This window comes from Desulfofarcimen acetoxidans DSM 771, from assembly GCF_000024205.1.
GTDB classification, from domain to species: Bacteria; Bacillota; Desulfotomaculia; order Desulfotomaculales; family Desulfofarciminaceae; genus Desulfofarcimen; species Desulfofarcimen acetoxidans.
Genome location: NC_013216.1, coordinates 3,517,412 through 3,575,082, shown reverse-complemented (window position 1 = coordinate 3,575,082; position 57,671 = coordinate 3,517,412). Strand labels below are relative to the sequence as shown.

The following is a 57,671-nucleotide window of genomic DNA, read 5'->3' as shown; positions in this document are numbered from 1 at the left end:
AAACAGCTTTTTGCTCAAGTTAAGAGTGCTATAAATGATTTTGAACAATATCCTATGGCAATAATTTCAATGTATAAAGAACAGGGACAAAAAGCTGCTGCCTCATACATGACTGGCATTACCGCTCCGGCTAATGAAAGAGCTATTAATGAGATAAATAATTTTATAGTTATACAAAAACAAAAGATTCAACAAGAAGGAGATAATGTACAAAACAGAGCAATAAAAACGAGAACCTTTTCATTAGTAATACTTGTCTTTGGAGTAATATTAGGATTAACACTTGCTTTTTATATTACCAGGCCAATTACAATAGCTCTCAAGAAAATCAGTGATATTTCCTCTAAATATGCCGGGGGAGATTTTAGAGAAGCAATTGAGATTAAATCGACTGATGAATTGGGTCAACTGGCAGTTTCGCTAACTAAAATGCAGAAGAGCATTCAAGATATAATTCAAAAGTTGATAAATTCCTCCAAACAGATAAATGAGTCGGTTGCACAGATGGTTGCTCAAGCTCAGCAAACCTCTGCAGGGTCATCAGAAACAGCCGCTACAATGAGTGAAATTGCCGGCACGGTAGACAACATGTCACAAAATGCGCAGGATGTTTCTCATCGGGCCGGTATAGCTTCACAATATGCAGATAGAGGACATCAAGGCATTGAAATGGTGAATAATCAAATGAAGGAAATATCTACATCTACTATGCAGGTAGGCACTTCAATTAAAGATTTAAATACGGCAATAAGCAAAATAGGGCAATTTGTTGAAGTTATTACTAATATTGCAGATCAAACAAATTTACTGGCATTGAACGCTGCTATTGAAGCAGCAAGAGCAGGTGATGCGGGAAGAGGTTTTGCTGTTGTAGCCGAAGAGGTAAGAAAACTGGCTGAGCAATCAGCACAATCCACAAAAGAGATAGTACAGCTAATGAATGAAATTGAAGGGTATTCTATTCAGGCTGTGCAAGCCATAAAATTAGGGGATGAAAAAGTTGAACAGGGTAATGAGGTGGCAAACGAAGTGGGACAGAGTTTTAATGAAATAATAAAGGCAGTTCAGGAACTCAGTGAACAGGTGCAAACTATAGCGGCATCTACTGAACAGGTTTCCGCAGGTGTACAAAATGTTGCCGGGACAACAGAGGAACAAACAGCTGCTATGGAGGAAGTTTCTAACGCCGCCGGAAATTTAGACAAGTTAGCCGGTGATCTTAATTCGATAGTTGTTAATTTTAAAATATAAAATATGGCATGTTGGCTGCAATAACGATAAAATTACGTATGTAAAGATAGAACAGCCTTGCCGGGGCGTCTTATATTCATGATATCTTTCTTTTGATCTGTCTACGTTGACAGATCTTTTTCTTGCTTGACTTTGGAGAGGTTTTTCATATTTTGCTGCTGATAGCGGAACTTAAAATTGCGCAAGGCACATACAAAAACATAATTGTACTAATAATAATCTTATATAAATATACCGTTTAAGGAAGTATTATGAGTAATAAACAACATATTTCTGAAATTGCTTTTACATTTTTAATTATTGGCTTTCTTATCGGAACAGCAATAATGCTTGTACCGTCCGCTGTGATTTCGGATGCCAAGCAGGATGCATGGCTGTCTGTGTTAATAGCAGTATTTCCTTCTATTATTATTGTCAACGTATTAATATCATTACAAAGAATGTTTCCGGGTCAATCTATCATCCAGTACAGCGTTCAAATTTTAGGCTACCCATTTGGTAAAATAATTAATGGCCTATTGCTCTGGTTTGTTTTACACCTTTCTGTCCTGGTTCTTCGAGATGCGGAAGACTTTGTTCAGTTACTGTTATTGCCCAGAACGCCCCCGGTTTTAATAGCCATAGTCATTGTTATTGTAACTTTCGGTGCTTTAATAGGGGGATTTGAGGTGCTGGCCAGAATAACGGTTCTTATTATGCCAATATTGTTAATATTTTTTCTGGTGCTCTCTTTCCTGTCCTTGTTAAATGCTGACTTTAGTCGCATTACCCCTATTAATGAAAATGGATATATACCTATAATTAGGGGTGCAATAGAACCTGTATCTTTTCCTTTCGGAGAAATGATAATTTTTGCGTTTTTATTTTTTAATCATCAAAATATAAATAAATCACGAAACTTATTATTGCATGCTGTATTTGGCATATTAGTTGCCTTCATTGTTTTAGAAGTAGGGGTCTTGCGTTCGATTTTTGTTTTAGGCGTCGAAAGCTCAGGTCGTTATTTATTTCCTGTTCTTGGATCTACTTTCATGTCTTTGGTGGGCAATATTTTTGCTCCTATAGTTACAATTAACTGGTTTTGTTTTATGTTTATTAAGTTTGCTATTTGTTATTATGCGTTTAACTGGGGATTGGCAAATTGCTTGGGCATTCAAAACTACAGAAGTATCATGATACCAATAGGAATACTGATAATAGCACTTTCATTTTTTGTTTATTCCAATTATGTGGAAGAAATAAGCTTTGCCTCTGAAATCTGGCCTTATTACGCCATTCCTTTTGAGTACGGAATACCCCTGCTTCTTTGGGCAGCAGCAAAAGCACGCAATTGATAAATCTTATCTCCTTTTCGTGGCCGGGGTAAACTCATTGACATTATTATTGGGAAGTGATAGATTTGTGACAAAAAGGAGGCGGCTTATGCAAATCGTTGATGATATTACCTCATTAGTAGGGCAGACACCTTTACTCAGTTTAAATAAATTAGAAAAGTATTTGCCCGCCCGATTATTAGGCAAATTGGAGATGTTCAATCCCGGCGGCAGTGTTAAGGATCGCACCGCCTCTTCCATGATCCGGGCCGCTCGGGAGCAAGGCTTGCTTAATAAAGACAGTGTAATAATTGAACCGACCAGCGGCAATACAGGTATAGCTCTGGCTCTTATTTGCGCTGCCAGTGGCTGGCGGTTGATTTTAACTATGCCTGATACAATGAGTGAAGAGAGGCGCAAGCTTCTGCAGGCTTATGGCGCGGAGACAGTGCTGACGCCAGGCGCTGACGGAATGAGAGGAGCTATTGCCAGAGCTGAGGAACTGGCCGGTCAAATTCCGGATTCATTTATGCCTATGCAGTTTACTAACCCGGCTAACCCGGCAGCTCATTTAGCTACCGGTGAAGAAATCTGGCAGCAAACCGGCGGTCAGGTGGATATTTTTGTGGCCTGTGTGGGTACGGGCGGTACAATTACCGGAGTGGCGCAGGCTTTGAAAAAAAATAAGCCGGAAGTCAGGATAGTGGCTGTAGAGCCTGCCGCTTCTCCTGTATTAAGCGGTGGCAAAGCCGGTTTACATAAAATTCAGGGTATAGGAGCAGGTTTTATACCGGAGGTTTTGCAAACAGAACTTCTGGATGAAATAGTTGCCGTTACAGATGAAGCTGCTTTTAACATGACTCGCAGGTTAGCCGGGGAATTAGGCGTTTTAGCCGGTATTTCCTCCGGAGCCGCCGTGCACGCTGCCCTGAAACTGGCTGAAAAAGCGACTAATCAGGGTAAACTGGTAGTGGTATTGCTGCCCGACGGAGGGGAGCGGTACCTGTCTGCCGGTGTTTTTTAGGATTGGGGTGATTAAATGTTTTACCTGTCAATGGAAACAGCCTGGGGGTGGGTGTGTGCTGCCTGGTCAGCAGAGGGATTGGCCGCAGTCACCCTGCCGGAAAAAAATCCTTCAGAGTCCCATGAGTTTTTAACCAATAAAATGGCTGTCAGAAAGTTTTTGAAAGGTGAGGAATTATCCAGGCCGGCGATTCTTTTCGAAAATATGCCGGTTGAAGCCTTAGCCTCAGTTCAGACTGACTTAACCGGTGTTTTCCAGTTAAAAAACTGGCTGACAGGTTATTTTTCCGGGCAGCGGTTTCAGCCGGATATTAAGATAGACTGGACCGGCTATACTTTGTTTCAGAAACAGGTTTTGGAGGCTTTAAGGCAGATTCCTTGCGGCCAGGTTTTATCTTACTGCCAGTTGGCTGAAAAAATCGGCAGGCCTCGTGCTGCCAGAGCTGTCGGCAACGCTTTGTCAGCCAACCGGCATCTTCTGGTACTGCCCTGTCACCGCGTTATCCGGCAGGACGGCAGTCTGGGCGGGTTTGCCGGCAGGCCGGAATATAAAAAAAGATTGCTTGCGTGGGAATCTGAAGAATTGCGTAAATCTCTTTAATGTTGGGCGAGCTTGCTTATCTACTTATTTGGATAAGCAAGCTCGCCCTAAATTTTTATCTTTAATTGGAACAATTATCTATTATATTCGTCAATTTAGAAAAGAGAATTTAAGGAGGTATATCTGTGAAGGGAAAGGTAGCAATAGTCGGAAAATTATGGCCGCTCTTGGTATGCATACTGCTTATTTTGACGGTTAATAGCATGGCATCAGAGCAGCCGGCGGGTTCTTCGTCCGGGCAGCTGAAAAGTTTTCCGGATTATGAACAGTTGTCCGAGTATATCAAAAACAGCAATAAAGTATCAGGTGTTTTTGGACTGAGCACGACGCACCGGGGACTCGTTATGGAAGAATCTTTGTCTTTGCCGTTAAACAGTGTGGATAATGGTTTTGCCATGAAAGCAGATATGGCGGTTAATCAAAAGAAAGCTTCTGCGGCAAAAGAAAAAGCTGATTTCTCAGAGACCAACAACCAGGTGCGGGGGGTGGATGAGGCTGATCTGGTTAAGACAGATGGCAGTTATATTTATCTGGTTAACAACGGAAAATTAGTCATTCTGCAGGCTTATCCTGCTCAGGAAGCAAAAAAACTAACAGAAATAAGTTTTGACGGCCGTCCGCAGGAGATATTTATTGACGGAGACAGTTTGCTGGTCTTTGGCAGTTCAGCCGATCGGCAAAAGATGTTTTTACGCAAATATGATATTGCCGACCGTAAATCACCTTTAATGCTGCAGGAGTTAACTTGTGACGGCAATTATGTTACTTCCAGGAAAATCGGAGAGAATGTCTATGCAGTAATCAACACTCCCGTTTACCGCTATAACGAGGCGACAGGTCAGAATATTGCCCTGCCTGTGTTCACTAACAACGGTATTAAGAAAATTGTTCAGCCGAAAGAAATCTATTATTTTGACCGTACCGATAGCTCTTATAATTATTCAATAATGGCGTCTGTCAGTATGAAAAAAGACAGCAAAAATTTCCGGAGCAGGATTTATCTCACCGGAACATCGCAAAATATCTTTGCTTCTGAGAATAACATTTATTTAACCGGCAATAAATCTCCCGATTATGAGTTTTATGGAGAGAAACTCTATAAAAGCTTGCTCTCACTTATGCCGGAACAAGTGCAAAGTACAATAAATGAGAGCCAGGCTTCCTGCAATACCTATGCGCAGAGACTGCAAATATTAGAGGAAATTGCAGGTGAATACTTAATCAGCCTTGATTACCGGCAAGCTTCGGCAATAGAAGAAAAGATCAACCGGATTGTAGAAGGTTACCGGCGAGATATTGAGAGGGAAAACAATAAAACTGTCATATACAAGCTGGCGGTTGATGCCGGGCAGGTTGTTTACAAGTGCAAAGGAGAAGTTGACGGCTATGTGTTAAACCAGTTCTCTATGGATGAACACAACGGATATTTTCGTATCGCTACCACTTCCCAGGGCAGCTGGAGCATAACCGGGCAGTCGCCGGCACCTAAAAATAACATTTATGTTTTAGATGAAAATATGCAGATAACAGGAAAACTCCTTGGCCTGGCTGTCAATGAGAGGATTTTTAGTGCCAGGTTTATGGGAGAGCGAGCTTATCTGGTCACTTTCCGCAAAACTGACCCGCTTTTTGTTATTGATTTAAAAGATCCGGCCTTTCCCAGAGTAGCCGGCGAACTGAAAATACCTGGTTATTCGGACTACCTGCATCCTTACGATGAGAATCATATAATTGGTATAGGCAAAGAAGTTGTCGAGCGTCTGCCTGGGCAGCTTTCTCAGAAGCAAATGATAATTGAGCCGGTGAGTAGAGAGAAAGGTGTAAAGATTGCTCTGTTTGATGTAAGCAACCCTGCCGCACCTAAGGAAATGTCTAAGTATGTTGTGGAGAGCGATAATTCTGATTCCGCGGCTCTTCATGATCACAGGGCGGTATTGTTTAGCAGGGAGAAAAACCTTCTGGTTTTGCCTGTATCAGACAGGCTCTTTCGTATTGCAGCCCAACAGAAGCATGATGCTTATGAGCAGCCATGGCAGGGAGCTTATGCATTCAAAGTTTCCCTGGAAGAAGGCATTAAATTGATGAATAAAGTTGAACACAGGTCAGAAGTTCGCCGCTCCCTTTATATTGAAAATGTACTTTACACTATGTCAGATGCGGAGATTAAGCTGAATGATTTAACAGGTTTGCGCGAAATTAAAGAGATTGCCTTACAGTAAAACCGTAGCCTGCATATATTTATTTGCAACGCAGAAGTTTTAGCAGACACAGCAATTATTGAGTAAACCGTAGCCTGCATATATTTATTTGCAACCAACGCTCACTGGACAAGTGGGCGTTTTCCATAAAAAATATAATAGGTACTTTTATGTTATTGATTGATTTATCTGTAATAAATATTGTGATAAATTTCTATAAACCCCCTGAAAAAAATTTCTTTTTACGTATAATCATTGATGAGGGCAATTTGTCGGAAAGAGGTGGCTGTTCCAGCGGGGGAGAAGGGAGTGACAGTTTGCTTCCGAAATATGATTTAATAGATAAGCTAAGGATAGCCAGGGAAGGTGACGCTAAGTCCAGGGAAGACATTTTGGAAATGTATAAACCATTAATCGGCAAAATTACGTCAAATCTATGCCAGCGCAGGTTGGAATGGGGCAGAGATGATGAATTAAGTATTGGATTAATTGCTTTTAATGAAGCCATAGACCGGTATAAGGAGGATTGCCGGGTACCTTTTCCGGCTTACGCGCGAATAGTTGTCAGGAGCAGGCTGACCGATTATTTTCGAAAGGAAGCCAGGCATAATGCAGCCAACCTCCAGCCGTTTTTCAACGATGGTGAGCAGGGAGAAAACCCGGCGGAAATTGCTAAATCGTGGGATAATTATTACCAGGAAGTGGCTGCCAGGGAAAGTGAGCTGGAAATCCTTCAGTACGAGAAAATGTTAAGCAATTACGGTATCAGTTTCGATAACCTTGTAAAATCCTCGCCAAAGCACCGTGACAGCAGGCTGGCGCAATTACAAGCGGCCCGCATATTGGCCTCTGATACAAACCTGATGCAAGATCTCTTAACTAAAAAAAAGCTGCCTATTCAAGAACTATCTTTAATAGCGGGTATACACCGAAAAACACTGGAAAGGGGCCGCAAATACATTATTGCTACTGCTTTGATATTTTATTACCACGAAGATTTTCTCTATTTAAGTTCTTATGTTAATATCCCCGGTTCAGGGAAAGGAGAAAGTTGAGGATGGAGAAAAAGAAGGGGCTGGTATTAAAAAAACAGAGCCGGTCCTGCATCGTCCTGACCCCGGAAGGGGAGTTTTGTAAAATACCTATGCCCGGAAGAACGGTGCAACTGGGTGAAGAAGTTATTATTAATCCTGTTAATAAGCTATTTGAATATAGAAAAATTTTTCTGGTGGCAGCTTCTATTTTATTAGTGCTTTGTGCCGTTCCTGCGTATAGGGGATTGTTTCCCCTGACACCTGCGGCGGCTGCCTATGTGTCTTTGGATATAAACCCCAGTGTGGAATTTGCGGTTGACTCCGAGCAAAAGATTATTAAGGCCAGTGGACTGAACACAGAGGGCGAAGAACTGCTGCATAGAATTGAGACAGTAAACCTGGATATATACAAGGGGATAGAATTGGTAATAACTGAAGCCGTAAAAAGTAATTATTTGGAAAGCTCAAAGGAGAATATAGTGCTATCTGCTGTAACACCGGCACAGGACGCAAAATCACCGGTCAGTGAGCAAAATGTCTATAATGCAATCAACAAGACTTTGAAAGCCACCGATATTAAGACTGAGGTGCTGGTTGGAACCGCTGATCAGGACACCGAGTTAAAGGCTAAAAAAGCAGGAGTTTCTACCGGCAAATATCTTTTATATGTGCAGGCCCAAAAAAAAGGCGTACCTATCAGTATAACTGAGTTGAAAAAGTCTGATATAAACCAATTGCAAAATGATAAGAAGATTAAAATACGAGAACTTATTCCAAAGCGCGTGCCTGAGCAGAAACGATCAGAACATCCGAATGTGTATCAAAATTTCGATAATAAAACCAATAAATTCAGTCAAACCGATAAAGCCCGGTCACAGAACAAACCTGGCGCGTCTCAACCCGTAAAAACTTTAAACGGCATATCAAAATCAGCTGACAATAAAGCAACCACCGAAAATAATATTACCCAACAGCGGCGTCTAAAAAAACAGAAAGACAATATGCATCCGATAAGAAAAACCGATAAGCAGCAGATAAAAACAAATAATAGTGTAAAAAGTTCTATTCCAAGAGGCAATGCTGATAAAAATAATCATAAGTACTGGGGCAGGTAATTTCTGAAAAAAATATAATTGATTAATGTAAAAAGACCACTTTACGGAAGGTGGTCTTTTTTGTATTCCGGGAAATCATATAATTATGAACATATTTTTGCTATGTTCTTCTAGGGTAAATAAATTGACGGCAGCACTGGCTCGACAAACTTGAGGTTTATAACATCTACCAGGCCCCGGTTGGTTAACCTTAATTCCGGTATTACCGGCAGTGACAGCAGCGCCATGGTCATAAACGGTGAAACCAGCCGGCAGCCAAGGGCTTTCCATGCCTGATCCAATGCCGCTACTTGTTCTGCCACAGTTTCCACAGCCAGGTCAGACATCAGACCGGCAATAGGCAGCGGCAGCAAAGCCAGTATCTCTCCGTTTTTTACTACTGCCATGCCTCCTCCGCATTTGATCAGAGTATTTCCGGCCAGTGCCATATCCGCATCGTTCATGCCCATGATTAAAAGATTATGGCTGTCATGGGCTACAGTAGAAGCTGCCGCGCCACATTGCAGTTGGAAGCCTCTGACCAGGCCCAAACCGGCCGTACCGGGACCTCCATGACGCTCCAAGCACATTAGTTTAGCCAGATCCTGTTTTGTTGAGGCCATAATCTGCCCTTCTATGACAGGAACCTCAACCTGCCTGTGCCTGTTAGTCACTTGTGCCTCAATTACTTCCATAACCCTGCACAGAGCTTTGGATACACCGGGAGCCTTGATTATAAAATCCTGTGCCTCTAAAGCACTTTTTAGCTTTACCGAGTTTTTAGCTGACTGAGGGTAATTGAAGGACGGCAGTTCAGGTAAAAACTTGCCTTCCCTGGCTGTAACCTTACCGTCTGCAATAACCATGTGAATGCTCATTTCCGTCAAATCTTTTACCAACAGAATATCCGCGCACTTGCCGGGTGCAATACTGCCTAAATCTTCAGACACACCAAAATACTGGGCAGTGTTGACAGTCACCATTTGTATAGCCCGCAGCGGATTCAAGCCTTCCCTGATGGCACGCCTTACCACATAATCCAGGTGACCGTCCGAGAGCAGGGTGTGGGGATGAGTATCATCAGATACCAGAATTCCAAAACGGGAATCGATGTTAGTTTCAGTAATGGCTTTAATAGTTGCTTTCACATCATGCCAGGCCGAGCCTTCCCGCAGCATGGCGTACATGCCCAGCCGCATTTTGGCCAGCGCCTCATCCGCTCTTGTTGATTCGTGGCAGGAACTGATCCCTGCAGCTGTGTATGCCTGCAGGCCCACCTCTGTTTCCGGGATGGAGTAGTGACCTGTTATCACCTTGCCTGTTTTTAGGGTGGCTTCCAGTTCCTTGTGAACATCTTCGTTACCGGCTAAAACGCCGGGGAAATTCATCATTTCACCCAGGCCGATAATACCGGGCAATTTTAGGCCTGTTTCAATCTCCTGCGGGCCGAATTGGGCACCGGCATCCTCGAAGCCGGGGGCTGCGGGAACGCAGGATGGCATTGTAGTGAAAACTTTGAGCGGTAAATTCTCAGCTTCCCGCATCATTAATTTGACCCCTTCCAGCCCTAATACATTGGCAATCTCATGAGGATCCATAAAGATAGCTGTTGTTCCGTGAGGTAGAACTGCTCTGGCATACTGACTGACTGTTACCATGCTGCTTTCTACATGAATATGCCCGTCCATGAGACCGGGTACCAGGTAAAAGCCGTTCGCGTCGATTATACTTGTTTGCGGGCCGACAGTATGGCCAGCTTGACCCACCAGTACAACACGGCCGTGTTTAACAGCCACATCAATATCGGGGATGATTTCCGCGGTGTTTACATTAACCAGTTTACCCCCTTTGATTACCAGATCAGCTTTTAATTTTCCCTGAGCAGCCAATGTTAAATCCCTGGTTATTTCCCATTTTTGTTGCCTCTTGTTATAGTTTTTCATGATACATCTCCTCAATAATTTCTAATTTAAAGGGAAACCTATGATAAATATGAATGCATAGGGAGAGAATGTTAATGGAACTAGTATGTAAATTATGTAATGGCATGACTGAAATAAGCAAAAATTGTCATCATTGCTGTTCAAAAATGGAAGACGGTGGTAAACTGAGCGATTATTATGATTCTTACAGCCCTTATGAATCAAGGGATACTATCCTTGGTTCAGGCATGTCTGAACTGGAAAACGGCCAATGCCTGCATCTCTTTGTTTGTCCTAACTGCGGGAGTGATACTAAGGTATACTACAATTTAGTTCTGATATAAAACCCTTGGGTTTAGACGGCAGCCTGTCCAGGATTTAAGGAATGGTCAGAGCAAAGGAAAGTTAGTATAATTATAACTGGAAAACAAAAGCCATATTAGCCAACCAAATATGGTATACATGAGGAGGTAGACGAGATGGACTTTTTTTTCCGGATACGAGTAATATTATTAGCTTTGTGTATTACCGTAATACTGCCGTCAGCAGCATTTGCCGCTACCCACACAGTGAGCAGAGGAGAAAGCCTTTACCAAATAAGCAGTTGGTACGGAACAACTGTTGATACTGTAAAAGCGGCTAACGGTCTCAAGGATAACGCAATTTATCCAGGCCAAAAGCTTTATATTCCGGACAACTCGCGGAAAAGCAGTTCAACTGTGAGCAGGGGTATGGGCAACATCAGCAGGTCTGATATTGACCTTTTAGCCCGCATAATCCACTCAGAAGCTGAAGGTGAGCAGTACAAAGCTAAAGTTGCGGTCGGTGCAGTAATACTGAACAGGGTAAGCAGCCCGATTTTCCCTAACAGTATTGCAGGTGTTATCTATCAGGTCACAGACGGCCATTACCAGTTTGAGCCGGTACTAAACGGGAGAATCAACTACCCGGCCAATGCTGATTCTGTCAAAGCAGCACAAGATGCCCTGAACGGCTGGGATCCGACCAACGGTGCGCTATACTTCTTCAACAATGATGTGACCAACAGTTACTTGTGGGCTAAGAAGATAAGTATAGTGTTGGGTAAATTAGTATTTTCTTTTTAATTGATTATACAATTATAAAAGACTAAATTAAAGGCCGGTTGTTATATAACCGGCCTTTTACAATTATGCCTGTTAGGCAGCAGTGAACGTCAACTGCCGGGTCCTATCTTTGAGAGCAGACAAAGCATGTTTTCACTGCAAACAAACGGCTTTTCAACAACTATATCGCCCTTTTAATGCGCAAAAATGTCTTTTCGGCCCTAAACTATATCTTAAATGGACTGCTAGAAGTAAAATCTTATCAATGAAAGTCAATCAACTGATTTAAATATTTCCCTCATCCCATTTTCCTCGCCCCATCAGGGGCTTTTTATTTTGCTTCGGCAAATTTGCTTATGATGGATCTGTACCACGAGCACGGTGCCTGTGGCTGCTCGAAAGTCGCTTTAAGCGACTTTCTTGTGTTTGCGGAGTTGTTTTAGACATAATGTAAAAAAATTCCGTAATTTAATATATAAAGAGTTGATAATTTATTAATAAGGGTTTATAATATACTTTATGATTTTAAGCAAAACTGGTAAGAACTAATCTTAAATATCGCTTATGACAAAGGGAAACAGGGTTGCTTACTAGAATATTTATAATATGATGACTTAATAAAAATCGGAAAATAATAATTCATTTTTAATATAATAAGGGGGAGCAAAAAATAATGAAAGCTACTGTAGACAGGATAGAAAAAAATACTGTTCTGCTGGAAGTTGAAGTGGATCAGGAGCAATTTTCCCAGGCATTAAATGATGCTTATCGTAAAGTTGTAAAGAATGTAAATATTCCGGGCTTTCGTAAAGGGAAAGCACCTAAGAGGGTTATTGAGCGCTACTTTGGCAAAGAAGCTCTCTATAATGAAGCGGTGGAAGCTATTATACCCGATGCCTACATGAAAGCTGTTGAGGAACAAAATATATTTCCCATTGACCAGCCCCAGATGGAATTGGTTCAAGTTGAAGAGGGCAAGCCCGTAATCTTTAAGGCTACGGTCACAGTTAAGCCTGAAGTGGAATTAGGCCAGTACACTGATTTGGAACTGGTCAGGCCTGTAATAGAAGTTGCGGAAGAAGATTTGGCCAAAGAACTTGAAGCTCTGCAAAACCGCTATGCTAAATTGATCAACCTGGATGAAGGACAGGTGCAGGACGGGGATACTGTAATTATGGATTTTGTCGGTAAAGCAGACGGCGAAGAATTTGCCGGTGGCAAAGCCCAGGATTATTCCCTGCAAATAGGATCAAGCAGCTTTATTGCCGGTTTTGAAGAGCAAATGGTAGGGATGTCCTCCGGAGAGACTAAAGAAATTAATGTTACCTTCCCGCAGGATTATCATGCAGAGAATTTAGCCGCTAAAGACGCGGTATTTACGGTAACTGTTAAAACCATCAAGCGTAAAGATATAGCTCCCCTTGACGATGAGTTTGCCAAAGATGTCAGCGAGTTTGACACGCTGGAGGAATTAAAGGAAGACTTGCTGAATAAATTAAAGCTAAATGCTGAGACACAAGTACAGCAAAGTTTAGAAGATCAAGCAGTTGATAAGGTTGTAGCCAACGCCGAAGCGGAAATACCTGAAGTAATGATTAATGCTCAGATAGATGACATGATGTCTAATATGGAACACAGGCTGATGGCGCAAAAAGTTTCTCTTGACGATTATTTGAAATTTACCAATTCCAGCAGAGAGCAGATGAGAGCGGAACTGCGTGTTGATGCGGAAAAAGCTGTTAAGACCAGTCTTGTATTAGAAGCTATCGGCAAAGCTCTGAGTGTTGAGGCGACTGAAGAAGAAGTAAACGAAGCATTTGAAAATTTAAGTAAGCAGTATAACCAGGATGCCGAGATTCTGCGCAAGATTATGAAAAGCCAGGGAAGATATGAAGTTTTTGTTGAGGGTATTCAACGTGAAAAAACGGTTAAGTTAATAATAGAGAAATCCAATATAGTTGAGCAGGCTGCAGCCGAATAAAAACAGTAACATTAACCGCTTTTTCGGAATATTATTAGAGTGTGTTTTAAGGTTAAAAATTTTATTTACGGAATTCTATATCTGGAATTCCGTAAATATTTATAGTCTATATATTGCCTGACTATAATAAATGCTGTAATATTGAAATAAGCTAAAATGGCCACAGCCATAGAGATGTAAGAGGTATTTGCGGTCAGCAAGCAAAGGTAAAAGAGGTGGATATATGTTTAACGAGAAAGGTCAGCTCAAGTGTTCCTTTTGCGGTAAACTGCAGGATCAGGTAAAAAAATTGGTTGCCGGGCCAGGTGTTTATATCTGCGATGAGTGCATTGAACTTTGTAACGAGATCATTGAAGAGGAATTAAGTGATGACTTAAATTTGGATATGAGTGATGTTCCAAAACCAAAAGAAATCAAAGAAATACTGGACCAGTACGTTATAGGACAGGAAAGTGCCAAAAAAGCGCTTGCCGTAGCCGTTTACAACCACTATAAGCGGATAAATCTGGGCGGTAAAATTGATGATGTTGAATTGCAGAAAAGTAATATTGTTATGCTTGGTCCTACCGGCAGCGGTAAGACGCTGTTGGCTCAGACCTTGGCCCGCCTGTTGAATGTTCCTTTTGCTATTGCCGATGCCACCTCTTTGACAGAGGCAGGTTATGTAGGTGAGGACGTTGAGAACATTCTGTTGAAGCTTATCCAGGCTGCTGACTATGATGTGGAAAAAGCAGAAAAAGGTATAGTTTATATTGATGAGATTGATAAAATTGCCCGCAAGTCGGAAAATCCTTCTATTACCAGGGATGTATCCGGTGAAGGGGTACAGCAGGCTTTATTAAAGATACTGGAAGGGACTGTGGCCAGTGTACCTCCCCAGGGAGGCCGCAAGCACCCGCATCAGGAATTTATCCAGTTGGATACCACCAATGTACTGTTTATTTGCGGTGGGGCCTTTGACGGTATAGATAAAATCATTCAAAACCGTACCGGCAAAAAGTCTATGGGCTTTGGTGCCGAAATTAAAGCAATGCGCGAACAGCGTATCGGTGAGATTTTAAGCAACATTTTACCGGAGGATTTGCTCAAATACGGCTTGATTCCTGAGTTTGTAGGCCGTCTGCCGGTTATTGTTACACTGGATATGCTGGATGAAGATGCTCTGGTACGCATTTTGACCGAGCCTCGCAATGCTTTGATTAAACAGTATGAAAAGCTGTTTGAGCTGGACGGAGTAGCTATTGAATTTCAAGCTGACGCTCTTAAGTGCATAGCTAAGGAAGCCCTGCGCCGTAATACCGGAGCCAGGGGCCTGAGGGCTATACTGGAGGATGTCATGCTGAATATTATGTATGAGATTCCGACCAGAGATGATATAGCCAAGTGCATTATCAATAAGGACACTATTGAGAAGAAAGAAGATCCGGTAATCATCTCGGTTGACAGGAAGAAGAAAAAAGAAGAATCAGCTTAATAATAAAGAACACGCCTAGTCGGGCGTGTTTTTTTATTGAGAAAGGAGGATAAATTTAACTATAAATAGCAATACTAGAAATATACTGCTTTATGAGGAGGAAAAAGATGTGGCTGACCTGAGTATAGGTATAGGTGGTATTCTGACCGTTGTACAGGTTTTTTTCGCCGCTGTCATCGGCATGTATTTCTGGAATTTGCTAAAAACCCAGCAGGGGAATAAAACTGCGGTAGAGAAAGAATCAAGAAAGGAATTGGAGAAACTGCAGCGATTGCGCGCGGTTTCTTTGACCGAGCCTCTGGCGGCCAAAACCAGGCCGTCTGCTTTTGAAGATATTGTGGGGCAGGAAGAAGGACTGAAATCTTTGCGTGCGGCTCTCTGCGGGCCGAACCCGCAGCATGTGATTATTTACGGTTCGCCCGGAGTCGGAAAAACAGCCGCTGCCAGGCTGGTGCTGGAGCAGGCCAAAAAAAATCCTCACTCGCCTTTCAAGGAAAAAGCCAGGTTCGTAGAAGTGGACGCCACCACCTCTCGTTTTGATGAGAGAGGTATAGCGGATCCGCTGATTGGTTCAGTGCATGATCCAATTTACCAGGGAGCCGGGCCGCTGGGTATGGCCGGTATCCCCCAGCCCAAACAGGGTGCCGTGACCAAAGCGCATGGGGGCATATTGTTTATCGATGAGATAGGGGAATTGCACCCGGTGCAGATGAACAAACTTTTAAAAGTCATGGAAGACCGCAAAGTTATCCTGGAGAGTGCCTATTACAGTTCTGAGGACGGGAATATACCCGGACATATCCATGATATCTTTCAAAACGGTCTGCCGGCGGATTTTCGCCTGGTCGGAGCTACTACACGCAGCCCTGAGGATATTCCTCCGGCTATCAGATCCAGGTGCCTGGAGGTTTTCTTTAGACCGCTGTTAGCTTCTGAAATTGAGACTATAGCTGAAAAAGCTGTACGGAAGGTTGCTTTTAAGCCTGAGGACGGTGTGTTGGAGGTAATTAAGAAATATGCTGCCAACGGCAGAGAGGCTGTCAATATTGTGCAGCTGGCTGCCGGTATTGCCACGACAGAAGGCTATAAGCAAATACGCAAGAGTGATGTTGAGTGGGTGGTGCACAGCGCTCAGTATTCACCCCGTACTGAAATAAAGGTTCCGTTGCAGCCTCAAGTGGGCCTGGTCAATGGATTGGCGGTTTACGGCTCGAATATTGGCATGCTGCTGGAATTAGAAGTAGGAGCTCTGCCGGTAGCTAAAGGCCAGGGCAAAGTTACTGTTACCGGGGTTGTGGAAGAGGAGGAACTGGGCAGCAAGTCCAGGACCATACGGCGCAAGAGTATGGCCAGGAATTCGGTGGAGAATGTCCTGACTGTATTGCAGCGGGTAACCGAAGTAGACCCGCGCGATTATGACATACATGTTAACTTTCCCGGAGGCGGGCCAATTGACGGTCCTTCTGCCGGTGTAGCCATAGCAGTTGCTGTTTACTCAGCCATTACCTGTTTGCCGGTGGATAATAAGCTTGCTATTACAGGGGAGGTCTCAATAAGAGGAATGGTCAAGCCTGTAGGCGGTGTCATGGCCAAGGTGGAGGCAGCTTGTCTGGCCGGAGCTGAAAAAGTATTTATCCCCAAAGAAAACCTGCACGATATATACCGTAGTATTGATGGGATTGAGATAATTGCCGTTGAAAGGCTGGAAGAAGTACTGGAAGCGGCTTTGCTTCGCACTGCAGTGCCGGAAAAGAAAGCCGGTTTGTTTAACAAGGTTGAGCTGGCTGCCGCTCAAGGAGTCTTGTCCGGGCAACAAGCTGCGGAAGCAACTTCGTAAAAATTTTTAGCACAATTCTATATACTTTACAACTATATTATATATAATAAGAATATTATTAAATTTTCAAATAATCTTTATTTGAAAAGGGCATTATTATTAAACAGGTCTATTATTTCACAATAACCCAGCATAGCGCCGGGTTTCTTGTGTTGTTGACAATTATTGAGTCTAGCAGAACTTTTGTATTATATGATAGAATATAGCTGTGATCTGCGTATATGAACCTGCAAGATACAATACATTAAGGAGGTGCAGGCTTGTGGATCCTGTAAGAAGTGAATTGCCTTTACTCCCATTGAGGGGTGTGCTGGTTTTTCCATATATGGTCATTCACCTGGATGTAGGTAGGGAAAAGTCAGTTCAAGCCATAGAGGAAGCCATGCTTTTAGATCGCAAGATTTTTTTGGCCACACAAAAAGAGGCGCAAAGAGATGATCCAACAGAGGAAGACATATATGTGGTTGGAACCCTTGCTGAAATTAAGCAGTTGCTGAAATTGCCGGGTGGTACCATAAGAGTGCTGGTGGAGGGTATTTCCAGGGGCAGAGTACTTAATTATACCGCGAATGAACCGTTCTTCCGTGTTGAGATTGAGGAGTTAAAAGATCTTACGGTTAAAACAGCGGAAATTGAAGCACTTATGCGCAGTTTGGTATACCAGTTTGAGCAGTATGTCAAACTGTCCAAACGCATTCCGCCTGAAACAGTAGTTTCAGTGGTTAATTTAGAGGAACCTGGCAGACTGGCTGATATTATCGCTTCTCATATGAATCTTAAGGTTGATGACCGCCAGGTAATTCTGGAGTCAGTGGGCATGGTCGAGCGTTTGGAAAAGCTCTGTGCTATGGTGGTAAGAGAACTGGAAATTGTTGAATTGGAACGCAAAATCAATGTCCGGGTTCGCAAGCAAATGGAGAAAACGCAGAAAGAATATTACCTGCGTGAGCAAATTAAGGCTATACAAAAAGAGCTGGGCGAAAAAGATGAAAGAGTAGCAGAGTGTGAGGAATTAAGAGAAAAGATTGCCAAAGCCAAGCTGCCTAAAGCCGTGGAAGAAAAGGTAATGAAAGAGTTAGAGCGCCTTGAGAAGATGCCTCAAATGGCTGCAGAGGCTGTGGTAGTGCGCAATTACCTGGATACCCTGCTGGCTTTGCCGTGGAGTAAAACCACTAAAGACCGGTTGGACTTAAAAATAGCCGAGCAAATTCTGGATGAAGATCACTATGGTCTGAAAAAGGTAAAAGATCGTATATTAGAATATCTGGCCATTCGGAAGTTGGCTAAGAAGATGAAAGGCCCTATAATTTGCTTTGTCGGGCCTCCCGGTGTAGGTAAAACCTCTCTGGGCAAATCCATTGCGCGTGCTTTAGAGCGTAAGTTTTATCGCATGTCGTTGGGTGGTGTTCGGGATGAAGCTGAGATCAGGGGACACAGGAGAACCTATGTGGGAGCTATGCCAGGCCGAATTATACAGGGTATGAAGCAGGTAGGGACCAAAAATCCGGTATTCCTTTTGGATGAGATTGACAAGATGAGCATGGATTTCAGGGGAGATCCGTCCTCGGCTCTGTTGGAAGTACTTGATCCGGAACAGAACAATGCTTTTAGCGATCATTATGTAGAGACTCCTTTTGATCTCTCCAACGTCATGTTTATTACCACCGCTAACGGCGCGCATAATATTCCCAGGCCTCTTTTAGACAGAATGGAAGTTATTCATATTTCCGGCTATACGGAAGAAGAAAAACTGCAGATTGCTTTGCAGCACCTTTTGCCCAAGCAGATCAAAGAGCATGGTTTAAAGGAGGAGCAAATCAATATTACAGAAAATACGCTTCGCAAGATTATCCGTGAGTATACCAGAGAATCAGGGGTAAGAAATCTGGAGCGGGAAATAGCTTCGCTGTGCCGTAAATCAGCCAGAAAAATAGTGACGGACGAGGAGATTAAAGAGATCGGAATCGGGGTCCAGGATCTGGAATCTTATCTGGGTATTCCGCGTTACCGTTTCGGGGTAGCCGAGCAGGATGATCAGGTGGGAGTTGCCACCGGCCTGGCCTGGACGGAAATGGGCGGTGACACTTTAGCTATTGAAATCACTACTTTCCCCGGCAAAGGCCTTTTGACCCTGACCGGTAAACTGGGTGATGTGATGAAAGAATCAGCCCAGGCCGCCTACAGCTATATTCGCAGTAAAGCTGATGAATTGGGTATCGATCCTGATTTCCATAAGAAACTGGATATACATGTGCACGTACCGGAAGGAGCTATTCCCAAGGACGGGCCGTCTGCCGGTATTACCATGGCCAGCGCTCTGGCTTCGGCTTTAAGCGGCCGCAAAATCAAGCATGAAGTGGCCATGACCGGTGAAGTAACACTGCGCGGCAGAGTATTGCCGGTAGGGGGCATTAAAGAGAAGGTGCTGGCTGCCCATAGGGCAGGTATTACCACAATAATAATGCCTTCGGAAAACAAGAAAGATATGGAGGAAATTCCTGCTAACATTAAGAGCAGTTTAGAGTTTATACTGGTAGAGCACATGGACCGGGTGCTGGAAATCGCTCTGGCTGAAAGTTCCGGCTTGCCGGATGACCTTATTCCGGTAGAATCGATGATTACCGCGGAAGAAGCGGGCTACCAGTCGGTTATTAATGAGAAGGGTACCCACAACTATTCATGAAAGTAACCAGTGCCGAATTTGTTATCAGCTCGCCCGGTATCAAACTCTGCCCGGAAGGGCAGGAGTACCCGGAAATAGGTTTTGCCGGGCGTTCCAATGTAGGCAAGTCCTCGCTTATAAATAAGCTGGTTAACCGCAAAAACCTGGCCCGAACCAGTAAAACACCCGGCCGTACCCAACTGTTAAACTACTTTTTGATTAACAGGGCTTTTTATATAGTTGATTTTCCCGGCTACGGTTACGCTAAAGTGCCCCAGAGCGTCAGGGCCGGCTGGGGCAAGATGATAGAGGGGTACCTGAAAAACCGCAAAGAACTCAGCGGGGTGGTGCTTCTGCTGGATATCAGGCATAAGCCAACCGCTCAGGATGTGCAGATGTTCGACTGGCTGCAGCATTACGAAATACCTACTCTGTTGGTAGCCACCAAGGCTGATAAATTGTCGCGCAGCCAGCAGATTAAACAGGAGAAAGTAATCAGAACCGCCTTGGGACGTGAACAGGAGAAAATACTGTTGTTTTCTTCTCTTACAGGGCAGGGCAAGGATGAACTTCTGAGCCTGCTGGAGGAGATTGTTCAGCCGGGAACTGAGCAAGCAGAATAATTTTATATACTCCAGGAAATTATGCTTGTAATGGATCTGTGGATAAGTTAAGGTTAGTACTGCATAATTTCCTGGAGCACGAGTGCCTGCGGCTGTTCGAAAGTCGCTTAAGGCGACTTTCTTGAAAGCACAAAACACCTGGCAGAGATGGCAGGTGTTTTGTGCTTTTCACTTGCTAATAAATAATATAGCTTAAAGAAAATTAATATGGTAAAATAAATAAAACCCAATAAATGGGACCAGGGGTGGTTTGATTTATTGCCGAAAATTAAAAATGTTACATATGAGGAATTTTTGAAAATGGATAACAGTGACGATAGATTAGAGTATATTAATGGAGAGGTGTATTTGCAATCAGCACCCTCCGTTGAACATCAGAGCGCAGTAACTAATTTGTCCACAGAGTTTGGTATTTATTTAAAAGGGAAAAAATGCAGACACTTTGTTGAACCTTTTGATGTTGTTCTTCAAGATAAAAAAGAAAAACACAGAGTGCAACCGGATATAACTATTATTTGCGATAAGAGTGGCTTAAATGAAAACAACTACACAGGAGTACCAACAATTGCTATTGAGGTATTATCTCCGTCTACATCATCTAAAGACTATATAATAAAAATGGATTTATATATGAGATTTGGAATACAAGAATACTGGATAGTGTCGCCTAAAAATAAATCATTAGAAATATTTACCTTAGAAAATGGAATATATTCAGAACCGGTAGTATATTCAAAGAATGATACAGTGAAATCAAGTATATTCACCGATTTGTCTATACTATTGAAAGATATTTTCTCATAATTTTGCGGGGCATGTAGTACCTCTGGATATAAGAAAGTCGCTTTAAGCGACTTTCTTATATTTGCATGATTCAGCGCTGCCAAAAGTTAAAATGTTTAAATATGGTGTTGAAAAATCCCTTCTTTTGCTCTTCTTCCGGTGTATAGGTAATACTTTGAACTGCTTCGGTGGCAAATCGATTATCTATAACATCATTATATTTCTTAGGGCGGGTCAGCTCACCTGAATTCTCCATAATATTTAAAAGATTTTCGTAGCTCTTTTGTGTTATGACCGGTGTCTCAGTCCATATGGACAGATCTTTATACCTGTTGACAGCGGATATCAGGAGCTTTTGATCAGTATTCGGATAAAATTCTTTGATTAAAGCAACAATATCCCCGGTATTGTGACAGTTTATCCAGAGGATGGCCTTATAGACAGCGTTAGTATATTTTTGTACGGTTTGCGGTTTACTTAATAATAATTGTTTATCGCAGGCCAGAACCACGGCAGGCAGTTCTCCCCCCGCTGCGGCAAAAGCAAGCAGAGTTTTAGCCTCCCGGGCAGTTTCCAGAAGTGTGGCTTCCGGTTCTGTTAAAACTATAAAAGTGGCTGTGCCGGATTTAAAAGCGCCTCTTTTTAAATTGTCCGGCAGATTTTGCATCAGGTTAACCTCGTAATTGGGCCAAATCTTTTTCTCTCTCAGGATATTCTCTAAAACCATGCTCTGCAGTGAATCAGGGCTGCTTACTATAATTGAATTACCACGGACTTTTTCCTTTGTGAATTCGGAAACATCGGGCCTTCCCAGTAAAAATGAATCTTCCCTGTCTGTTAAGCCGGCAAATACCATCATATTGCAGGAGTCTTGGGAGAGGTAATTTACTATTGTTTCTGAGCCGCATAATACTATTGAGCGCTTTTTAGTTTTGACAGCTTCATGCAATTCCTGCGAAGTTGAGGCTGTTTTGAGTTCAATTTTCAGATTTTGCTCTTCAAAATATCCTTTTTTCATGGCAATATATTGCGGCAGCCCGGATAGAGACCGGCAATCCTCTATTACAGGAAGAGTATCAGCTGCTGCGGTTTTATGCAGCTTGTTGAAATAGAAATATAAGGCCGGCGTTATTATGAAGATTGCAAATGCTGCTATTATGACAAGAGTTCTTTTATGTAAGCGCAAAAAACCACCCCCATATATGATATTAGTGAATAAAAAAAATAAGAACAGTCTTCCCTGTCATATCTGCCGCAGCAACCGAATAATTTACACTATAAAATTGCGCATTTAAACCAAGGATGAGGTGTCGGCATGATAAAAATTGCTTTTCTCAGAAGACGCAGACCGGTTAGACAAAGCTTAAGTCCAAAAGCCGTTTTGTCGGGAACAGTTTGGGCTTTGTCTGTGATTGTGGCTGCTTTTACATTAACAGTCTTCTGGGTAATGTTCAGCAACCGGGAAGTTTTTTATCTTAGCGGTTTAACCAGTCTGATTACCTTGGGCGGTGTTACTGTTGGGGGGATTGTCAGCGGGCGGGTGGCCGGTGAACAGGGATGGCTGCACGGTATGCTGGTAGGGCTCGTTTATGTTCTGTTATTGACGGGCCTGACTGGTTTTGTAAATAGCCGGGCCTTGGATTTATTAGCGGTTTTTTTTAAAATGCTGCCTTTACTTATAGCCGGGTCAGTGGGGGGGATTTGGGGAGTTAAACTGCCTGCACATCGCCGTGTTTACCGCAGGGCCAGATTTCCTTATTGATGCTGACAGATAATATAACTTGCCTGTAATAAATGGCGTGTATCATTGAAAATCCTCTCAAGCTTGCCAGGGAGGGTAATAAGTTGACAGCCAGGGTAAAAATGAGTAATATATTGATGATAAAGGTTTGGAGGTAGGGTGGTTTTAGCTGCCTTAAATTTCATATATGGTTTGCGGGCACCTCCGGCCAATGACTGTCCCAACCCCGAAAAGTAGCTCTTGCAGGTGCTTTTGCGGGGTTGATTAGTTTAATAAATGTGAAAAAGGGTTAAGCTTTTGACTGACCCTCAGGGAGGTAAATATAGTTGAATAAACCCGATATTTCTACCGTCTATAACCCTAAAGAAGTAGAGGAGAAGTGGTATCAACACTGGGAAGAAAACCACTTTTTTCACACAGAAGTCGATCTTTCGGCCAAGCCTTTTTGTATTGTCATGCCGCCACCCAATGTAACCGGGCAGCTGCATGGAGGGCATGCGCTGGATAACACTCTGCAGGATATCTTAACTCGTTTTCGCCGTATGCAGGGCTGCAATACTTTATGGCTGCCGGGAACAGACCATGCAGGCATAGCCACCCAGGCCAAGGTGGAAGAACAGCTCGCTCAGGAAGGCACCACGAAACACGAACTGGGCAGAGAGAAATTCCTGGAGCGTGTTTGGGCCTGGAAAGAGCGGTACGGCGGGCGCATTACGCACCAGCTTAGGAGACTGGGTGCTTCCTGTGACTGGGAGAGAGAGAGATTTACCATGGATGAAGGCTGTTCCTCCGCTGTGAGAGAAGTATTTATCCGGCTTTATGAAAAAGGTTTAATCTACCGGGGCAATTATATTACCAACTGGTGTCCCAAATGCCACACCACCATTTCCGATATTGAAGTGGAGCACCTGGACAAGCCGGGTCACCTTTACCACCTTAAATACCCGGCCAAAGACAGTGCAGATTATCTGGTGGTGGCTACTACCCGCCCGGAAACCATGCTGGGTGATGTTGCCGTGGCAGTGCATCCGGAAGACGCTCGCTATAAACACCTGGTGGGCAAGACCGTTATTTTGCCTTTGGTTGGCCGGGAGATACCTGTTATTGCCGATGAATATGTTGACCCGGCATTTGGTACAGGCGCCTTGAAGATTACCCCGGCTCATGACCCCAACGACTTTGAAGTTGCCCAGAGACACGATTTGCCTTCAGTTCAGGTAATTGACAAGCACGGGGTGATGAATGAAACAGCGGGCCGCTACCGGGGGTTAGACCGCTGGGAATGCAGAAAGAAAATCGTTAAAGATCTGGATGCTCAGGGTTACTTGATTAAAATTGACGATCATGACCATGCTGTAGGTCACTGTTACCGCTGTAATACAGTTATTGAACCAATGCTTTCCAAGCAGTGGTTTGTTCGCATGCGTCCCTTAGCCGAACCTGCCATAAAAGCTGCCGTGGACGGCAGTGTAAAGTTTATACCCGAACGTTTTACTAAAATATATTTAAACTGGATGGAAAACATTCGTGACTGGTGTATTTCCCGCCAGCTCTGGTGGGGACACCGCATACCTGTTTGGTATTGCCGGGCTTGTGACGAGCTGGTAGCCTCCAAAACACCGGTGACAGTTTGTCCCAAGTGCGGCGGCACGCAATTGGAGCAGGATCCTGATGTTCTGGATACCTGGTTTTCTTCGGCGCTCTGGCCTTTCTCCACACTGGGCTGGCCCTCGGAGACAGCGGAATTGAAGCATTTCTATCCTACTTCTGTGCTGGTTACCGGGCGGGACATTATATTCTTCTGGGTGGCCCGCATGATTTTTTCCGGACTGGAATTCATGGAAGAAGTGCCCTTCAGAGAAGTATTTATCCACGGCCTGGTTTTAGACGCTCTGGGCCGCAAGATGAGCAAATCCTTGGGCAACGGTATTGATCCTATAGATTTAATCGAGAGCCACGGTGCCGACAGCCTGCGTTTCATGCTGGTTACGGGCAATACCCCCGGCAATGACCTGCGCTTTCATTTCGAAAGGCTGGACGGAGCACGCAATTTTGCCAATAAGCTGTGGAATGCTTCGCGTTTCTCACTTATGAACTTGTCTGACTATGATCCGGAGAAGCCGGTGGACAGTCAGGATTACAGTCTGGCTGACCGCTGGATGATCAGCCGCTACCAGGCAACTGTAAAAAGTGTGACCAAAAACCTGGAGGCCTATGAACTGGGTGAGGCTGCCCGTTCACTATATGAATTTATCTGGGGTGAGTTTTGCGACTGGTATCTTGAACTGATCAAGCCCAGGGTTTACGGCAAGGAAGGTGAAAAGGCCCGCCATACAGCCCAGCGGGTTTTGGCTTCAGTGTTGAAGGGTACCCTGGAATTATTGCACCCCTTCATGCCTTTTATTACAGAGGAAATCTGGCAGCACCTGCCGCATGACGGGCAGACTGTCATGCACGCCGCCTGGCCGGTCTATAAAGAGGACTTAATCGACCCGGAAGCAGAAAAACGTATGGAAATTTTGATGGAAGTAACCAAAGAAATCCGGCGCATCCGCAGTGAAATGAACGTGCCGCCATCCAAGCAGGCTGAGGCGATATTGCTGGTGGAAGACGAGGAAGTGCGGGAAATACTGACAGGCGGCATTTCCTATATAGAAAATTTGGCTCGCTGCAGCTCGCAAACAGTCAGCCAGTTGAAAGATGACTTGGGACAGGCTGTTCACGCGGTGACCCACGGCGTAGAGGTTTACGTGCCGCTGAAGGGTCTTATTGATATAGACAAAGAAATTGCCCGGCTGGAAAAAGAACTTAAATCAGTTAAGCAGGATTTGGCCAAAGTGCGGGGCAAGCTGAACAACTCCGGTTACCTGGCCAAGGCACCGGCAGAAGTGATTGAAAAAGACCGGGGCAAAGAGGCAGAGCTTGCGGCCAAGGAAAAAGCTTTGGCGGAGAGAATTTCTGTGTTGAAGTAAATGTGAAAAGAAATAAAGCCACCCGGATCCGGGTGGCTTTTAAATGAGGATGACAATTTAAGAAATAAGAGAAATGATGGCCGACCACAACTTGCTGATACTGCTTCTTTTTTTCACTTCACATCTTCCGCAGCCGATGTTATAAACAACCTCCAATATTTCACTGCGACTGCAGGGCCAACTAACCACACATTTGTTCATAATCCGCACCTCCTGTAATTTTGTTAATATGTAAAGTTTAATTTTTTTATGATTAAGTATTGAAAGTCAGAAAAGTTCAAATATTGTGTTTGATGAGATAACTTATTATCTGCACACGCAAAATATATGCCAGTGGTTAACGATTTGAAAAAGCAGGTATCTGCCAGGTTTTTATTATCAAACCGGCTCCTTAATGACTAAAATCTGAGCACAGGCTGATTGGATTTTAATCAATTTAAAACAATAAAAATTATTGAAAACTGTTTTGCAGAAGTTGAGCAAGCAGCATTTAATTTCGCAAATATAGTTCCGGGAATAGGTTTTTCCCCGGATAAAATGCTTCGGGGCGGATTGTTCTCTTATGGCGATACGCGAAGATATAGACCTGGTGTCAACCATCATCAGATACCGGTTAACGCACCAAAATGTCCTGCAAATAGTTATCATAGAGATAGACAGATGAGAGTAAATAACAATGCGGGTAGTGCTATAGGATATGAACCTAATAGCTATGGAGAGTGGCAGGAGCAACAAAGATATAAGGAACCTCATCTCAGCATAAGTGGTGTTGCGGATTGCTGGAATTTCAGAGAAGACGACAATGATTACTACTCAGCCAGGAAAACTTTTCAGGCTGATGTCTCCTGAGCAGAGCAAATCACTGTTCAGGAACACAGCGAATCTCTATGGGAGATGCTCCTATAGAGATTAAAATTCGACATATTAATGACTGGACAATGAAAAGTTTTTATAGAAAAAAAATACGGTACCTGGCAACAATAATATTGAGGTTCTTAAAGGCAGTTATAGCAAGAATAATAGAACAAAATATAACATCAGTGAATTATTGCTTGATAGGAAGACTGCCTTTACAATAACCCCAAGCTTAATATTTTAATACAAAATAGTAAATATGGATATGGCTAAATCTAATTATTTTCTAATTGACTCGAAAAACGAGTAATATAGATGGATGAACTAATCATAATTATTAAGCACTAATGCATAACATGCTCGCGGGCTTCAGCCACCATATAAAAAGACCCGGTGATACAGACTAAATCTTCTTCCCCGGCCATACTCATAGCCGCGTCAACCGCTTCAGTGATATTTTCAATCAAGGTAACTTTATCCGTAAACCTCCTGGCCTCATCTGCCAGCAGTTCCCAATCACCGGCTCTGGGACTGTTTGGCTTGGTGATTACCACTGCTTCAGCCAGCGGTGTTAATTCAGCTACTACCTTTGAACGCTCCTTATCGCCCAGCATGCCTAAAACCAAAGTTACTTTTTTAGAGGGGAAATAATCCAAAAGAGCCTGCTTTAAGCTTTGCACCCCGTCCAGGTTATGGGCGGCATCGATCAGGACGGTCGGTTTCTGACGCATAATTTCCAGTCTGGCGGGCCAATCGGTTTTAGCCAGACCGCTGTGCACTGCTTCTTTCGGTATAGTATAACCCAACTGCTGCAGTACCTCAATTACCGCCACAACACCTGCGGCATTGGTTATTTGATGTCGCCCCAAAAGCGGCAAGGTCAAATCCTCATAGTGGTTACTGTCAGTGAATATAGAAAATTTCTGTCCGGCAGTGGAAAACTCTTTCTGTTCCACAGTCACTTGGTTTCCGACAACAGTTAACTGAGCTGCTTTTTCCCGGCAGGCAGCCTCAATAATTTTTAGCGCTTCCGGGTTTTTGGCCGAGGTTACCACCGGAATTCCAGATTTGATGATGCCTGTTTTGACAGCAGTAATTTCCTGAATAGTATTACCCAAGTAGTCCATGTGATCCATGGCAATGTTGGTCAGCACGGAAACTACAGGCGTAATTACATTGGTGGAATCTATGGCTCCGCCCAGCCCGACTTCCAGCAGCAGCAGGTCAACCTTTTCCTCGGCGAAATAGAGAAAAGCCATGGCTGTACCAGCTTCGAATTCCGTGGGATGTTCAAAGCCTTCCCGAACCATGTCCTCCAAATGAGGGCGCAGCCTGGTGATCATTTTCGCTATCCGTTCCTGTCCGACCGGCTCGCCGTTAATCCTGTATCTTTCAGTATAAGAATGCAGGTGAGGTGAAGTAAACATACCCACGCGTAAACCGGCTTCTTTTAAAACGGCGGACAGCATGGCCGTAGTAGAGCCCTTGCCGTTGGTGCCGCCGATATGAATCGCTTTTATTTTAGTATGTGGATTGCCCAGGCGACGCAATAATTCTTCAATTCTTCCCAGACCAAAATTAAAACCGAACTTGGTTAAGTTCTCCAGGTAATTCATAGCTTCCTTGTATTCCAAGGCTATCATCTCCTCAAGGAATTTTCAGACTTCACATATGCAAATTATATATTCGTTGCGTGGATTAAAAAACCTTTTTATTTACCGGTCGCGTGGTTGTTTAAATTCATTTGGTAAAGCTGAAAATTCTTTTATAGTTGATTTAAGGTTTGCGATTAAGAGAGCCTTTTAACAGGCAAGCTATAATTGTATCTTTGTATATATCAGACCGCAACTGTAATCAAGAATCACTTTATAAAATTGTAAGGGTGGATGAGAAAATAGTTTGATCCGGCAATAGCCTGTTTTAGTCTTCCGTTGAGACTTTCTAATTATGAGTTATTTGAGAAATCTGAAAATATTTAATGGAGCCTTTTATGTCGCTAAAAAAGTGGATTTCATTACCTGATAGGTTTATAATTTGACTTACAGCAGTAATTAGAAACAATAAAACAATGAGGTGATCCGGTGCTTTATGATGTTGCTTTACTGATTATAAGCCTGGGTGTAATTCTGGTTGCTGCCGGGCTTTTTACCAACGGTGTTGAGTGGTTGGGGAGGAAAATGGGACTGACCGAGGGTGCGGTAGGCAGTATTTTGGCCGCTGTAGGGACTGCCATGCCGGAAACGGTTATTCCCATAATTGCTGTGCTCTTTGCCAGCGGTGAGTCCGCTCACGACATTGGCATCGGGGCAATTCTGGGAGCACCCTTTATGTTAAGCACTATTGCCTTTTTTCTTGTCGGTTTAGCTGCTGTATTTTACCGCCACAAGAGGAAAGAATACCCTTGGTTGAATGCCGATCCGTTAGTAATGCGCAGGGATCTGGGTTTTTTCCTAATCGTTTACAGTGTAGCTATTGCCGCTTCATTTTTACCTTCAGCGGGTAAATATGCATCAGCTGCATTTCTGGTTGCAGCTTATATCTATTTTGTCTATAAAACATTGACAGATGGCCGGGAGTGCGGTGAAGATGAGGCTTTGGCTGCTCTTTATTTTGCCCGGAATAAAGAAAAGCCACATACCGGCATGATTATTACTCAAGTTGTAATAGCTTTTATATTAATAATCATCGGAGCTAAGTACTTTGTTGACGGTATAGGCCGCATATCAACTTTACTGGGTGTACCGGCTTTTATCTTCTCCCTGCTGGTAGCTCCCGTAGCTACCGAACTGCCGGAGAAAGTTAACAGCTTTATCTGGATTGGCCAGAGTAAAGATACAATAGCCATGGGCAATCTGACCGGTGCCATGGTATTTCAAAGCTCACTCATCCCGGCTGTCGGCATTTTTCTGACACCCTGGGAACTCAGTCCCATTGCCATTTTAAGCTGTGTTTTAGCTATCATCTCAGCGCTGGCCGCCTATATAGCAGTACGCAGGCAAGGCCGTATGGACAGCCGCCTCCTGGCAGGCTTTGGCGGCTTATTTTACATAATTTTTGTGGGAGCAGTGGTTAGCGGACAGATAAAGTGAAGGTTATATTTTTTTTAACCATTAGTTGAAATTTTAAAATTATAATAGAAAAATATGGGAGGTAATAAAATGTCCCCCGAAGAAAAAATTAAATCCCTTGGTCTTAGCGTGCCGCCTGCGCCGCAGCCTGTAGCCGCCTATGTCCCGGCGGTAAAAAGCGGTTCCTATATCTACACCTCCGGACAATTGCCGCTGGTTGCAGGTGAATTGAAGTATACAGGCAAAATAGGTCAAGATTTAGTGTTGGAGGAAGGATATGAGGCGGCTAAAATCTGCGCCTTAAATTGTTTGGCAGCGGTTAAAAGCTTCACGGGCAGCCTGGATGAGATAGTCCAGATTATCAGACTGACTGGTTTTGTCAACAGCGGCCGGGGCTTTACCGGTCAACCGCAAGTAATTAACGGCGCTTCAGAGTTGTTAGCTGAGATTTTTGGCGAAAAAGGCAGGCATGCCCGTTCAGCTGTGGGAGTTAGCGAATTGCCGTTAAATGCGGCCGTAGAGCTGGAAATGATTGTGCAGATCCGTTAATCTTCAAGTTGACCATGCTTGTCATAAAGGTATAGAGGTGTTAAACTGTAGTATAGTGCTTGTACAGGTTAAGTTCTTGCTTATGTAATATAAAATATTGATGTGGGTGAATTAATTTATGGCCAAGATTAACCGAGGTGGGAGAAATAACTGGACCTTGTTTTTGCTGTTGATGGTCGGAGGAATATCGGGAAGTGCGGTTGGGGCTATGCTGGCTCCGAAGTTTTCTTGGCTGAAATCTGCCACGGCAATTGGTTTTCCCCCTACAACACTGGATTTGAGCTTCTTAGATGTTACTTTTGGTGTATCATTAGCCATTAATCCGTTAACAATTCTTGGTCTGGGTTTAGCCTATTTAATATATCAAAGGACATAAGGTGAGGGGGCATACCGTGCAACCAATCATACTGGCTTCATCCTCACCCCGGCGTCATGACCTGTTAAAACTGATAAAACTCCCTTTCGATACTATAGTTCGTGACGTGGACGAGAATATTGACGAAAAACTGACACCTGCCCAAAATGTCGAGTTGCTTTCCCTGCGTAAGGCTAGTGCGGTAGCGCAGGAATTAAGCAGAGGAATAGTTATTGGGGCAGATACCGTAGTCGTTAAGAACGGTCGTATTCTAGGTAAACCAAACAGCCGGCTTCATGCCGCTGAGATGCTGAAATTTCTTTCCGGCGGCAGCCATGAGGTTTGGACAGGTGTAGCAGTAATTAATGCTGCCGACGGTAGAAAGCAAGTTTTCAGTGAGAGAACGGAAGTTATATTAAAAGACCTGACCGGAGAGGAAATAGAAGACTATATAAATACCGGCGAACCTATGGATAAGGCCGGGGCTTACGCGGCACAGGGCATTGGCTGTGTGCTGGTGAAAGGTATCAGAGGTTGCTTTTTTAATGTAGTGGGTTTGCCTGTTTACAGGTTGGCGGAAGTTTTAAAAACATTTGAAGTGCGGGTATTTTAAAACCTTGCAGCGGGGTGTTTTTTTTGGAATCCGGTTACCGTTTAACCATTAGAGAAATGCCTGCCGATTTGCGGCCACGGGAAAGACTTCTTAATGAAGGGGTAGAAACTCTGTCTGAAATTGAACTCCTGGCCATACTGCTGAGAACCGGGACTGCTTCTGTTTCAGCTATCGAACTGGCAACCATTATTCTGACCGGTTTTCAAGGTTTAAGATCTTTAATGGATGCTACAGTGCAGGAATTAAATGAGATTAAAGGTATTGGTTTGGCCAAAGCCGCTCAAATAAAAGCCGCACTGGAGCTGGGTAAACGTATGGCTTTGAAAACTATGGAGGACAAGCCTCTTATTAAGAGTCCGGAAGATGTTGCGGGACTGGTTATGGAGGATATGCGCTATTTAGACAGGGAGTACTTCAGGGCCATGCTTTTAAATACTAAGAACCGCGTCTTGAGTTTGGAAACTATTTCAGTCGGTACCTTAAGTTCTTCCGCTGTGCACCCGCGGGAGCTATTTAAAATAGCAATTAAAAAGAGCGCGGCTGCTTTAATTCTCATTCATAATCATCCCAGCGGTGATCCGGCTCCCAGTAAAGAAGATATTGATGTGACCAAAAGGCTTGAAGAAGCGGGGAAAATTATCGGCATAGATGTCTTAGATCATATAATTATTGGAGATAATAAATTTGTAAGTTTGAAGGTAAAAGGATTATTCTAAACATTGTTTTGATTATTAGAATCCAGGAAAGGGGCCGCAAAATGCGAATTGGTCTGTTCTCCAAGGATATGGGGATAGATTTGGGTACCGCCAATTCATTGGTGTACGTAAAGGGCAAAGGTATAGTATTACGGGAACCTTCGGTTGTAGCAATTCAGAGGGACACGGGACAGATACTGGCGGTAGGGGATGAGGCGAAACAGATGATAGGCCGGACTCCCGGTAATATTATAGCTATTCGTCCCATGAAAGACGGGGTTATAGCGGATTTTGACATTACTCAGGCCATGATTAAGTATTTTATAAATAAGGCTCAACGCAGCCGCACTTACTTAATCAGACCAAGAGTGGTAGTGTCCGTGCCTTCCGGCGTTACTGCGGTGGAGGAACGTGCTGTGCGCGAGGCGGCGCTGCAGGCGGGAGCCAGAGAAGCTTACTTAATGGAAGAGCCTATGGCTGCTGCCATAGGCTCCGGGTTGCCGGTACATGAACCTACCGGCAATATGGTAGTGGATATAGGCGGTGGGACGACCGAGGTGGCTGTCATCTCTTTGGGCGGCATCGTTACCAGCAAATCAATACGTGTTGCCGGAGACGAAATGGACGATGCCATAATTTACCATGTGAAAAAGAAGTATAATTTACTTATCGGTGAGCGCACGGCCGAACAGATAAAAATTAATGTCGGCACAGCCTATGAATTAAATGATATAGAAAACGAAGAGATCCGGGGCAGGGATTTATTAACCGGTTTGCCCAAAACAGTGGAGATTACTTCTCTGGAAATCTACAAGGCTTTGTCTGAACCGGTAGCCACTATTTGCGATGCTATTAAAACAACACTGGAGCAGACTCCCCCGGAGTTAGCCGCGGATATTATGGATAAAGGGATTGTTATGGCAGGCGGCGGCTCTTTGCTGAGAGGTCTTGATCATTTGGTCAGTGAGCAAACAGGTATGCCGGTTCATATGGCTGATGACCCACTTCTGGCCGTAGCTTATGGTACCGGTAGGGTTTTAGAGAATATTAATTTATTGCGCAGGGTTCTGATTCAGCCAAAGAAATTGGCGTAAGTTAAAGGGGTGTTGGGGGGATTGCGCCGGTTGGTTTCTGCCAGGAATCTGGTTTTTTTATTAATACTGGTCGGGTTCACTGTTTTTGCTATGCATATAACAGCTCCTGGAAGAAGCAATTTAACTCCAATTGAGTCGATGCTCAAGGATACCCTGGCGCCGCTGCAAAAAGGTATTCTTCATTTGGGTACAAGCGCACGGGGTTGGATTGTTTTTCCCTTTAAAATGGCTTTTTATTCACGCGAAAACAAGCAGCTTAAAGAGGAAGTTGACAAACTTAAAGGACAGGTTCGCCAGATAAAGGAATACGAATTGGAAAATGAAAGATTAAGAAAGCTTTTAGATTATGAAAATGATAATAAATTGCAGGGTGCCGCGGTGGTTGCTTCAATTATTGCCAGGGACCCTGGCAACTGGTTTGGTACCTTTACAGTAAGCAGGGGCCTGGCTGACAGTGTAAAGGTAGACTGTACCGTTACGAGTCCTGCCGGTTTGGTCGGCAGGGTAATAGCTGTATCCAATCATACGGCTGAGGTGCTTTTAGTTACTGATCCCCGCAGCGGGGTTGGTTGTATTTTACAGGGTAGCAGGACTCCCGGTATCTTGGAAGGTGTAGCCAGCGGCTCGGGTACTTTAAATCTTATTCACCTGCCTGTGGCTCAGGATATAAAAAAAGGCGAGGTAGTAATTACCTCTGGTGTTGGCAGTATTTTTCCTAAAGACATACCTGTGGGAGAGGTGGAAAGTTTCTACAAAGAATCTTCAGGGTTATTTAAGACGGCAGTGATAAAACCTTATGTGGACTTTAACCGGCTGGAAGAAGTGATTATTCTGACCGGTAAAGTCCAGTTTCCCGAGAAACTCCCGGCGGAGGGGGATAATCCTTGAGAGTTTTTACGGTATTAATTATCTTATTAATAACTATGTTGATACAGTCGACAGTGCTGGGTTTTATCCGGGTGGGTGGAGTGCAGCCGGATCTGGTATTGCTTATCGTAATTCTTAACGCCTTCCTCCGGGGGTCAAAGGAGGGGGCTTTTTTAGGTTTTTTGGCCGGTTTATGCCAGGATGTGCTTAGCGGCAATTATATAGGTTTTAATGCGTTGGCCAAGATGGGTTCCGGTTATCTGGTCGGCTTGGCCGAGTCCAAATTATTTAAAGATAACATTTTTGTTTTGTTTGGGGTGACTTTTCTGGCGTCTGTGCTTTGCCAGATCATTTATTACCTTCTGTTAATTATTCTAGGTGTTATGGTCACGCCTTTCTGGGCTTTGCTCAGGATTATTCTGCCTGTGGCTTTTTATAATACTCTGCTGGTTCCCATCTTTTTTAAACTCTTTTACCGTTCCAGAATCAGAGGTTTGTTTTCGGAAAAGGAAATGTAAAAAGAGGGTGAATTTACATGGAAAGCAAATTGAAAGATAAAAAAATGAAAATGTTCCTCTTTATTTTGTCGGGCATCTTTATAATACTGATTCTTCGTTTATCTTATCTGCAGCTGGTGCAGACGGACAGATTTCAGACACTGGCCCGTGAGAACCGCATCAGGATTAACCCCATTAATGCTCCCAGAGGGGAGATTTTTGATCGCAAAAACGTGCGGCTGGTGGGCAACAGGCCAATTTATACCGTATCCCTGGAATACCTTGGCATAAAGGACACCAGTAGTGTTGTAAAGCGTCTGGCCAATATTTTAGGCATAGATCCAAAATCCATTGAGGATAAAATCAATGCTCAGAAACTGAAGCTTTACCAGCCGGTGGAAGTAGCTGTTGATGTTCCGGTGGAAACGTTAACTAAAATTGAAGAGAAGCGCCTGGAACTGCCAGGTGTAATTATAGATGTAGAGCCTGTGCGCGAATATCCTTTCGGCAGTTCGCTGTCACATGTGCTGGGATATGTTCAGGAAATTAAGGAAAAACAGTTAGAGGAGCATAAGGATGAAGGCTATGTTCTGGGGGATGAATACGGCCAATCCGGCCTGGAAAACCAGTATGAGAAATACCTGCGGGGGGGTAAGGGTGCCAGGCAGGTTGAAGTGGATAATATGGCCAGGCCGGTACGTGATTTAGGTGTTAAAGCACCTGTTCCCGGAAGCAACCTGCAGCTTACCATTGATTCAAAATTGCAGGAAGTTGCCGAAAAAGGCCTGGCTGATACTGTTGCCAAGGCTCAAAGGCAGGGTTTTCGGGATGCCAGAGCAGGAGCCGTAGTTATGCTGGATGTTCATACCGGGCAAGTACTGGCTATGGCCAGCTGTCCCTCCTATGACCCGGCTAAGTTTACCGGGAGTATGACCCAGGCCGATGTGGATGCAATATTTAGGGATCCGACCAGGCCTTTTTTCAATAGGGCTCTGGGTATTTACCCACCTGGTTCTACCTTTAAAATGATCGTGGCAGCTGCCGCTCTGGAGGACAAAATAGTAAGTGCCACATATGCAATAAATGACCCGGGACATTTCAGAAATAAAACAGACTGGAATCCTGCCGGGCACGGCCGGGTTGACATGCGTAAAGCCATACAGGTTTCCTGTGACGTTTATTTCTGGCAAATAGGCCTTAGTGTAGGAGTTGACAGGATAGGTAAATTCGCCGCAGACTTTGGATTGGGCCAGTTGACAGGAATTGACCTGCCGGGTGAGAGCTCCGGGGTAGTGCCTACACCTGCCTATAAGCATGATAAGTGGAAAAGCCTTTTGGATAATAAGTACGGCCCGGAAATTCAATCAATAAATGAAAAGTATGACGACTTAATTGCCAAAGCTTTTACCGAAGAGAATAAGGAGAAACTGCAGGCGGAAAAAGATAAGGAATTAAAAGCTGTGGAGCAAAAATACGCTGCGGATCGCTATGCCTGGGAACTGGAATGGCGTGAATATGATACGCTGGATATGTCTATCGGACAGGGTGACAACCAGTATTCTCCCATCCAGCTGGCCAATTATATATCGGCAATTGCCAACGGGGGTACTTTATACCAGCCCTATATAGTCAAGAAAATTACAGATTCCAAAGGCAGTGTGATTAAGGAATTCAACCCGGTGGTTAAACGGAAAGTTAATGTCAGCGAAGATAATTTGCAAATCATCAGGGAGGGTATGCATATGGTATCTTTGTATCCAAATGGTACGGCCGCGGGAATTTTTGCCGGTTTTCCTATTTCAGTGGCAGCTAAAACCGGAACAGCGGAAGTGCACGGCAAGGACAACCATGCCCTGTTTGTTTGTTTTGCCCCGTATGAAAAGCCGGAAGTAGCCATAGCCTCAGTTATAGATTACGGCGGTCATGGCGGTACCACTGCGGGCCCCGTGGTCAGGGAACTGCTGGCTGAGTATTTTCAAGTGAAAGATGGAACACGTCTTACCAATCCCACCAGTCCTGAATAAATAACGTATCTTTATAAAAAGATATGTCTCCTGTATAAGAAAACTGTACAATTAACCAATTAAAATAATAAATTTAAAAAAGCCAGTCTTTTTGTATTTTATTAGCAGGAGTTACTGGTCAATTGTAGAAATTATACAATCAGTTGTGGTTCGGGAGGATGATGGCAATGAATGCCGACGATTGTAGTAAAATTTTGACAGATGGCATATCTCATATCCGAGAAATGTTGCCTAATGGTATTGAAGATTTAGTGGATGAAAACACTATATTAATTCAACGAACTTTAAGATCCGGTCAGAGTATATATCATGACGGAAACGTTGTTCTGCTTGGAGATGTCAATCCCGGAGCCGAACTGGTGGCAGGAGGAAACATTATTGTTTTGGGTACCTTGCGCGGAGTGGTTCATGCCGGTGTAAACGGTGATGAGAAAGCTATAATCATTGCTTTTAAATTATTGCCTACCCAACTGCGCATAGCTAATCATATTACACGGGCGCCGGATGATGAGCAGGTTAAATCTGAACAACCGGAAATTGCCAGAGTAAAAGGTGGGATTGTTACGATTGAAGCTTTCCAAAACGGTGGTGAAAGGCAGAGAAAAGGCAGCTAATAGCCGCAAATCTGGATATTAGAGGGAGGAAAAATAATGGGAGAGGTAATTGTAGTGACTTCCGGCAAGGGAGGCGTAGGAAAAACTACCACTACAGCAAATATAGGTACCGGTTTGGCGGCGGTAGGACACAAAGTAGCCCTGGTGGACGCTGATATCGGACTGCGCAATTTAGATGTTGTTTTGGGTTTGGAGAACCGAATTGTTTATGATTTGGTTGATGTTGTAAACGGAAATTGCCGCCTGCGGCAGGCTCTGATTAAAGATAAAAGAATAGAAGGACTTCATCTTCTGCCGGCAGCCCAGACCAAGGACAAGACTGCGGTAACCCCAGAGCAAATGCGTGACCTCTGTGCCGAGCTGGCCAAAGAGTTTGAGTATGTGGTTGTGGATTGCCCGGCAGGTATTGAGCAGGGATTTAAGAATGCGATTGCCGGGGCAAGCACCGCTTTGGTGGTTACTACTCCTGAGGTTTCCGCAGTGCGTGACGCCGACAGGATTATAGGTCTATTGGAAGCGGCTGAGCTTCGAAATCCGAAATTGATTATCAACCGTATAAGGCCCAAGATGGTCCGGCAGGGTGATATGATGAATATTGAAGATATGATTGATATTCTGGCTATAGAATTAATCGGCGTAATTCCTGAAGATGAAGCTATTGTTGTAACGACCAACCGGGGAGAGACCGTAGTGCAGGGTAATGGTACCAAATCCGGACAGGCCTACCGCAATATAGTGCAGCGCATCAAAGGAGAAGATATTCCTTTTATGAACTTGGAAGAAAGTGAAGGTTTTGTAAGTAGGATCAAAAAGTTTATCGGGCTTAAGTAGTCTTATAAAAATTATTAGTTGCTTGGAAGGGGGGGGATGACTGTGTTTGAGTTTATCGGTAAGCTGTTCAATAAAGAAAGCACCTCCAAAAATGTAGCCAAGGAGAGGCTGCGCCTGGTGTTGATCCATGATCGGGCAAGTATATCACCTCATTTGCTGCATACCCTAAAAGGTGAGTTAATCAGTCTCATATCCAAGTACATGGAAATTGATGAAGATGCTTTAGAAATTACTTTGGACAGTGAAAATGATTCCGTGGCTCTGGTGGCAAATATTCCGGTGAGAAGCATGAAGAGAACGGCAAACGGTGCAACCTAAAAAAACCCCGTACGGGGTTTTTTTAGGTTGCACCCTGGGAAATTATGTATTGCTTAAGGTGATTTTCTTGTGGGATAAGATTTATTAAAAAAAATTTTTAAATATGGTATAATGATATGGTTTTAATTTTTTCTACTGAAAGCGGTGGTTGGCTTGAGTTACAATAGACTATTGAGGAATCTCGATTATACATTAATTCTAACAGTTATCCTAATCCTGGCCTTCAGCCTGGTAATTATCAGCAGCGCCACTCATGTTACCTCTGCTGTCGGTGATCAAAGTGATTCTTATGACTATGTTAAGAAGCAGCTTATCTGGATCTTGATGGGTGTTGTTGCGGTCATTCTGGTTATGATGGTCCATTATGAGAATTTTGTTAATTACAGTAAATTTCTATACGGATTAAATCTGGTCATGCTGGCTTCCGTACTTGTTCTGGGCCACACAGCGATGGGAGCTCAGCGCTGGATTGCCATGGGACCTTTTATATTCCAGCCCTCGGAATTTGCAAAAGTGATAATTATTATTACTTTTGCTGATTTCCTAACCAAAAGAGATGGGAGATTAAAAAGATTTAGGGACTTATTTCCTTGTTTTGCCTATATAGGAATACCCATGCTATTAATTTTAAAACAACCGGATTTAGGCACCTCACTGGTCTTTATAGCCATTATGTTTGGTATGTTGTTTGCCGCGGGCGCACGTCCTGCACATCTGCTGCTGATTATCGGCGGAGGGGTATGCTTCATCAGTATCTGGCTCTACGCCCATTTTAATTTTGGAGTCTGGATACCTCTTGAGGATTACCAAATAACCAGGTTGACTATCTTTCTGGATCCCTGGAAGGATTGGCAGGGTGCCGGCTATCATATGATTCAGTCACAAATTGCCATAGGTTCAGGAGGACTTTGGGGTAAAGGACTTTTTAACGGCAGTCAAAGCCAGTTGAATTTCCTGCCTATTCAGCATACTGATTTTATTTTTTCCGTAGTAGGTGAGGAGCTTGGTTTTGTGGGTACCGTTACTCTGCTGGTCATGTTTTTCATTGTGGTTTACCGGGGTATTCAAATTGCGAGTGAGGCCAAAGATACCTATGGTAACTTGCTGGCAATAGGTGTGGTATCCAAATTAGCCTTTCATATTATGGTTAATGTCGGTATGACAGCCGGGATCATGCCGGTAACCGGAGTCCCGCTGCCGCTTTTCAGCTACGGGGGCAGTTCGATGCTGACTAATATGTGTTCCTTAGGCATATTGTTGAATATATACATGAGAAGGCAGAAACTGATGTTTTAAACTTACCTGCGAATGTATCCTTGGCGGCAGTTTTAGGCAATATAAGTATAGTTGTTCAAATATATAAGATGCGGGTGAGAGCTATATGACCGAGGATAATGCGGTAAGAAAAATTATTAACAAGAATATTAACTGGTCAGGTGTAGTTACAGTACCGGTACTTGGCTGGAAACCCAACATATATGCCAGGGTTGAAAAACTGGAACCAACAATAGCCTGGCAGAAAAATGTTTTGCAATTAAATGTCGATATAAAGTTGTTTGTTGTCCATGATGAGGAAAATGAGCAGGAGCTGAATGAACACTCCGACGAAAAAAAAATTTATACCAACATTATTCAAGTATCCGGTTATGTGAATATGCATCACAATATGACAACAAAGGATATTCAGTATGTAAATCATAAACTGATAGTAGAGAAAGCAGCAAACCGTCCCGGACAGGTTTATGTCAAAGGGGTCGTTGAACTGGAGATAGGCTATATAGCCAGAGCAACCCTGATGGGCGCGGTTAAGGAATTTTTAACCAATTCACCTATTCGCGATGCTTTGATTAGCGTTCAGGAATTGGAACATGGAGAAACCATGTTCACTGCCACAACAGGCAGTGAAGGCAAATATAATTTCAGTGATATAAAAGCCGGTACCTTTCGGGTAGTGGCTTCAGCCGAGGGATATGAGCCCAAGGACAGTATAGCCGTGGTTATGCTGCACGACAAAGTTGATTTTGTACTGCACAGAGAAGTGTAAGGCATATTTCCCCCCTCCGGACAATATACTTTATTGTCCGGCTATGAAAAGTTAGGGGGGACAGGCAGTGAAAAAAATAATATATGGGTTTAGAAACTGGCTGCGCAGAAGAAGGAAGCCGTTATACAGCAGTGATGATTGGGGAGCTTATGCTAATCTGCCCCAACCCGGGAAGAGTTGTGCTAAGAAAAAGACTTTCGGCAGGCGATTGTTTTCGAGAACTGTTTGGGCTGCGGTAATCCTCTTATCTATATTGGCTTTGCGGGAGCTGCCTGACCCGCTGGGACAAAAGATAAAAACCGATCTGCGCTATTTACTGACCACTGAGTGGGATTATCAGCCTGTAGTGCAAAAAGTTGTGCAGTTGGGACTCAGATTGGCCAATGTGGACAGCAATGAAATAACGGTACCCGTATTTGTTCCGCAAAAAAACAGCCATGGTTTGCCCCTGCCGGTTTCAGGCCGTCTGGTAAAGAATTTTGGCTGGGTAAAAGATGATCTGGACGGTATGGAACGTTATCATGCCGGAATTGATATTGCCACAGGCGAGAAGGCCCTGGTACAGGCGGTAATGGATGGTGCCGTGAAGAAAAGCGGCAAAGACGCTTGTTTGGGGGAATACCTGCTTTTGGAGCACAACAACGGGATTACCACCTTATACGCCCAGCTCCAGAATATTTCCGTCAAAGAAGGCGATCAGGTTAAAAGCGGGCAGGTTATTGGTGAAGCCGGTACTGTGGGAGATATAAAAGGTTTCGGTCTGCACTTTGAGATGCGGGAAGACAAAAAACTGGTTGATCCCCTAAAAAAACTGCAGTTTTCCGGGCAGGCCTGGTAGGGGGACGCAGACATGAAACTGGGTAAATTTTATGGCGTAGCTATATATGTCAACCCCTTTTTTTTGGCCATGCTGGTGCTGTTTTTTGCAGCCGGGGTTTTAGGACACGGGCTGGTTTCCTTTGCGGCAGTGCTCTGCCATGAGCTGGCTCATGTTATAGCTGCCAGGCGTATGGGTATATCGGTTTCTGAGGTGGAATTGCTTCCTTTTGGCGGGGTTGCCAGGATGGGCTATGATTTGGTTCTGGAGCCGGAAAAAGAAATATTAGTGGCGCTGGCCGGTCCTCTCAGTAACTTCGTACTCTTTGCCCTTGGCTTGGCATTAAAGAACTACGGGATCTGGGAGGAGCAGTTGGGGCCTTATTTTTTGCAGACTAATCTGACCATAGCTCTTTTTAATCTGCTGCCTGTTTTGCCGCTTGACGGTGGACGAGTTTACCGGGCCGTGTTGGCCGGCAGTATCGGTTATAAGAAGGCAACTTATAGGGCGGCTACATGGGCCCAGGCTTGGGCTGTAGGGATAGTATTGCTGGGAGGATTGGGCCTGGCTTACAGGTACTGCGGTCTGGATGTGCCGGTAGTTGGCCTGTTTCTCTTTTATGCTGCGGCAAAAGAAAAACGAATGGCTCCTTATTTGTTTATTCGTCACTTGTCCCATAAAAAAAATGAGCTGATCAGATCCGGTGTTTTGCAGGCTGAACAGTTAGTGACTTTTGAGCATGCTCCATTGGGGGATATTGCACGCTTCATAGTGCCGCAAAAGTTTTATTTAGTCATGATGCTGGACAGAAACTGGCAGTATAAAGGGACTTTAACCGAAGCGGAGATAGTTGATGCCCTGCTGCTGCACGGCCTGGACTTTCCCGTTGGAAAAATTAAAAGGTAATTTTTTAATTAGAAAGGGTATTTAACTATTGATGTAGAATAAATACAGTTTTATACTAGGAATATATTCCCGCCCGAATAGGGCAATAATAGGAATACAGGTTCTGGCTTGTATGTTGCAGGAGGAATAGCAAAAGTGGGTATTACTTCACTGGATAAAATATTGTTAAAAGTCCAAAAACCGGCCCGCTATGTTGGCGGCGAGTGGAACAGTATAAGAAAGGATTGGGACAGCGTTGCTGTCAAAACAGTCTTTGCCTTCCCCGATGTTTATGAAGTGGGCATGTCCCACCTGGGTATGCAGATCATCTATCATGTGGTGAACAGCCGCCAGGATGTTTTGATGGAGAGAGTATTTGCTCCGTGGCTGGATATGGAGGAGCAGTTGAGGCAAAACAGTCTGCCCTTATTCAGCCTGGAATCGCGGCATCCCCTGCGGGAGTTCGATATTATAGGCTTTACTTTACAATATGAGATGTCATTTACCAATATCCTGAATATGATTGACTTGTCGCAGGTACCGCTTCGCTCCTCTCAAAGAGGAGACGCCGATCCGTTTATTATTGCCGGCGGTCCCTGTGCCTATAACCCTGAGCCTTTATCCGACTTTATCGATTTGTTTGTCATAGGTGAAGGAGAAGAGGTAATAGGGGAACTGCTGGATTTGTATAAAGAATGGAAAGCAGGTGCTGACAGGGCCGGGCGAGCCGATTTTCTCAGGCTGGCTGCCGGCATTCGGGGTATTTATGTGCCCTCTCTTTATCAGGTTAAATATAACGAAGACGGTTTTCTGGCTTCAGTTGAAGCGAAGATGGAAATCCCCGGGCCGCCTGTTCCTGCCAGGGTTACTAAAAGATTATTGAAGAACTTTGATCAGGCGCCTTTTCCGGTCAAACCTGTTGTGCCCAATCTGGGTGCGGTGCATGACAGGATGATGCTGGAGGTTTTTCGCGGCTGCACCAGGGGCTGCCGCTTTTGTCAGGCCGGGGTTATTTACCGGCCGGTGCGGGAGAAAAAACCTGATACACTGCTGCGGCAGGCGGAGCAGCTGGCCAGGAACACCGGTTATGACGAGATTTCACTGACTTCTCTCAGTACAGCCGACTACTCGCAGGTTAAAGAGGTTATTACGGATCTGCTGAACAGGCATGCCGGTAAAGGTATTAATATTTCTCTGCCCTCACTCCGGGTAGATGCCTTTTCCCTGGAAATGGCCCGCCAAGTACAGAAAGTGCGCAAGTCGGGTCTCACCTTCGCCCCTGAGGCAGGCACCCAGCGGCTGCGTGATGTGATTAACAAAGGTGTTACCGAGGAAAACCTGATCGATGCCGTTACAGGTGCTTTTGGTGCCGGATGGTCATCAGTTAAATTGTATTTTATGATTGGACTGCTGACAGAAACAGATGAGGATTTAGACGGTATTGTTTCAATGGCCCGCCGGGTTGTAGAGACTGGTTTGGCCCAGCGAGTTCCCAGGGGGCGCCTAAAGGTTACTGTCAGCGCCGCTTCTTTTGTACCTAAAGCGCACAGTGCTTTTCAATGGGAACCCCAGGACAGGCTGGCTGAAATAAAAAGAAAGCAGCGCTATTTAAAAGAAAAACTGAGGATGCGCGGTGTAGTATTTAACTGGCACGAGCCGGAGGTCAGCTTTTTGGAAGCTGTATTTGCCAGAGGTGATCGTCGCCTGGGCGCGGCCCTGGAGAAGGCCTGGGAGCTGGGTTGCCGCTTTGACGGCTGGACAGAGTGCTTTAAATATGAAAAGTGGCTGGAAGCTTTTCGGTTAGCCGGCTTGGACCCGGAGCATTATGCTTACCGGCGTTTTGCCTACGAGGATATATTGCCCTGGGATCATATAGACTCAGGGGTAAGTAAAAAATATTTAGCCCGGGAGCACCGTCAGGCACTGGAACAGAGCCTGACCGGCGACTGCCGCCATGAGAAATGCTCCGGTTGCGGGCTTTGCCCGTCGCTGGAGGTAGATTTGGAAATAGCCGGGGGAAAATCAGTCCGGGCCGGCTATAACGGGGGTGCAAATTAATGGCTCGTTATAGAATAATGTTCAGTAAATTGGGCCCGGCCAGGTATATTTCACATTTGGATTTAATGAAGGCTTTTGAGAGATCGCTCAAGCGCGCCGCTCTGCCGGTAGCCCTGACCCAGGGATTTAATCCTCACCCGGTGATGAGTTTTGCCGCTCCTGTGCCTGTAGGCATGGACGGGGAAAAGGAATACCTGGATATGGAACTGACAGAGGCTATAAATTCGGAGCAGGTAAAAGCAGCGTTAAGGGATATGTTGCCGGAGGGCCTCGGCGTGAAAAATGTGCGGCAGGTTGATCAGGCCGCGCCTTCTCCCATGGCAGTGGTAAACAGGGCTTCCTATGAAGCGGTCGGCTGGGAGACGGATTTATCTATAGATGAATTGAATTCAGCTATTAATGAGTTTCTAAACAGCCAGCAGATAATCATAGAGAGAAAAAACAAGAAAACAAATACTATTAAGGCAGTTGATATACGACCGGGTATCTATAGTATGAAAACCTCTGTTTCCGAACAAGGTGTGCCGCAGCTGAAGCTGGAACTTGCCATCGGCAGTGCAGCCAATGTCAGACCCGAGGATGTCATTTCTGCTTTATCGCGCTTCAATCCGCAAACGGATTTAACAGATGCGTTAATACGCCGGACAGGTTTATATGTCAAAAATAATGACGGCATTAAATCGCTTTGGGAAGTTTAAGCTTGTTTAGGTGTCCGGTATTGCTAAGAGGAGCTGAAAGAAAAAGTGTTAAAAGAAATAGTAGTCAATGTGGGTGAAGAGGAAACCCGGGTGGCCGTGCTGGAAGACAAGGTAACAGTCGAAATTTATATAGAGAGAGCAATTAACCAACGTTTGGAAGGTAATATTTTTAAAGGTAAAGTGGAAAATGTTCTGCCGGGTATGCAGGCCGCTTTTGTAGATATCGGTCTGGATAAAAATGCCTTCCTTTACGTGGAGGATGCGCTTCCATCCCGTAATCCCGAAGAAAACAGAAACAGCCTGGATCTTTGTGCCAATATAGGTGATGTGCTAAAACAAGGCCAGGACTTAGTTGTGCAGATTGTAAAAGAACCTATCGGCACTAAGGGACCCAGGATTACAACGCATATAACCTTGCCGGGCCGCTATTTGGTTTTGATGCCGACAGTTGATTATATCGGTATTTCCCGGCGTATCGCCGATGAGCAGGAGAGGGAGAGGCTCAAAGAGCTGGCTGCGCGGGTAAAGCCCAGGGATATGGGCCTGATCGTGCGCACAGTAGCTGAAGGTGTCAGCGAAGAGGAATTGGCCCAGGATGTGAATGTGTTGGCTAAACTATGGCGCAAAATTATTAACCGTTCCAATCACGGCCCGGTGCCCAATTTGCTGCACAGGGATCTGGAACTGGTTCACCGTATACTAAGAGACATATTTACGGAAGACGTAGACCGGCTGATTATAGACTCCCGCTATGAATATGAAAGAGTATTGGAACTGCTCGATATAATCGACCCCCAGTTAAAAATAAAAGTCAGTGTGGATGAGAGAGAAAACCTCTTTGAAGAGTATGGCATTGAGATGGAATTAGAAAAGGCGGTCAAACGGAAAGTCTGGTTGAAATGCGGGGGATACCTGGTCATAGACCAGGCCGAAGCTCTGACGGCTATAGATGTCAACACGGGCAAATTCGTCGGCAGCACCAACCTGGAGGATACCGTGCTCAGAACTAACCTGGATGCCGCTCTGGAAATTGCCCGCCAGCTTCGCCTGCGCAATATCGGCGGTATTATCATTGTTGATTTTATCGATATGCTGGAGGATGAGCACAGGCAAAAGGTGCTGGAAGTACTGGAGAAAGAAATTAAAAAAGATAAAACTAAGACCAATCTGCTCGGCATTACCCAGTTGGGTTTGGTAGAAATGACCAGGAAAAAAGTGCGCCCCAGTCTCTCCGAAATGCTGCAGAAACCCTGCCCTTACTGTGAAGGGAGAGGAAAAGTACTGTCCGAGGAAACCGTAGGCATTTATTTTAAAAATGAAATCTACCAGCTTTCTCGCCAGACACCAGCCGACACTATACTGGTAGAGGCAAATCCTCTGGTAGCCGCGCGGCTGATTGGCAGCGGCGGTTCCAACCTGCGGGATTTGGAAAATAAGACGGGGAAAAACCTCTACATCAGAGGATCGGCCAACTATCACATTGAATCGGTAAAAATCAGGCCGCTTTACAACAAAGATGATATAGAAGCTAATATAGTACCTGTTAAAACAGGAGAAGTGTTGGAAGTCTGTGTGGAAGAGCCTCATGCCTCCAATATTAATGACGGCATATCCAGGCTAAACGGCTTTATCCTGGACATAGAGGGGGCCGGTTCTCTGGTAGGAGAAACAATCCCGGTGGAAATTATTAGGGTGCACCGTACTTATGCCAAGGCTAAGGTGGCCCGTACTTTTAATTAGCTTGACCGGAATGACAATTTGTTTAGTTTAGCAGTTAAATAGCTTTGGTCACAAAAATTTAGGGAAAATAAAGAATTAGAAGGTTCCTGTTAAAGGGGCCTTTTTATATTCTGAGGAATTGTACTTATGATGGATCTGTGGATAAGTCATTGTATAATCCAACTTTCAACCGGCATTTTTTCCAGCCCTCAAAGTCTTGAAAATAAAGGCTTAAGAGATATCTGAAAGTCTACACTACAAACGGTATTTTTATAGTACGGATTCAATAAAATCAAGACTTTGAAGGCTATTCAAGGTTGAACATGAGTATAATGAAGTACAAATTTATTGAACAAACAATGTTTGTCCCGGAGGAGGTTTGCTTTGATCATTTTAAAGCAAGGAACTTCGTGGATTCTAATCCTCTAACTTAACATCAGCCCCCAGTACACCCACAACAGTGCCTGTACGATCTCGTATAGGTACAGATATGGTTATGCAGGACTTTTTAGTTATAGCTGAAATATATTCCTCTGACATGTAGTTGTTGCCTGTTGCCGCTTGCTGCCACCAATCCCTCACCCTGGCATTGGCCAGGCCCGCAGCCGGTTCGGAAAAGACAAAGGAACCATCCGGGCGATTTGACCAGACTGCCTCAAAAACAGGGTTCTTGCGCAATAAACTCATTAAGGTTGTTTGATGACTGTCCGGATTCATTTCCTGAATAGAAGTGCCGGTTGAAACATCCCGCAGTATTTTTATCAACTGTTCAGCCTTTAATTTTTGCTTCTCCAGTAAAGCGGCATCTTTTTTTATTTTAACTTTGCTGCTGATTTCATGCAGCATGTTGGCCGCTTCCTTGAGCAGGTCGCCAACCTTGGTTATTTCCCCCAGGTTGCATTTTTGCTCATCAGCTGCTGCGCTGACTTGCTGCAGGTAATTATTTACCTCCTCGTTATTTCTATTGGTGACAGAAGATATATTCTCCATCTTGCCTGAAATAATGTTCAACATATCTTCTGCCTGAAGGGTACTCCTAACACCCTCCTCAATACTCTTTTTATTGCTTTCCAATTGACTGTTTACATTGCTCACATGCTCCTGAATCAATTTGAGTATGGACTCAGTTTCTCTAACAGCGGTAAAGGTATTTTCCGACAGCTTTTTTACTTCCTCCGCCACAACAGCAAAACCCCGGCCGTATTCACCTGCGCGGGCAGCCTCTATCGAAGCGTTAAGGGCCAATAACCTGGTTTCGCTGGAAATTTCGGCAATAGTCATCATAATGCTGTCCACATTGCCCACCGCCGTTAATAGAGAAGAAATCAAGCTGGTTACTTGAAGAGACTCCTGACGAACATTCTCTATAGCATGACGAGCATAGAGCATTTCTTCTCTGCAAGCGGCCACTGCCTGAAGGTCTTCCTGTATTTGCTGCCGCATGCCTGCCGACATTTTTGCCAGTGAGCCGGCTACTACTTCTATAGTGGAAAAGTCCCTGGATACTCTCTGTGAATCGTCAATAGTCAGATTAATCTGTTCAACCGCAGCAGCTACTTGCTGAGCCGCCAGTTGTGTATTCCCGGTCATGCTGTGCAGCATTTCAACCGGGGTAACTATAGATTTGAGGATTTTCTCATATTCCCGGGGGTAATTCTTATCCCCGGAATTAAAAGTCTTCCCGGCGACAAGCTGTTCAACCTCTTTGCTTAATGAAGCAAGCGGCAAGCTGCTTCTTCTATGCCAGACGGTAAAAAGGATTAAAAACCATAAAGAGTTAATCAGCAGCGCAACTGCGGCCCAGGTGTCCCAGTGGCAAAAAGCTGCAAAAATTAATGCAGAGAGGCAGACAGGTAACAGAATATTCAGCCAGAATAAACGTTGACTAAACAATTTCAATCAACTCCTTTTAAAAAAAATTAAGCCCTAACTATTATAGTTAGGACTTCGTTGTCGCATTTCCTTTGACATCCTCATTGATGACCGGTAAAATGTATAAATTTTATTAATTATAATTTACTTCATCTGATATTACAAGACAATATTCCAAAAATTTATTTGATATTTTAATCAAACTTGCTTTATAATACTTTTTTACGGCGTTTATCGGCGGCTTTCTTTTTAAAGGCAGCTTTTCCGGCTACTCCCGGTTGGCGCCGGTTCTTTGTTTTTACCGCCGCTGCTCCAGTCTGAGGAGATTTCTTTTCACCCGCAGCCGGTTTTAATTTGCCCGCTCCGGAACCCGCTCTGGCCGGGCTTCTCTTACTGGTTTTTATAAGTTTTTGACCGTCGGCAGTGTATTTTTCTATGGCTGCGCCGGTACCCTGCTCAATTATGCGCAGGTACCTGTGCTCTCCGGGCAGGACAAAGGTAACTGCTGTTCCTGATTCTCCTGCCCGCCCGGTTCGCCCGATACGATGGATATAGCTTTCTAAATAATGTGAAATATCGTAGCTGTAAACATGTGTGACACCCTCAATATCCAGTCCCCGCGCGGCAATGTCAGTGGCAACCAACAGCTGCAGCCGGGCCGAGCTGAAACGCTTCATAACCTGCTGCCGCTTGGCCTGAGATAAATCTCCGTGCAGTTCATCCGCCGCATAGCCTCGCTGAATCAGTGCAGCGGCCAGTTCGCTGGCACGCTGCCGGGTATGACAGAATATAATAGCCAGGTAAGGCTGGTTTTCATCGATCAGGCGGCAGAGTTGAGTCAGCTTTTCTTTCTCTTCCAGTTCAATGACAATCTGTTTGATTTTGTCTAATATAACCTGCCGGCTCTGTATGCGAATATCTGCCGGTTTACGCATATAACGTGCGGCCAGAGCGCGAATCCTGGGCGGCAGGGTGGCCGAAAAGAGCATGGTCTGTTTTTTGACCGGTGATTTGCGGATGATTTCCTCCACATCTTCCAGAAAGCCCATGTGCAGCATCTGATCGGCTTCATCCAGTACAAGTTTGGAAACTCCGGACAAGGAGATGGTCTTGCGACGGATATGATCCAGCAGCCGGCCCGGTGTCCCGATAACCATATGTATGTGGCCCTTTAATTTTTTAATTTGCCGTTCTACATCCTGGCCTCCGTAGACAGACAGAATATTTATACCCAGCTTGTCACCAAGATTTTTGGCTTCACCGGTAATTTGCAGAGCCAGCTCTCTGGTGGGAGTAATAATCAAGGACTGTACCTGTGGTTTATTTACTTCAATTTTTTCTAAAACCGGCAGCAAAAAAGCCAGAGTCTTGCCGGTGCCGGTCTGAGACTGAGCCAATAAATCCTTTCCCGTCATTAAAACAGGTATGGCCTGAACTTGTATGGGAGTTGGCTCTGTAATCCCGTTTTCTCTTAAAAAGTCATTTATTTTACGCCGAATGCCCAGCAGTAAAAAATCCTTGGACACATTAAGACACCTCTTTTTTATCATTATAAACTCCTATTATACCAGTTTGTGCAAATAATTAATAGTGCATTCATTTTTGAAATGCTTATATATTTATTGATTGAAAAAGTCGGCGATTGTTGCTAAGATAATATAAGCATAGACGCAGGGGGGATGTACCGTGAGCATAAAAATTAAAGAACCTTATATGGTTGATGACTTAGTTGTATATTTTACTTCTGACAGTGAAGCTGTGGTAACTGACTATGATTGCCGCTTTGAATTAAAAGCCAGCATAAATCGCTGTGAGTGCTGTACCTACAGGTTTAATGCTTACCGCAACCCTGGTTTCCAATGCAGGCATATTAAAGCTATCAGGAAGTTATTGGGTTAAGAATTCTACCTTTGCGTTTTAAAGCGGGCAAAGGAGGGGCTGTTATGGCTTCAAAGAATGAAATAATTGCTCTCTTGCTGGCACAAAACTATGAGCAACTGGCTAATCTGGTTTCCCAAAAAAGAGGTCTTCTGCAGTATTTGCAAAGGCTTTTATATAACCGGGGAGAATTGATCTGCTGGCGGGCTATTGAAGGAATCGGGTGGGTAGCGGACAGATTAGCCGGGGAAGATCCCGAATTTGTCCGGGATATGCTGCGCCGCCAGATGTGGTCGGCTAATGATGAGTCGGGCGGCATAGGCTGGAGTGCTCCCGAAGTAATGGGAGAAATAATCTACCACCGGCCGCAGATGTTTCAAGAATTTGCTTCCATAGTGATTTCCTTTCTGGATGAGACCATGCTGCGCCGGGGAGTGGTCTGGGCTGCGGGAAGAATGGCCCAGGCTCTGCCGGAGCTGGTGAAGGAAGCAGTACCCGAATTGTCTTCTCTTTTGGAGGACCCTGATCCGGTAATTCGGGGCTATACAGTTCGCTTTCTCTCAATCATGGGAGAGCAAATAGACCCGGTAAAGCTGCAAATGCTGGCGGCAGATGAAGGCGTGCTGCATGTTTATGAAAACGGTGTTTTAACTGAGACGACTGTGGGCAGTTTGGCTGGAGCAATGAAAATGCTTCAATAATGGTTTTCACTATATCAGTTAGTTTAAATGAAGAGATTATGCGCGGGGATGTTGCTTCTCTGCCGGATCACTTTGAATTTTTCATGCTGAAACCACCCGAATGCAAGTTTAGGTGGTTTTTGTATTTTACGAAAATTGCGTATTTCGACATTCCAAACTGCTTTTGTGATATAATTAACAAAGCATGGATATGGTTTCACGAGTCGGCCGGTTTGTGTTGAGATTAGGGAGGATTTCTGGTGCTTGAAAGAAGAATAAAAACACAAAAGATTAAATCAGGTCAAAAAAAGCTGTTGAAAGCCTGGGAGAACTTTGTACTGAATAATAAGAGTAAAGGCATGCATGATATACCGGTGTTGGCAGACTGGGAAGAATGCAGAAAACTCAAGGCTAATCCTTTGGAATTTGATTATAAACACATACTTTCCAAACAGGAGCTGGATGACAGAATTATACGCAGGGCGGAATTTATAGAAGTCAGCCGTCCGCATCTGGATATTATAGAGCAAACGCTGAGAACTCAGACATCAACCTATGCTATCGTACTGGCGGATGAAGACGGTTACTGTATTGATTTGCGCTGTGAAAACAGGTGTGCGGGCAGCGGTGAGGAAATGTATACCAGATTGGGTGCCCGCTGTACGGAGAGCGATGTCGGCAACAGCGGGATAGGCACGGCGTTGCGCACCAGGAGACCTGTGGTGGTGGAAGGCAGGGAGCACTATAACAGGCAGTATCATATATGGACTGATGTGGGAGCGCCTATAAGCGATCCCTGTCAGCAGCTTACCGGAGTTCTGAGTATAGCCGTTATAAATGAATATGCCAGTCCGTACACTCTGAGCATGGCGGTGGCGACTGCCAAGGCCATTGAAGCCGAGCTTGTGGGTAGAGCATACCGGGAAAAAATTAGGGAGAAAAATAACGCCCTTTCTATATTGGAACAAAAATATAAATTTGTTCTCAACTCACTGAGGCGCGGAGCATTGGTAGCCAATATTGATTCCATAGTCAACTACTGCAACAATTCCGCCGCCGAAATTATGCGTACTAAACCGGAGAACGTAGTGGGCAAGCATTTAAAAGAAATATTTCAGCTGCCGGAACACAACCGGGTGATCAGCAATACTTTGCTTAAAGGTACGGGAGTAAAAAATTACCGTGTTACTACGGGATGCCTGGGTAATGATATAGAAATTGTTATAGATACGGATCTGGTTTTCGATGACGAAAAAAATATAATCGGAGTTGTGGCCATTTTTGATTCATTGACTGATTTGAAGGCGGGGCGGATTAATGATGACTCGGATAAAGTTAAAGGCTTGGAAGTGGAAACCAAAGAGGGACTAAAGCTTTTGGTTAAATGGAATAATCTTCGTCATGAATTGAAAATGGAGAAAAAAGTCTTTGCCAGAGAAGTTCTGCAAATACATCCTAACCAGTATTATGCCTATGAAAACGGTTCAAAAATCCCAACATTGCCAAACATTCTGAAGCTGGCCGGTCTGACGCAAAAGAGTGTGGAGGATATTTACAGCCTCTTGTGAGTATGAAACAAATCATGTAGTTTGTAATCGCTAATATAATTCGACTCATGGATAAAAGTACAGTAGTATTACTGTACTTTTTTTGTTTATTTTTAATTTCCAGGCAGGAAATCAGTAAAATTTGTGGAAATTAATTATTTATCGTTGATAAATGGCAGGATGAGCAGCAATTACTTAACTTAATGACAAACTACATGGTTTGTAAAAAAGAGTAATGCTTGCCTGTCTCACATTATAGTTATCGGAGGTATAAATATGGCCAGAGAAGTTGTTATTGTCGCAGCTAAAAGAACTCCAATCGGTGATTTTTTGGGATCTTTAAAAGACGTGCCCGCTGTTGATTTAGGTATGACAGCCGCTAAGGCTGCCCTGGAGCAAGCAGGAGTTTTGCCGGAGCTGGTAGAGGATGTGACAGCCGGCATGGTTTACAAGCAGGGGGTTAAGGGCAACCCGGCCCGGCAAATCCAACTTGGCTTGCAGATTCCTGTTGAGACTTGTGCCTGTACAGTGGAACAGCTTTGCGCGTCCGGCATGAGAGCTTTTGAAATTGCTGCTCAACAAATAATGCTGGGCAAATCTGAGATAAGTTTAACGGTTGGCCTGGAAAGCATGAGCAGGGTTCCCTATTTAATGTTGAGTGCCCGTGAAGGCATGCGTATGGGAGATTCCAAAATCTATGATGCGCTGACCCATGATGCATTGTTTGATGCTTTTCATAATTACCATATGGGGGTTACCGCTGAAAATATAGCTGAAAAATACTCTATTTCACGTGAAGAGCAGGATCAACTGGCTGTAACCAGTCATGAACGGGCCTGTCAGGCCATTGCCGCAGGTAAATTCAAGGAAGAAATAGTGCCTGTAGAGGTTAAGGGTAAAAAGGCTGTTACAGTGGTTGAGCATGATGAACATCCCCGGCAGGGCCTGAACATGGAAAATCTGGCTAAATTAAAGCCTGTGTTCACAAAGGACGGTACTGTCACAGCCGGCAATGCTTCCGGCATAAATGACGGTGCTTCCGCTATGGTGCTGATGTCGGCGGAGAGAGCCCGGGAGTTGGGAATAAAACCGTTGGCCAGGCTCCTGGCTACTGCAAATGTAGGCGTGCTTCCGGAAATAATGGGCATGGGACCTGCCCATGCCATACCTAAGGTATTGAAATATGCCGGTTTGACATTGGATCAAATAGATTATTTTGAAATTAATGAGGCTTTTGCCGCGCAGTTTCTGGGGGTAAACCGCGAACTGCAACTGCCTATGGATAAAGTCAATGCTAACGGTTCGGGTATTGCTATCGGGCACCCTGTAGGCTGTACCGGCAGCAGGATTTTAGTGGCATTGATATATGAGATGAGCAGGAGACAGGCCAGGTACGGTTGTGCATCCCTGTGCGTGGGTGGCGGTCCGGCTATGGCCGCTGTCATTGAAAGGCTTTAACAGAAAGCGGATAAATATTTTTTGACCGGTGGAAAGATGGCCGGTCCTTTATTTTACTCCGGGAAATTAGGCTTATAATGGATCTTTGGCTGTAAGAAAGCCGCTTAAGTCAACTTTCTTATCCGGTTAATTGTATTCGGTCAGTTTTTGCCGGTTGCTTTTTCTAACAATATAAGTGCGTTTTTTACGTGTTCTTCTTCTGATTCTACTCATCTTCGCCATTACATACCTGGCACATAAGCTTCCCAGCACGGCGCTTCCCAAAACATCCAGGGGGTAACATAAGCCGGCATAAACCCTTGAATAGCCAATCAGAGCAGCCAGCAGAAAAACAAAGATTTTATAAATTTTTTTTTCACAGTTAGACAGCAAAACAGTTACGGCAGCAAAGGCCAAGGCTGTTTGCTGGGAAGGGAAGGAATATCCTGCAGGTTTGTCTGCCAGCAGGTTTGCCAGGGGTAAAACATCGCTGATGGCATTAAATGGCCTGGGTCTGTGGACAAGATAATTTAACCCCTGGGAGAAAGCAAAGGCCAGAAGCATGGATATACTGCCCAGAAAAAAAATTTTGCGTCCTTTTAAGCTGTGAAAAGCCGCCAAGTACAGCATTAATAGCAGCCAGATTAACCCGCCCTGAGCCAGGCAGTTGATCCATGGCAGCAGGTGATCCAGTATGCTTATTCTTTCAAAATAAACAACATGCTCCAAAAGCAGGCTGTCCAATTCCAGCAGTTTATTTAAGGAAGAAATCATTCAACCAACCTCTGTTTATACTTATAATGAGAAGTAAATAATAAGTCAATTGTACCACGAAAAACGTAAAATAGTACCTGCAAGAATTAAAACAATGTTTTAGAATACACTGATATTTTAAAATAATCTTCAGCTGCACACTGTTGTTCTCTCAGGGTAAGTTGTTTAGTAATGCTTTACAGTTGCCATAATCAGGCCGCTGTGCTATGATATCAAATGCATGGGTACTAGCCGTGAAATTAGAAAATTAGTTGGTAGAGCATTTTCAGTTTGCAGTCATTATTATCTAATAAGGAGGCTTCCCAATGAAATTGCAGTTATCAAAAGCGCAAATGTGGATTGCGGCAGCAATACTGGTTATCTTGCTTGCTGCAGGTGGCTATAAAGTTATGCATAAGACGGGTGAATCGGGTATTGCTCCAAATTCCGGCGGTACCGGTACAAACGCAGCCGATTCCGTTCCCGGCGCCAATCAGGCTGCGGATAGCAAATACCCCGGTATTACAACCGTTACCTCAAAACAGGAATTTATCAGCAAGCATGAGAACTGGATTAACCGGTTGGATGAAATCGCTCAAAAAGTGAATGTTGCCTATGGCGGCTGGAGCAGCGGTAAAATAAAAACTGATGAATTCCTGAATACCTGTGGGACTTTGCGCCAGGAAATTAAGATCTTGAATAAGGAGACTGACCTGTATACAGAATATAATTTAAACCGGGCAGACCAGCAGAGTGTTAATTATACCGCGGTTATTAAGGGTTATGCTCATGCCAGTAAAGACGTCAATGACTTTTTGGAATATGCGTTCAGATCTTCTGATGAAAAAATTAAAGACCGGTATGCCAATTTAATGGAAACCAAATACAAAAATGATTTAGCACAGTTGAAAAAAGATATGAAAAGCTAATGAAATAAATTCCTTAAGGATAATTTCCTATATTGAGAAATAAAACCCTGTCCTTGATTTTTCTCAAAGACAGGGTTATTTTACTTTTTATGGGAGTTTTATAATTATACTGCCATAAGATATGCCTCATTATTTCTTGTTTTAAGCTTAAGACAAGGTTGCGGGAGATTTCGAAATATCAGAAAGCGCTTCGCCCGCTTCATCCTGATAAATACTCTGTGCGGCTATGTCTCCAATGGCCACTATACCGGTCACCTGGTTATTCTCTACAACAGGCAAACGGCGAATTTGTTTATCTGCCATTAACTTGGAAGCTTCATTCACGTCCATTTGCGGTGCAGCCGTTATAACTTCCTTGGTCATGACTGCTCCTACCTTGGTAGTTGCGGCATTGGCACCTTTGGCGGCTGCTCTGAGAGTAATATCTCTGTCAGTTAACATTCCCACACACTGGCCGTTTTCTACCACGGGTAAAGAACCGATGTTGTGCTGGCTCATAAGCTGCGCCGCTTCCGCAACGGTCTGCTGAGGCGTAATGGTTGCAACATTTTTGCTCATAATTTCCTGAAGTGATTGTGCCATAATCAATCCTCCTTCATTAAATTTGCTGGAATCTGTTTCATAGTTAGAATTCCCGTTAAAGAGGGAACTTTATTCATCAAACTTAACTTGACAATAATTTAATATATGTATAAAATAATGAGATGTAGGTTAGCAGTAACCTAGCTACCGCTCGGATCGGGTTTTAAAAGGGATATCCCTACCTTATTGCCGGCGAGTCCTAAAAAATGGGGGTAGAAAATTTGTACGCTATTATTGAAACAGGCGGCAAACAGTTTAAGGTGCAGGAAGGCGATACCCTGTACATTGAAAAACTTACTGCTGAAGACGGCGAGAAAGTGGAAATTGAAAAAGTACTGGCTGTGGAGAAGGACGGGCAGCTTACCGTTGGTTCCCCTTTTGTAGCCGGTGCAAAGGTAGTTCTCAACGTAGTTCGCCAGGGCAAAGGCAAAAAAATCATAGTTTTTAAGTATAAGTCCAAGAAAAATTACCGCCGTAAGAAAGGTCACCGTCAGCCCTTTACCCAGGTTACAGTAGAGAAAATACTGGCCTAGCAAGTTCATAGGTTCGTAAATATAACTGATTTTCCTTATAGTTTAATTTCGATGGGGAGGTGAGTCTTTTGGCTCATAAGAAAGGTGTAGGCAGTTCACGTAACGGCCGGGATTCCAAGCCTAAAATGCTGGGCGTAAAGTGTGGTGACGGTCAATTAGTGACTGCCGGAAGTATTATTGTTCGTCAAAGAGGAACTAAGATTCATCCTGGGCGCAATGTCGGCAGAGGTGGCGATGACACTCTGTTTGCCACTGCTGACGGTTTTGTAGCCTTTGAGCGTAAAGGTCGCGACAAAAAGCAGGTTTCTATTATTATACCGGAAGCCGCTGTTTAAATTCTTAGCCAACCTCCTTAAGAGAGGTTGGTTTTTTTACTACAGACCTATTCCAACTTTGAAAGGCGGTTATTTTTTGTGCAGATAAAAGATTTGCTTAAAGTAATCCAGGCTCAGCGGCATGATTTTCTTAATCACCTGCAAGTTATTTCAGGATTGGTGCAGCTGGGCAAAATCGACCGTGTAAACGAGTATATAGGTGAAGTATGCATGAATATGGGGTTAATGAGTTTAGTTAACCGGATTAAGATTCCGGAAATTTCCGCGGCGTTAATGATCGGGCATAATCTGGCTTTTGAGCAGCAGGTTCAGGTTGAATACAGATTGGAGGACGAGCTTGGCGATACAGTTTTGCCGGCCGAAATGTTGGCCGATATGCTGATACATATGCAAAAAATAATTTTTGACCTGGCAGCTGCCGCTGCTGAAGTGTCTACTGTCACTTTGATTATGGAGAGGCTCAAAAACAATTATATCTGCCGCCTTCAGCTTAAAATTCCGGACGAAATCCCGGCGGCCACTGAACAAATATTTGAGGAATTGCAGCAAATTGCAAAAGTTAACATGGGTTTAGATAACGGCAGACTGGAAATAACTAATCTTAATGATACATTGGAGCTGGCTTTAATTTTTAGAAAAGTTGATATAAATAAAATGAATGGGTGAAGCTGATGTTTTATGATCGGGCTAAGATTTATGTAAAGGGCGGGGACGGCGGCAGCGGTTGTGTGGCTTTCCGCCGTGAGAAGTATGTGCCGGAAGGCGGTCCCTCCGGCGGGGACGGCGGGCGTGGCGGCAGTATCATTTTTGTGGGGGACAGCGGCCTCAATACTCTGGTGGATTTTCGCTACCATAGCCACTATAAAGGCAACAGGGGTGAACACGGCCAGGGTAAAGACATGACCGGTCGATCCGGCGAGGATCGCACTC

54 protein-coding genes (2 of these 54 running past the window's edge) are annotated in these 57,671 nt (G+C 44.2%); 46 read left to right on the top strand and 8 right to left on the bottom strand.

Annotation, left to right across the window (positions count from 1 at the left end):
• The 7 genes from DTOX_RS16320 to DTOX_RS16290 form a co-directional block, all read left to right on the top strand.
• Positions 1–1,251, top strand: partial view of a methyl-accepting chemotaxis protein gene (locus DTOX_RS16320; RefSeq protein WP_015758786.1) — the 3' portion only. Its footprint begins 309 nt before the window's first position; 1,251 of the gene's 1,560 nt are visible here — the last part of the coding sequence; its start codon lies beyond the left edge, outside the window; its stop codon occupies positions 1,249–1,251.
• A 251-nt stretch (positions 1,252–1,502) separates the two neighbouring features.
• The gene (locus DTOX_RS16315; RefSeq protein WP_015758785.1) at positions 1,503–2,585 is read left to right on the top strand and encodes a GerAB/ArcD/ProY family transporter; all 1,083 of its coding nucleotides are present in this window, start codon (positions 1,503–1,505) and stop codon (positions 2,583–2,585) included.
• Positions 2,586–2,673: 88 nt separating this feature from the next.
• Positions 2,674–3,588 carry a cysteine synthase A gene (gene cysK / locus DTOX_RS16310; protein ID WP_015758784.1) on the top strand — a complete coding sequence of 305 codons (915 nt, stop codon included), beginning with the start codon at positions 2,674–2,676 and terminating at the stop codon, positions 3,586–3,588.
• Between the two features lie 15 nt (positions 3,589–3,603).
• Positions 3,604–4,188 (top strand): methylated-DNA--[protein]-cysteine S-methyltransferase, encoded by a 585-nt coding sequence (locus DTOX_RS21670; RefSeq protein ID WP_015758783.1) that lies wholly within the window; start codon positions 3,604–3,606, stop codon positions 4,186–4,188.
• Positions 4,189–4,313: 125 nt separating this feature from the next.
• Complete coding sequence (locus DTOX_RS16300) at positions 4,314–6,407, top strand: beta-propeller domain-containing protein (RefSeq protein WP_015758782.1); 2,094 nt, start codon at positions 4,314–4,316, stop codon at positions 6,405–6,407.
• A gap of 248 nt (positions 6,408–6,655) precedes the next feature.
• Positions 6,656–7,441 (top strand): RNA polymerase sigma-I factor, encoded by a 786-nt coding sequence (gene sigI / locus DTOX_RS16295; protein ID WP_242652450.1) that lies wholly within the window; start codon positions 6,656–6,658, stop codon positions 7,439–7,441.
• A gap of 2 nt (positions 7,442–7,443) precedes the next feature.
• Positions 7,444–8,535, top strand: a complete 1,092-nt coding sequence (locus DTOX_RS16290) for an anti-sigma factor domain-containing protein (protein ID WP_015758780.1) — start codon at positions 7,444–7,446, stop codon at positions 8,533–8,535.
• A gap of 110 nt (positions 8,536–8,645) precedes the next feature.
• On the opposite strand, the gene ade is transcribed toward DTOX_RS16290, so the two are convergent.
• Positions 8,646–10,457, bottom strand: coding sequence for an adenine deaminase (ade, locus tag DTOX_RS16285; RefSeq protein WP_015758779.1), 1,812 nt, complete (start codon positions 10,455–10,457; stop codon positions 8,646–8,648).
• Between the two features lie 74 nt (positions 10,458–10,531).
• Here ade and DTOX_RS16280 point away from each other — a divergent pair, with 74 nt between their 5' ends.
• The 8 genes from DTOX_RS16280 to DTOX_RS16245 all read left to right on the top strand — a co-directional run bounded on the left by DTOX_RS16280 (position 10,532) and on the right by DTOX_RS16245 (position 20,902).
• A complete protein-coding gene (locus DTOX_RS16280) occupies positions 10,532–10,780 on the top strand; it encodes a hypothetical protein (protein WP_015758778.1) in 249 nt (82 codons plus the stop codon).
• A 135-nt stretch (positions 10,781–10,915) separates the two neighbouring features.
• The gene (locus tag DTOX_RS16275; protein WP_015758777.1) at positions 10,916–11,542 is read left to right on the top strand and encodes a cell wall hydrolase; all 627 of its coding nucleotides are present in this window, start codon (positions 10,916–10,918) and stop codon (positions 11,540–11,542) included.
• A 652-nt stretch (positions 11,543–12,194) separates the two neighbouring features.
• Positions 12,195–13,502 carry a trigger factor gene (tig, locus tag DTOX_RS16270; RefSeq protein WP_015758776.1) on the top strand — a complete coding sequence of 436 codons (1,308 nt, stop codon included), beginning with the start codon at positions 12,195–12,197 and terminating at the stop codon, positions 13,500–13,502.
• 223 nt (positions 13,503–13,725) lie between these two features.
• The gene (gene clpX, locus DTOX_RS16265; RefSeq protein WP_015758775.1) at positions 13,726–14,976 is read left to right on the top strand and encodes an ATP-dependent Clp protease ATP-binding subunit ClpX; all 1,251 of its coding nucleotides are present in this window, start codon (positions 13,726–13,728) and stop codon (positions 14,974–14,976) included.
• A 181-nt stretch (positions 14,977–15,157) separates the two neighbouring features.
• Complete coding sequence (gene lonB, locus DTOX_RS16260; RefSeq protein ID WP_422698413.1) at positions 15,158–16,813, top strand: ATP-dependent protease LonB; 1,656 nt, start codon at positions 15,158–15,160, stop codon at positions 16,811–16,813.
• 325 nt (positions 16,814–17,138) lie between these two features.
• Positions 17,139–19,496 carry an endopeptidase La gene (gene lon, locus DTOX_RS16255; protein ID WP_042317377.1) on the top strand — a complete coding sequence of 786 codons (2,358 nt, stop codon included), beginning with the start codon at positions 17,139–17,141 and terminating at the stop codon, positions 19,494–19,496.
• Positions 19,493–20,098 carry a ribosome biogenesis GTP-binding protein YihA/YsxC gene (yihA, locus tag DTOX_RS16250; protein ID WP_015758772.1) on the top strand — a complete coding sequence of 202 codons (606 nt, stop codon included), beginning with the start codon at positions 19,493–19,495 and terminating at the stop codon, positions 20,096–20,098. The genes lon and yihA overlap by 4 nt, the downstream gene beginning before the upstream one ends.
• Positions 20,099–20,356: 258 nt before the next feature.
• Positions 20,357–20,902: a Uma2 family endonuclease gene (locus DTOX_RS16245; RefSeq protein WP_015758771.1), complete on the top strand. Its 546-nt coding sequence runs from the start codon at positions 20,357–20,359 to the stop codon at positions 20,900–20,902.
• 70 nt (positions 20,903–20,972) lie between these two features.
• On the opposite strand, the gene DTOX_RS16240 is transcribed toward DTOX_RS16245, so the two are convergent.
• Positions 20,973–22,067 carry an ABC transporter substrate-binding protein gene (locus DTOX_RS16240; protein WP_015758770.1) on the bottom strand — a complete coding sequence of 365 codons (1,095 nt, stop codon included), beginning with the start codon at positions 22,065–22,067 and terminating at the stop codon, positions 20,973–20,975.
• Positions 22,068–22,196: 129 nt separating this feature from the next.
• Between DTOX_RS16240 and DTOX_RS16235 the strand changes: the two genes are divergently transcribed.
• Together DTOX_RS16235 and DTOX_RS16225 are read left to right on the top strand one after the other, a co-directional pair.
• Entirely contained in the window at positions 22,197–22,643 is a 447-nt protein-coding gene (locus DTOX_RS16235) for a TIGR04086 family membrane protein (RefSeq protein WP_015758769.1), read from the top strand.
• Positions 22,644–22,948: 305 nt separating this feature from the next.
• A complete protein-coding gene (locus tag DTOX_RS16225) occupies positions 22,949–25,594 on the top strand; it encodes a valine--tRNA ligase (RefSeq protein ID WP_015758768.1) in 2,646 nt (881 codons plus the stop codon).
• A gap of 57 nt (positions 25,595–25,651) precedes the next feature.
• On the opposite strand, the gene DTOX_RS23155 is transcribed toward DTOX_RS16225, so the two are convergent.
• A complete protein-coding gene (locus DTOX_RS23155) occupies positions 25,652–25,795 on the bottom strand; it encodes a hypothetical protein (RefSeq protein ID WP_015758767.1) in 144 nt (47 codons plus the stop codon).
• A gap of 219 nt (positions 25,796–26,014) precedes the next feature.
• Here DTOX_RS23155 and DTOX_RS22425 point away from each other — a divergent pair, with 219 nt between their 5' ends.
• Positions 26,015–26,443: a catalase gene (locus tag DTOX_RS22425; RefSeq protein ID WP_042316018.1), complete on the top strand. Its 429-nt coding sequence runs from the start codon at positions 26,015–26,017 to the stop codon at positions 26,441–26,443.
• Positions 26,444–26,793: 350 nt separating this feature from the next.
• Here the strand turns inward: DTOX_RS22425 and DTOX_RS16215 are convergent, their stop codons facing one another.
• Positions 26,794–28,083: a bifunctional folylpolyglutamate synthase/dihydrofolate synthase gene (locus tag DTOX_RS16215; RefSeq protein WP_015758766.1), complete on the bottom strand. Its 1,290-nt coding sequence runs from the start codon at positions 28,081–28,083 to the stop codon at positions 26,794–26,796.
• A 447-nt stretch (positions 28,084–28,530) separates the two neighbouring features.
• Between DTOX_RS16215 and DTOX_RS16210 the strand changes: the two genes are divergently transcribed.
• The 19 genes from DTOX_RS16210 (at position 28,531) to DTOX_RS16120 (ending at position 46,216) form a co-directional block, all read left to right on the top strand.
• The gene (locus DTOX_RS16210) at positions 28,531–29,538 is read left to right on the top strand and encodes a sodium:calcium antiporter (RefSeq protein ID WP_015758765.1); all 1,008 of its coding nucleotides are present in this window, start codon (positions 28,531–28,533) and stop codon (positions 29,536–29,538) included.
• 69 nt (positions 29,539–29,607) lie between these two features.
• The gene (locus DTOX_RS16205) at positions 29,608–30,066 is read left to right on the top strand and encodes a RidA family protein (RefSeq protein WP_015758764.1); all 459 of its coding nucleotides are present in this window, start codon (positions 29,608–29,610) and stop codon (positions 30,064–30,066) included.
• Between the two features lie 118 nt (positions 30,067–30,184).
• The gene (locus DTOX_RS16200; protein ID WP_015758763.1) at positions 30,185–30,442 is read left to right on the top strand and encodes a DUF4321 domain-containing protein; all 258 of its coding nucleotides are present in this window, start codon (positions 30,185–30,187) and stop codon (positions 30,440–30,442) included.
• A 16-nt stretch (positions 30,443–30,458) separates the two neighbouring features.
• A complete protein-coding gene (locus tag DTOX_RS16195; RefSeq protein ID WP_015758762.1) occupies positions 30,459–31,034 on the top strand; it encodes a Maf family protein in 576 nt (191 codons plus the stop codon).
• 56 nt (positions 31,035–31,090) lie between these two features.
• Positions 31,091–31,750 carry a RadC family protein gene (gene radC, locus DTOX_RS16190; RefSeq protein WP_042317374.1) on the top strand — a complete coding sequence of 220 codons (660 nt, stop codon included), beginning with the start codon at positions 31,091–31,093 and terminating at the stop codon, positions 31,748–31,750.
• A gap of 41 nt (positions 31,751–31,791) precedes the next feature.
• Positions 31,792–32,823 (top strand): rod shape-determining protein, encoded by a 1,032-nt coding sequence (locus DTOX_RS16185; protein ID WP_015758760.1) that lies wholly within the window; start codon positions 31,792–31,794, stop codon positions 32,821–32,823.
• Positions 32,824–32,844: 21 nt separating this feature from the next.
• On the top strand, positions 32,845–33,711 hold the full coding sequence (gene mreC, locus DTOX_RS16180; RefSeq protein WP_042316015.1) for a rod shape-determining protein MreC: 867 nt from the start codon (positions 32,845–32,847) through the stop codon (positions 33,709–33,711).
• Positions 33,708–34,208 (top strand): rod shape-determining protein MreD, encoded by a 501-nt coding sequence (mreD, locus tag DTOX_RS16175; protein WP_015758758.1) that lies wholly within the window; start codon positions 33,708–33,710, stop codon positions 34,206–34,208. The genes mreC and mreD overlap by 4 nt, the downstream gene beginning before the upstream one ends.
• 17 nt (positions 34,209–34,225) lie before the next feature.
• On the top strand, positions 34,226–36,211 hold the full coding sequence (gene mrdA, locus DTOX_RS16170) for a penicillin-binding protein 2 (protein WP_015758757.1): 1,986 nt from the start codon (positions 34,226–34,228) through the stop codon (positions 36,209–36,211).
• 224 nt (positions 36,212–36,435) lie between these two features.
• Complete coding sequence (gene minC, locus DTOX_RS16165; protein WP_042317372.1) at positions 36,436–36,825, top strand: septum site-determining protein MinC; 390 nt, start codon at positions 36,436–36,438, stop codon at positions 36,823–36,825.
• Positions 36,826–36,861: 36 nt separating this feature from the next.
• On the top strand, positions 36,862–37,656 hold the full coding sequence (gene minD / locus DTOX_RS16160) for a septum site-determining protein MinD (protein WP_015758755.1): 795 nt from the start codon (positions 36,862–36,864) through the stop codon (positions 37,654–37,656).
• 42 nt (positions 37,657–37,698) lie between these two features.
• Entirely contained in the window at positions 37,699–37,974 is a 276-nt protein-coding gene (gene minE, locus DTOX_RS16155) for a cell division topological specificity factor MinE (RefSeq protein ID WP_015758754.1), read from the top strand.
• A gap of 153 nt (positions 37,975–38,127) precedes the next feature.
• Positions 38,128–39,270, top strand: coding sequence for a rod shape-determining protein RodA (gene rodA / locus DTOX_RS16150; RefSeq protein ID WP_015758753.1), 1,143 nt, complete (start codon positions 38,128–38,130; stop codon positions 39,268–39,270).
• 85 nt (positions 39,271–39,355) lie between these two features.
• The gene (locus tag DTOX_RS16145) at positions 39,356–40,018 is read left to right on the top strand and encodes a carboxypeptidase-like regulatory domain-containing protein (RefSeq protein ID WP_015758752.1); all 663 of its coding nucleotides are present in this window, start codon (positions 39,356–39,358) and stop codon (positions 40,016–40,018) included.
• A gap of 67 nt (positions 40,019–40,085) precedes the next feature.
• The gene (locus DTOX_RS21665) at positions 40,086–40,856 is read left to right on the top strand and encodes a M23 family metallopeptidase (protein WP_015758751.1); all 771 of its coding nucleotides are present in this window, start codon (positions 40,086–40,088) and stop codon (positions 40,854–40,856) included.
• Positions 40,857–40,868: 12 nt separating this feature from the next.
• Positions 40,869–41,741 (top strand): M50 family metallopeptidase, encoded by an 873-nt coding sequence (locus DTOX_RS16135; RefSeq protein ID WP_015758750.1) that lies wholly within the window; start codon positions 40,869–40,871, stop codon positions 41,739–41,741.
• A gap of 141 nt (positions 41,742–41,882) precedes the next feature.
• Positions 41,883–43,778 carry a TIGR03960 family B12-binding radical SAM protein gene (locus DTOX_RS16130; RefSeq protein WP_042317370.1) on the top strand — a complete coding sequence of 632 codons (1,896 nt, stop codon included), beginning with the start codon at positions 41,883–41,885 and terminating at the stop codon, positions 43,776–43,778.
• Positions 43,778–44,476 (top strand): TIGR03936 family radical SAM-associated protein, encoded by a 699-nt coding sequence (locus DTOX_RS16125; RefSeq protein ID WP_015758748.1) that lies wholly within the window; start codon positions 43,778–43,780, stop codon positions 44,474–44,476. Before DTOX_RS16130 ends, DTOX_RS16125 begins: the two co-directional genes overlap by 1 nt.
• Positions 44,477–44,521: 45 nt before the next feature.
• Positions 44,522–46,216 carry an Rne/Rng family ribonuclease gene (locus DTOX_RS16120; RefSeq protein ID WP_015758747.1) on the top strand — a complete coding sequence of 565 codons (1,695 nt, stop codon included), beginning with the start codon at positions 44,522–44,524 and terminating at the stop codon, positions 46,214–46,216.
• 396 nt (positions 46,217–46,612) lie between these two features.
• On the opposite strand, the gene DTOX_RS16115 is transcribed toward DTOX_RS16120, so the two are convergent.
• The gene (locus DTOX_RS16115) at positions 46,613–48,088 is read right to left on the bottom strand and encodes a methyl-accepting chemotaxis protein (protein WP_015758746.1); all 1,476 of its coding nucleotides are present in this window, start codon (positions 48,086–48,088) and stop codon (positions 46,613–46,615) included.
• A gap of 188 nt (positions 48,089–48,276) precedes the next feature.
• Positions 48,277–49,617, bottom strand: a complete 1,341-nt coding sequence (locus tag DTOX_RS16110) for a DEAD/DEAH box helicase (RefSeq protein WP_015758745.1) — start codon at positions 49,615–49,617, stop codon at positions 48,277–48,279.
• Between the two features lie 136 nt (positions 49,618–49,753).
• Here DTOX_RS16110 and DTOX_RS16105 point away from each other — a divergent pair, with 136 nt between their 5' ends.
• The 4 genes from DTOX_RS16105 (at position 49,754) to DTOX_RS16090 (ending at position 53,630) form a co-directional block, all read left to right on the top strand.
• Entirely contained in the window at positions 49,754–49,966 is a 213-nt protein-coding gene (locus tag DTOX_RS16105) for a hypothetical protein (protein ID WP_015758744.1), read from the top strand.
• Positions 49,967–50,010: 44 nt separating this feature from the next.
• Positions 50,011–50,646, top strand: coding sequence for a DVU0298 family protein (locus DTOX_RS16100; RefSeq protein WP_015758743.1), 636 nt, complete (start codon positions 50,011–50,013; stop codon positions 50,644–50,646).
• 239 nt (positions 50,647–50,885) lie between these two features.
• Positions 50,886–52,193 carry a PAS domain-containing protein gene (locus tag DTOX_RS16095; protein WP_015758741.1) on the top strand — a complete coding sequence of 436 codons (1,308 nt, stop codon included), beginning with the start codon at positions 50,886–50,888 and terminating at the stop codon, positions 52,191–52,193.
• A gap of 255 nt (positions 52,194–52,448) precedes the next feature.
• Complete coding sequence (locus tag DTOX_RS16090; protein ID WP_015758740.1) at positions 52,449–53,630, top strand: thiolase family protein; 1,182 nt, start codon at positions 52,449–52,451, stop codon at positions 53,628–53,630.
• Positions 53,631–53,756: 126 nt separating this feature from the next.
• On the opposite strand, the gene DTOX_RS21660 is transcribed toward DTOX_RS16090, so the two are convergent.
• On the bottom strand, positions 53,757–54,383 hold the full coding sequence (locus tag DTOX_RS21660) for a phosphatase PAP2 family protein (protein WP_015758739.1): 627 nt from the start codon (positions 54,381–54,383) through the stop codon (positions 53,757–53,759).
• Positions 54,384–54,688: 305 nt separating this feature from the next.
• Here DTOX_RS21660 and DTOX_RS16080 point away from each other — a divergent pair, with 305 nt between their 5' ends.
• On the top strand, positions 54,689–55,291 hold the full coding sequence (locus DTOX_RS16080; protein ID WP_015758738.1) for a hypothetical protein: 603 nt from the start codon (positions 54,689–54,691) through the stop codon (positions 55,289–55,291).
• A gap of 147 nt (positions 55,292–55,438) precedes the next feature.
• Here DTOX_RS16080 and DTOX_RS16075 read toward each other — a convergent pair whose 3' ends face one another.
• On the bottom strand, positions 55,439–55,873 hold the full coding sequence (locus DTOX_RS16075) for a CBS domain-containing protein (RefSeq protein ID WP_015758737.1): 435 nt from the start codon (positions 55,871–55,873) through the stop codon (positions 55,439–55,441).
• A 221-nt stretch (positions 55,874–56,094) separates the two neighbouring features.
• Here DTOX_RS16075 and rplU point away from each other — a divergent pair, with 221 nt between their 5' ends.
• From rplU to obgE, 4 genes are all read left to right on the top strand, one after another.
• A complete protein-coding gene (gene rplU / locus DTOX_RS16070) occupies positions 56,095–56,406 on the top strand; it encodes a 50S ribosomal protein L21 (RefSeq protein ID WP_015758736.1) in 312 nt (103 codons plus the stop codon).
• A 68-nt stretch (positions 56,407–56,474) separates the two neighbouring features.
• Positions 56,475–56,741, top strand: a complete 267-nt coding sequence (rpmA, locus tag DTOX_RS16065) for a 50S ribosomal protein L27 (protein ID WP_015758735.1) — start codon at positions 56,475–56,477, stop codon at positions 56,739–56,741.
• Positions 56,742–56,819: 78 nt separating this feature from the next.
• Complete coding sequence (locus DTOX_RS21655) at positions 56,820–57,407, top strand: Spo0B domain-containing protein (RefSeq protein ID WP_015758734.1); 588 nt, start codon at positions 56,820–56,822, stop codon at positions 57,405–57,407.
• 5 nt (positions 57,408–57,412) lie between these two features.
• Positions 57,413–57,671, top strand: the 5' end (the start) of a protein-coding gene (gene obgE, locus DTOX_RS16055; RefSeq protein WP_042316005.1) for a GTPase ObgE. It continues 1,010 nt past the right edge of the window; the window shows 259 of its 1,269 coding nt (coding positions 1–259); the start codon lies at positions 57,413–57,415; the stop codon falls past the right edge of the window.

What these genes read in the sequence shown, in the direction of transcription:
- DTOX_RS16315 (WP_015758785.1), top strand. Translation starts at nt 1,503, where the DNA reads ATGAGTAATAAACAACATATTTCTGAAATTGCTTTTACATTTTTAATT.
- cysK (WP_015758784.1), top strand. Translation starts at nt 2,674, where the DNA reads ATGCAAATCGTTGATGATATTACCTCATTAGTAGGGCAGACACCTTTA.
- DTOX_RS21670 (WP_015758783.1), top strand. Translation starts at nt 3,604, where the DNA reads ATGTTTTACCTGTCAATGGAAACAGCCTGGGGGTGGGTGTGTGCTGCC.
- DTOX_RS16290 (WP_015758780.1), top strand. Translation starts at nt 7,444, where the DNA reads ATGGAGAAAAAGAAGGGGCTGGTATTAAAAAAACAGAGCCGGTCCTGC.
- ade (WP_015758779.1), bottom strand. Translation starts at nt 10,457, where the DNA reads ATGAAAAACTATAACAAGAGGCAACAAAAATGGGAAATAACCAGGGAT.
- DTOX_RS16280 (WP_015758778.1), top strand. Translation starts at nt 10,532, where the DNA reads ATGGAACTAGTATGTAAATTATGTAATGGCATGACTGAAATAAGCAAA.
- DTOX_RS16275 (WP_015758777.1), top strand. Translation starts at nt 10,916, where the DNA reads ATGGACTTTTTTTTCCGGATACGAGTAATATTATTAGCTTTGTGTATT.
- tig (WP_015758776.1), top strand. Translation starts at nt 12,195, where the DNA reads ATGAAAGCTACTGTAGACAGGATAGAAAAAAATACTGTTCTGCTGGAA.
- clpX (WP_015758775.1), top strand. Translation starts at nt 13,726, where the DNA reads ATGTTTAACGAGAAAGGTCAGCTCAAGTGTTCCTTTTGCGGTAAACTG.
- lonB (WP_422698413.1), top strand. Translation starts at nt 15,158, where the DNA reads ATGTATTTCTGGAATTTGCTAAAAACCCAGCAGGGGAATAAAACTGCG.
- lon (WP_042317377.1), top strand. Translation starts at nt 17,139, where the DNA reads ATGGTCATTCACCTGGATGTAGGTAGGGAAAAGTCAGTTCAAGCCATA.
- yihA (WP_015758772.1), top strand. Translation starts at nt 19,493, where the DNA reads ATGAAAGTAACCAGTGCCGAATTTGTTATCAGCTCGCCCGGTATCAAA.
- DTOX_RS16235 (WP_015758769.1), top strand. Translation starts at nt 22,197, where the DNA reads ATGATAAAAATTGCTTTTCTCAGAAGACGCAGACCGGTTAGACAAAGC.
- DTOX_RS23155 (WP_015758767.1), bottom strand. Translation starts at nt 25,795, where the DNA reads ATGAACAAATGTGTGGTTAGTTGGCCCTGCAGTCGCAGTGAAATATTG.
- DTOX_RS16205 (WP_015758764.1), top strand. Translation starts at nt 29,608, where the DNA reads ATGTCCCCCGAAGAAAAAATTAAATCCCTTGGTCTTAGCGTGCCGCCT.
- DTOX_RS16200 (WP_015758763.1), top strand. Translation starts at nt 30,185, where the DNA reads ATGGCCAAGATTAACCGAGGTGGGAGAAATAACTGGACCTTGTTTTTG.
- radC (WP_042317374.1), top strand. Translation starts at nt 31,091, where the DNA reads ATGCCTGCCGATTTGCGGCCACGGGAAAGACTTCTTAATGAAGGGGTA.
- DTOX_RS16185 (WP_015758760.1), top strand. Translation starts at nt 31,792, where the DNA reads ATGCGAATTGGTCTGTTCTCCAAGGATATGGGGATAGATTTGGGTACC.
- mrdA (WP_015758757.1), top strand. Translation starts at nt 34,226, where the DNA reads ATGGAAAGCAAATTGAAAGATAAAAAAATGAAAATGTTCCTCTTTATT.
- minC (WP_042317372.1), top strand. Translation starts at nt 36,436, where the DNA reads ATGTTGCCTAATGGTATTGAAGATTTAGTGGATGAAAACACTATATTA.
- minD (WP_015758755.1), top strand. Translation starts at nt 36,862, where the DNA reads ATGGGAGAGGTAATTGTAGTGACTTCCGGCAAGGGAGGCGTAGGAAAA.
- DTOX_RS16145 (WP_015758752.1), top strand. Translation starts at nt 39,356, where the DNA reads ATGACCGAGGATAATGCGGTAAGAAAAATTATTAACAAGAATATTAAC.
- DTOX_RS16135 (WP_015758750.1), top strand. Translation starts at nt 40,869, where the DNA reads ATGAAACTGGGTAAATTTTATGGCGTAGCTATATATGTCAACCCCTTT.
- DTOX_RS16125 (WP_015758748.1), top strand. Translation starts at nt 43,778, where the DNA reads ATGGCTCGTTATAGAATAATGTTCAGTAAATTGGGCCCGGCCAGGTAT.
- DTOX_RS16110 (WP_015758745.1), bottom strand. Translation starts at nt 49,617, where the DNA reads ATGATAAAAAAGAGGTGTCTTAATGTGTCCAAGGATTTTTTACTGCTG.
- DTOX_RS16100 (WP_015758743.1), top strand. Translation starts at nt 50,011, where the DNA reads ATGGCTTCAAAGAATGAAATAATTGCTCTCTTGCTGGCACAAAACTAT.
- DTOX_RS16090 (WP_015758740.1), top strand. Translation starts at nt 52,449, where the DNA reads ATGGCCAGAGAAGTTGTTATTGTCGCAGCTAAAAGAACTCCAATCGGT.
- DTOX_RS21660 (WP_015758739.1), bottom strand. Translation starts at nt 54,383, where the DNA reads ATGATTTCTTCCTTAAATAAACTGCTGGAATTGGACAGCCTGCTTTTG.
- DTOX_RS16080 (WP_015758738.1), top strand. Translation starts at nt 54,689, where the DNA reads ATGAAATTGCAGTTATCAAAAGCGCAAATGTGGATTGCGGCAGCAATA.
- DTOX_RS16075 (WP_015758737.1), bottom strand. Translation starts at nt 55,873, where the DNA reads ATGGCACAATCACTTCAGGAAATTATGAGCAAAAATGTTGCAACCATT.